We start from the raw sequence: 57671 nt of genomic DNA on the forward strand, positions 1-57671 counted from the left end.
CCCAAATCGGCTGCCCATCAACTCGCCAGAAAATATTTAATGCCCAACGCGGCAGCGGTTCGCCCGGATACCATTTGCCTTGCCCATAGTGCAGCAAGCCGCCCGGAGCGAAATGGTTTTTGAGGCGATGCATTAATTTGCCTGCTAAATGACGCTTGTTGTCGCCATGCGCCAAGGTGTTCCATTCCGCGCCGTTCATGTCGTCAATCGACACAAAAGTCGGTTCGCCACCTTGAGTTAAACGCACATCGTGATTTTTTAAATCGGCATCAACTTGATGGCCGAGTGCGTCGATTTTCTGCCAATCGTCTTCCGAATACGGCTTGGTGACACGCGGGTCTTCGTGGATGCGTGTCACCGTCATGGTGTGGAAAAATTTAACTTCGGCTTTATCCGTAAAGCCCGTTACCGGTGCGGCTGAAGCTGGCATGGCGGTGCAAGCCAAGGGAATATGGCCTTCGCTGGCTAACATGCCCGAGGTTGGATCTAAGCCAATCCAGCCCGCGCCGGGGATATATACCTCAGTCCACGCGTGCAGATCGGTGAAGTCAACTTCGGTGCCGCTTGGTCCATCTAAGGCTTGTTGGTCGGCGCGCAGTTGAATCAAGTAACCCGACACAAAGCGTGCCGCCAAGCCTAATTCACGCAGAATTTGTACCAGCAGCCAGCCCGTATCGCGGCAGGAGCCAGAGCGCAGGGTTAAGGTTTCCTCAGGAGTTTGTACGCCAGGCTCCAAGCGCAATAAGTAGGCGATGTCTTTTTGCAGACGCTGATTAATCGAGACTAAAAAATCATTGGTCAGTATTTTTTTGGAGAGAATCTCTTCTTTGGCTTTGGCTACCCATTCGGCTAGCAATGGCCCCGATTTTTCTATTTTTAAATAAGGACTTAGCTCGAGTTGTAATTGCTCTGGGTAGGCAAAGGGAAAATATTCAGCGTATTTTTCAACGAAAAAATCAAATGGGTTGATGACCGTCATGTCGGCGACTAGATCGACGGTAAATTCCAAGACCTCGGTTTTCTCAGGGAAAACGTAGCGTCCGATGTAATTACCGTAAGGGTCTTGCTGCCAATTGATGAAATGCTTGCCCGGTTGAACAGTGAGTGAATACGACAAAATCGGTGTGCGTGCGTGCGGCGCGGGGCGCAAGCGGACTTCGTGCGGAGACAAATTAATTGCACGGTCGTAGTGATAACTTGTTTTATGATGGAGTGCGATGCGAATTGCCATGAATCATTACCTTTCAACATTCAAACCAAGGGTAGCTTGCCGTAACAATATTTCACCATCATGTAAGCAGGAACCATACCCGAATCGATTAAACTCAATCGTCAACAACTGTTAACTGGAACACGGTAGAACGAAAACGGAGGTGACTCGTCCAATCCGACCAAAGCTGGCACGCTTCTTGATATAACGGTAGTACAAGGGAGGTAATGATGACCAATTTTTTTAACGAAATGTTTTCTAGTCCATCCGCTGTGCGTCACCATTATGGCGACTTTCATCAATGGCTATCGCAGCAACCCGATCAGGTCATTAGCCAAAAACGCGCTGAAGCCGAGTTGATCTTCCGGCGCGTTGGTATTACTTTCGCCGTCACTGGTGACAACGAAGGTAATGAACGCCTAATTCCTTTCGACATTATTCCGCGCATCATCTGTGCGGATGAATGGACTGAGCTTAAAGCAGGATTGATTCAACGTGTCACCGCGCTGAATTTATTTTTGCACGACATTTATCACGAACAGAAGATATTAAAAAACGGCATTATCCCCGCCGAGCAGATTTTCAATAACGAGCAATATCGCCCCAAAATGCATGGCGTCGATATTGCCTTGTCCACGTATGCGCATATTGCCGGTGTCGATATTGTGCGCGCTGGCGCAGGTGAATTTTTTGTCTTGGAAGACAATCTGCGCGTGCCTTCTGGCGTGTCCTACATGCTAGAAAACCGCAAGATGATGATGCGTTTATTTCCCGATTTATTCGTCCAACATCGCATCGCTCCGGTAGCGCATTATCCCGATTTACTACTCGATACCTTACGCAGCGCCGCGCAACAAAAAATCGATAATCCGACCGTGGTGGTACTAACTCCAGGGATGTACAACTCAGCCTATTTTGAACACGCTTTCCTCGCACAGCAAATGGGCGTGCAATTGGTGCAGGGCAGCGATTTATTTGTTGAGCATGATTTCGTCTACATGCGCACCACCAAAGGCCCGCAACGGGTCGATGTGATTTACCGCCGCATTGATGACGATTTCCTTGATCCGCGTGAATTCCGTGCTGACTCCGCAATTGGCGTGCCCGGTTTATTCTCGGCCTACCGCAACGGCAACGTCACGTTGGCGAACGCAATTGGAACGGGGGTTGCCGACGATAAATCGATTTATCCGTATGTGCCGGACATGATTCGTTTCTATCTGTCAGAAGAGCCGATTTTAAACAATGTCCCAACCTACCAATGCCGCAAAAAAGAAGACTTGTCCTACACCTTGGCGCATCTGCCTGAATTAGTCGTCAAAGAAGTGCACGGCGCGGGTGGCTATGGCATGCTGGTTGGCCCCGCTTCCACCAAGGCCGAAATCGAAGCATTCCGCGAGCGCATCATTGCTAAGCCCGACGGCTACATCGCCCAACCAACCTTAGCATTATCGGCGTGCCCAACTTTTGTCGAAGCCGGTATCGCGCCGCGCCATATCGATCTACGTCCTTTTGTGTTATCCGGCAAAACGGTAGAAATTGCGCCGGGCGGCTTAACGCGGGTGGCGCTCAAAGAAGGTTCGCTAGTGGTTAATTCATCACAAGGCGGCGGTACCAAAGACACTTGGATATTGGAGAAATAATATGTTGAGTAGCACAGCAGATCATTTATTCTGGATGGCGCGTTACACCGAACGGGCCGAAAATACCGCCCGCATGCTCGACGTCAATTTAGAAAACTCGCTCATGCCACAAAGCCCGCAAGCCGTTGAACAAGGCTGGTTGGCGCAATTAAAAATTTCTGAGCTGGAGCATTACTTTTTTAAAAAATACGATAAGGTCAATCAAAAAAACGTGATCGATTTTATGGTGCGCGATGTCGATAACCCGTCATCAATTGCCAGTTGCCTCAAAGCCGCGCGTGAAAATGCCCGCGCCGTGCGCGGCAGTTTAACCACCGAAGTGTGGGAAACCGAGAACATAACTTGGCTGATGCTGCAAGATCATTTCAAAGCTAATTTACATCGCACCAACCCTAGCCAGTTTTTTGAGTGGGTAAAATTTCGTTCGCATTTATCGCGTGGCGTCACCTTTGGCACGATGTTGCAGGACGAGTCGTTTAACTTTATTCGCTTGGGAACATTCTTAGAGCGTGCCGATAATACCGCGCGGATTTTAGACGTGAAATTTATGATTTCACAGATCGATCATCCAACGGATGCCAGCACTGAAGTCAATCCGCAGGCAGAATTTTATTACTGGGCAGCCTTGCTGCGTTCGGTCTCGGCGTTTGAAATTTATCGCAAGGTGTATCGCGATGTGATTACGCCAGAGCGTGTTGCTGAATTATTGATGCTGCAACCGGGCATGCCGCGTTCCTTAGTCGCTTGCGTGCAGGGCGTGGTAGAAAATCTCAAACCGGTACGCAACGATATTTCTGTACTGACTGAGCAATTCTCACAGAACTTATTTAAAGAACTGGAACAAACTTCGATCGAGAAAATTCTGGAGTTTGGTTTGCACGCTTATCTGATTAAATTCTTAGAAAATATTAATGAACTCGGTGTGCGTTTAAGTAATGATTTCTTGGTCCCGATGGTGCCGCAAGAGCTTGCCATCGCCAGTTAAAACTGCCAGAGTTTTATTTTGCGAACCTAGCCAATGTCAATTCGAACGACGTTGGCTAGGTAAGTAAATCAAGACATTATTTTTATTGCGATAACCATCACCGCAAAAATCACCTTAACACTCACTTCATCGATAACACTTCACTGATTTGTTTTCTCGGTTTGCGTGGCCAATTTCCCTCCGCTGCCTTACCAACCGCCAGCAACAAGACGGGGAATTCGTTCTCGCCCAAACCTAGTGACTTTGCCACTCCGGCTGGATCGAAACCAATCATCGCGCCTGACACCAGACCTCGATCTTGTGCTGCGTAGATTAAGGTCATCGCTGCAAACGACGCCGAACGAATTGCCTCGTCGCGTTGATTTTGTGGATTGCCTTCGTACATGCCGGTCGCCATTCCAATCCAACCATCGTAGGCTGCTTGGTCTATCGCTTTGGCGTCCAACAATGGTTGAACAATGCGCGGCAAATCTTGGTAGCCGTTGAGTTTTCCGATGAAGGCAAACGTCACAGCAGCGTCTTTGACTTTCGCCTGTCCGTAGGCTAGGGCTTGCAATTCTTCTTTGGCAGCCGCGCTGCTCACCGCTACCACGCGCCAGTTTTGCATGTTGAATGAGGTCGGTGATTCAATGGCTAGGTTGACTAGTTCTTCGATTTCACTGTTGCTCAATACATGGGTTGGATCGAAGTTATTTGCCGATGTGCGTTGCTTGATGATGTCGGCAATGCGGGTCGTGTTGGCGTCTTTTACGAAATTGGTTTTTATTACGTCAGTTGCTGTGGCAGCGGCAGCCGCAGTAGTATCGCTGGTTTGCTCCGCAGCGTTTTGTTTATTCGAAAAGAGATAGTTGAAAAATCGTTTGATCATGGTAGCTCCAGTAAATGTGGGTGAGTGTGAAATTCAGTTTGTTGACTTACGCCCGATTCTTTTGTCATGAGCGCAAGTGAGGTTCAATTCGCGTCGCAGATTGACGATTCAGTTCAAGTCCTAGCGCACTAACTTAAAACCGATGTCTGGGCCGTTACCCAGCACATAACCAAGCAAAATAGTGAAGTAGCCCATTGCTTCGAGATGGCGAGCATTTTGCAAAGGGCCGCCGTCCACCGCATCAAAGCCCAGCGCTTTGGCTATTTGCAGCACCAGATGACGCGCGTCGGAGTCATTGCCGGCGGCAAACACGGTTAGACGTTGGTCTTTCAACTTGCCTTGCGCCATGTGCTGTACAAAAACAGTATTGAGGCTCTTGACCACTTTCGCGTGCGGCAACAGTTTTTGTAATTCTTCCGCACCGCTAGTCGAAAAGCCGATAGCCAATTGCAGCTCTGGTGTGAGCGCGTTGGTGACATCGACCACAATTTTGCCGTTAGCGGTTGCGCCGATTTCGCGCACGGTTTCTTGGATGGCGACAAATGGTACGGCCAAGAAGATCACATCGGCCCAATCAACCGCCGCTGCTACGTGGCCTTTTTTAGCGCTGCGAACTTGGAAACCGGCGCTGACTAAACCGTCCTCTAATACTGTTCCTACATTGCCTTTTCCGATGATGGCGATTTTTTGATGCATGTTGATTCCCTGAGTAGTGACTTCTAATGTCGAATGAACACCGCAGCCAAGGCATGGAGTGCAGCCAATGGTGCGAAGCGCTCAATATAGGGATTAAGTTTATTGTGCACTAGATGGTTAAATTGGGAATAACTGTGCAGGATAATGGACAATATTGCGCGAACAGATGCTGGATTTGCTTTGGCGAAAATGGCGGGACGAGTTTTAGTGAATTTATGTATCGCAGAACGCAAAAAGCCAACGCCGCTTGGTTCGGCATTGGCTTTTGTGCATGGCGACTTAGTGCTGGCGGATTAAAAGCACACTTGTTAACTAGGCTAAGGCCAAGGTAGCAGCCGTCAGTTTACTTAATCGATAAAACTTCGCTAAGGTTTTTACGTGGTTTGCGCGGCCAGTTGCCCGGTGCGGGTTTGCCCACAGCCAGCAGCAATACTGGGAATTCATTCTCGCCCAAGCCAAGAGCTTGCGCTACGCCAGTCGCATCAAAACCAATCATCGGGCCGGACACCAAACCTTTATCTTGCGCCGCATACATCAAGGTCATCGCCGCGAATGCCGACGAACGAATTGCTTCGTCGCGTTGATTTTGTGGATGACCTTCGTACATGCCTTTGGCCATGCCGATCCAACCGTCATAGGCTGCTTGATCAATCGCCTTAGCATCCAATAGCGGCTTGATCAATGTTGGTAAATCTTGATAGCCATTTAGTTTCCCGATGAAGGCAAACGTCACCGCCGCATCTTTTACTTTCGGTTGGCCATAAGCTAAGGCTTTAAATTCTTCTTTGGCCGCTGGGCTGGTGATTGCGACGACGCGCCAGTTTTGCATATTGAATGAGGTCGGTGTTTCGATGGCTAACTGAACCAATGCTTCGATTTCTTCTGTACTCAAAACACTAGTCGGATCGAAATTATTGGCCGATGTTCTTTGCTTAATAATATCAACGGTATTTGACATGATTTTTCCTTGGATTAACGATGATTGAAATGCTACTGCGCTTTGCCGATCAACTGCCTCATCTCGTTCTAAACCCAATCGTGCTACTTGGTTTTAGTACGACGATAATTACTACTAAATTCTGTTTGTCGCCGCGCTACTAAGCCAATTTTCTGCCTGCTGCGGCAGGATAATTAAAAATGCGAATGGACGAATGCTGGAACTTAAAAATGGTGAACTGGCATAATTTTTTGTGCCGAAACTGGTTTTTGCTTCACTCAGCAGATTCAGAGTTGGTTGGCTTTTACAGCTAACATCGCATTCAAAAAATCGACTAGGTGTCGAAAAGTAACGCTCGATTTTTCAAGTAACCCATCAAATAAACCAGTGGCTAACGCTTCTTTAATCGTTAAATTCCCAGGTTGACCAGTGCGCAAAACGACGATTGGTTTGTCGTCCGAAGGAGTTTGGTTGTGTAGCCATTGTGCTAGTTTTAAGCCAGCGTCGCGCGCTTCCATCACCATGTCGAGCAAAATTAGATCGATTTTTTCTGGTGGCTGTTTGAGCCAGTCAATCGCTTCACGGGCAGAATAAGCGTGCGAAAAATTGATGTTGCGGTTATGAATGCGCACACCTTTAAGCGCGAATTCTGTTGCCGCGTGAACATCAATATCGTCGTCAACGATTAAGATATTCCATTGTTCATTGCTGCAGGTATCGGGGTTGTTTTGGTATTCAGAATACATATTGCTTCCCATGTTGGTATGGTGTTTGGTGCCGACTTTTTTATCGCGCAATCGAACAAGGTAATTAGCAAAGGCCAACGTTGCGATAGAGATTGGGTACGCCCGATTCAATTAAACCAAGGCGTACCGTTGATCAATTACTGACCTAAGCCAATTTGTTTCATGAAGGCTTGGTTATCCCAGGACAACCATTCTTCATCCATCACACCGTTTTTCCAGTGACCGATAGTGACCATGGTTAGTTTGTAGGCTTTGCCGGTAGGCGCAATGGACTTGCCGCCGCCAATATTCATTGGTTGGCTAAACGTGCCTTCCAATACACCTTGCACCGCGGTGTAGTCGCCGGATGCGATGCGGATTGGATGCACGTTGATGTGGTTGTCTGGCGCAAAGCTAAACAATGGTTTTAATTGTTCAATATGGTCAGCTAAACCTGTTGTGGTTGAGCCGTCTGGATAGTGAACGATGATGTTCTGTGCGTGGCTGTGGGACAGTTCATCCCATTTTTGTCCGCTGTAGACGTTGAAGTCTAAATCGTCGAAATTGGCTAGGTGACCTTTTTCCAATTCCTTGGCTTTTTTGACTTTAGCCAATTGATGTTTCATCGCTTCGATTTCTTTTTCACTTTGCGCGAACGAAGAAACCGACACTGCGGCAGTAACGAGAGCTACTAGTAAAGCTGGAAGTACTTGTTTCATAATTAACCTGAAAATAAATAGTAAAAAAATTAAATGGAAATAGGGGACTTAAACATTGACGTTACAGCGCCCCAAATTCGTACGATGTCATGGGAACTTTCATGACATATTCGGTGAACATTGTTTTGCCAATGCTCTCACCAGCGGCACCAGCGACGACCATCAAGGGAATTAAGTGATCCTCTTGCGGGTGAACTAAGCGGGCGCCGGGTGCGGATTCCCAATTCAATAATGCGTGTTCGCGCACGGCGCTGTCCGTCTGCTCGACCGCGTTATTGAGATAGCCTTGGAAACCCTCAGCAATGCGGGTTGATTCAGCGCGACCAAAACCGGACATGTTGTGGTACGTCAGACCGCTGCCGATAATGAGTACGCCTTCATTACGCAAGGGCGCAAGTGCTTGGCCCATGCGGATATGTTCGGCCACGTTGTAAGTTCGTTTCATCGACAGCGACACGACCGGCACGTCTGCGTTTGGAAACATCAAGGACAGCGGTACGAACGTGCCGTGATCGAACCCACGATGGCCACTTTCTCTGACCGCCAAACCATGGTCAGATAACAAGGCTTTGACTCTTGCTGCGACTGATGGTGAGCCCGGTGCGGGATACTTGACGCGATAAGTGTTTTCTGGAAAACCGTAGTAGTCATACACCATCGAGGGATTGGCTGCCGTCGAAACGGTAAATTCGCTCTCTTCCCAATGACCAGAAATAGCCACGATCGCCGTTGGTTTGGTGGGCAGTCGCTTCGATAATGCTCTGAACTCGGCTTCTGTTTTTACATACAGACCACGCATCCCGTCCACGAAAGGCCAAGGCCCGCCGCCGTGCGATACAAAATAAACTGGCATTCTGGTCATACTGTTCTCCCTGCTGATTGCTGTCGAAGTGATTGATTTGCTTGGTCTTAGCGCACTAACTTCAAGCCGATGTTTGGACCATTACCCAACACATAGCCCAATAAAATGTTGAAGTAGCCCACCGCTTCCAAATGACGTGAGTTTTGCAATGGTCCGCCGTCAACGGCATCAAAGCCGAGTGCTTTGGTCAATTGCAAAACGAGTTGGCGTGCTTCGGCATCGTCACCCGCGGCGAACACGGTCAAAGGCTGTTCGTGCAAGCTGCCGAGCGCCATGTGCTGCGCAAACACGGTGTTTAAGCTCTTAACGACCTTGGCGTGCGGCAGTAATTTTTGCAATTCTTCTGCGCCGCTGGTGCTGTAACCCAGCGCTAATTGCATTTCTGGTGTTAAGGCGTTGGTGACATCGACCACGATTTTTCCATCGGCAGTTGCGCCGATTTCGCGCACAGTTTCTCCGATAGAGATGAACGGTACGGCTAAAAAGATGACATCGGCCCATTCAGTAGCGTTGACTACCTGGCCTTTTTTGGCAGTACGAACCTGATAGCCTGCACTGACAAAACCGTTTTCTAGTGCTTTTCCGACATTCCCTTTCCCGATGATGGCGATTTTTTGATTCATGATTTTTCCCTGAGTGAATGATGATTTAAGTTATAAAAACAGCCGCATCCACTGGGTTAATTTGTTGGGTAGTGGTGCGATGGCGTAACTATAGGGATTGTCTTTATTGTGCACTAGATGGTAAAGTTGGGAATGACTGTGCAAAATAATGGACAATTCTATGGATCTCGACGCCATCACCGTATTCGTTCAAGTGGTTCAAGCAGGCAATTTATCGGCCGCAGCGCGGCGCATGAATATGCCCAAAACTACGGTCAGTGCCAAGCTAGCTGCCTTAGAAAAACGCTTAGGTGTGAACTTGATTTTGCGCACCACGCGCAAGTTGCACGTGACCGAAGCAGGCGAAAAATATTTCTATCACTGCTTAAATGCATTGCGTGAAGTAGAGCAGGGCGAAGAAGCGTTGAAGTCACTGCAAGGCAAGCCGACGGGGCTAATTAAAGTCACCGCGCCGGTTGATGTGGGACACACAGTATTGCCCAAAGTCGTGCAGACATTTTTGGACAAATACCCCGAATGTAATGTTGAACTACTTATCACTAATCGCGAGGTCAATTTGGTTGGTGAAGGCGTAGATTTAGCGATTCGAGCCGGAAGGTTAAAGGATTCATCCTTAATTGCAAAACGGTTTTTTGATGCGCAAGCCAATTTGTGGATGGCACCAAGTTACATGAATAAAGTCGGCCCGATAAAGCACCCATCGGATTTAGAAAAAGCGACTTTTATTTGGAATAAGGACGATTCCGTATTGCTGACCAAAGGCAGTCAAGAAGTCCATGTCAAAATCGGGAATCGTGTCGTGATAAACGATTTTGAAGCCGCGCGCGAGTTGGCGATTTGTGGATTAGGGATTACCTGGTTGCCGCACTTTTTGTCGGAACATGCGGCCGAAAGGGGAGCCATTATTCCCGTTTTACCTGATTGGAAAACGAAAATTAAAGGCTCCTTTTATTTTGTCTATGCGACCAATAAATATGTCTCACCCAAGATCCAAGCCTTTATGCAAGTTGCTTACGATGTGGTGGCGGCTAGCGCTAAGCATCGGGATGAATCGCCTCTCAAGATCGACTAGATTTAAAAACTGACCTGATCCATTTTTGGTATTTTGCGTTTCTTAGGAACGAAATCAAAAGTAAATTTAATCGGCGTCGCTCCTTGGGCGTTGACCGAAATTAATTGCGTCAACGGCGCTTTGACGTAACCCATGTCCGGATGCCAAGCATGTAATTCATAACTACCGGCGGGCAGGTTTTCTAATGCGGCGCTGCCTTTTTCATCGCTCTTGGCAAAGTAGGGCGTGTCTACGATCACCACATATGCGCGCATCCATTCGTGCAATAAACAGTAAGCCACCACGATGCCGGGTTTGTCGAACAAAATCGGTGCTGGGGTGGTTTTTTGATAGGGCTTGATTTCAAATTCTTTGGCGGGCGAGAACGATTTTACGTGGTGCTCCACCTTGTCATAGTTGGGGAATTTGATTTCCGTCCCAACGCGCGCAATCGTGACATAAGGCGTGAATTGCATATGATCTTGCGCGACGATCATCGGCTCGATTTTGCCTGCTGGCGGTGCAGGTGTGCCAATCGGCGTAGCGTAGAACACGACATCGGGCATCGCTTCACCGGCTTTGCTAATTGCCACAGCGTTAATGCCGCCAGCCCAGGTTGGAATTGAGAATGCAAACAGCAGCGAGCTGAGTAGTAAAAACTTTGTATGCGAAGTAAAGCGAGCGAGAGTAGGCATGATGAACTTTTGAGTGATTGTTGTTGGTTACGTTAAAGCGTTTTGGTCAATTCCTTGCGCCAGCAAAGCCTAGCTTGATAGCCTTGCTGGCGCAAAATGCGTCGCATTATTTAGTGACGATATGGTGCTCCATCGGTGCGAGCTTGGCTAACAATTTATTTTGCGCGCGGCTGGCAACACCATTTTTTTCCATCGCGGTTTGCAGGTCTTCGGCTAAGGCGTTGAAGTCCATATTCCGCAAGCCCATTTTCTCGTGCGCCGTTTTCATATCCTTGCCGCTGTACACTGCTGGCCCGCCGGTGAGCTGGTTAATTTGCTCTTTGAGCAGCGCACCGAGTCGGTCAACATCGGCTTCTTGCAGTTTGCCGCTGATACGCGGATCGGCCTGCCAGACGACTAAAAAATCGTCGATGATTTTGCTGATGCCTTCTTTGCCGCCGAATTGCTGAAACAGGCTATCGTTGGCTTCCATGCTCATTGCCGGGGCGGGATTGGTCATGGCGGTTTGCGCTTGCGCGCCATTGATCAAACCGATGAGGGCGAACAAGGCGCAAATAGTGTGTGGAGTGCGTTTCATAATGATCCTTTAATAGTGTCGGTTGGTCGATTTGGGTCGATGGATTAGAAGCCAGTTTGTAAGGATAAATACAGTCCGTGTTGCCTGTCTTCGTTCTTAGTCACCGGTGCGACGATGCTGTTTAAATTGGCGTAAGCCAGCGTGAGCGATACGTTTTTGCTTGGGAACCAGGCCACGAATGCGTCGTAGTAAGCGCCTTCTTTATCTGCCGCCAGATTGCGTGGCTTGTGGCGATATTCAGTGCCAGCAATCCAATTTTTGCTGAATAGATAGCCAAGGGAGCCTTCGATTTCGGCTTTATAACTATTGTTTAGATCACCACCAAATCCGAGCAAGCCCATTTGGTTAGCTTCAGTTGCACGCACTGTTAAATCGGCGATGACGCTTTGATCTAAAAATATCTTGGTCGCCGCAACGTAGTAGTCCGTGCCTTTGGTATGTTTCGCGCCTAATGCTGTGACTGGTGCATTCAATAAGCCAGTCAGCCCGCTGTTGGTTTTGTATTCCGCGCCGACGGCAATCTGTGGCATCCACGAATCTTGATCGTACACCGCGTCACCAGCGATTTTGACTTTAACGCCGACGATGTTTTGCTCGATAGTTAAGCCGTTTAATGGCCCGTTATTGGCGCGGAATTTTTGTTTGGCAACCGACAATTCCACTCGGTCGAACAGCCCAAGCGCCGCGCCGTAAGTGTCCAAGGCGAAATCTTGTGTGCTCAAATAGGTGTAATGCACATTCGCGCCATAGCTGTCTTGTGTGCCATAACCGGCGATTAATGCCCAAGGCGTAATTCCGCCGCCGCCCGCACCTTCGACTGTGCTGATACCGCCGGTGGCGAGCAATTTGCCCATGTCGGGATAGGCTGAGTTGCTGTCTTGGGCAAGGGCAGCGGTGGAATTAACGCTGCCAGCAACAATGGCGGTTGCGAGCATGAGTTGAGTTAAGCGATGTCGATTCATGGCGTGTCCTGTTCTTTTGATTGAGGTAAATTGTTCAACGAATAAGTCTGATTAAAGCTACTTCGAACTGTTATACGAAGCGCGTTTTCAATCGGATTCAACGAATCAACAAATAAATCAAAAAAATTTGCAGGAACTGCGGGACAAGCAAAATCTAACTGCGGGACAAAGCTGAGGTAGAGCGGGATGGGATGGTGAAAATTGAAACGCAATCAGGGCAAACGGATGTGCCCTGATTGCAAATGGAGCGTGGAAAGCTTTTGCTAAATCTGTTCCCAACTACCCTTGAACAGAATCGGTCCAGTTGGACCAGCTTTGCTAGGCGAGCCATGCAGCGGTTCGAGTGACACCGCCAGCATTACAACATTGTCGGGATGATCATTATCCGGCAACGGCAAAGTTACGCTGCCATTGCTGGCGATTAAACCCAGCGAGCGCGGATTGCCTTGTTTGGGGATGGCCCAGAGTTCCAAGCTCTTGTCCGACGCCACGGATTGCTGCGCCAGTATTTTGGCCGTAATCGTATGGCGCTTGCGGTCACCCACCACCACGATGTTTGGCTGCGCTTGATCGTTGACCAGCATAGCAACATAGGACGATGAAGCTACCTCAGTCGTTGGAGTTTGATGTACTACGATGAACAACATCACTCCAGCTAACGCGGTTGCCGCCAAGCTCAATCCGCGCCAGAAGTTGACGCTATCTAGTAGCTTGCGCCACAGCGGATTATCCCGCGCCTGCGCCGAAGCAGATAAGGATAATTGTTGGCTAATTCGTTTCCAAAGATAGTCTGGCGGATTGACCGCTGGCGCAAATTCTGCCAAAGGCGACAAGCGCGCTTGCCATTCGGCGACCTCGCGTTGCAGCAAAAAACTCTGGGCCACATACGCTTCAAACCGGCGACGTGCGCCACCTTTGAGCGTGCCTAAAACATAAGCGGCGCTTAATTTGTCGCGCAATTGTTTGTTCTGTTGGATGTTCATGCTTGCTCCGGTTTGCTTAAGCATAAACGCAAGCGCTCAAGCCCGCGCCGTATCCAGGTTTTTACGGTGCCAATCGGAAGCTGCAATTGACCTGCGATTTCACTGTGCGAGAAATCGTGATAGTAGGCCAGCACGATCGATTGGCGTTGCAAGCCTTCCAAACCTTTAAAGCAGCGCGCTAGCTCGTGCGCGCCTTGGGTCAGTTGCAGTGATTCGGGTGGCGTGTGGGCAGCGCTTTCCATGTTCTCGGTAATTTCCTGATCTATCGTCGTGCCATCAATATCGAGCGCGCTGTTATGGCGGCGCAAAATATCAAAGGCTTTGTTACGCACGATCGTGGTCATCCAAGTCATGGGTGCGGCCAAACTGGATTGGTAGTTGGCGGCATTATTCCAAATGCTGACAAACGATTCTTGCAATGCTTCTTCCGCCCACTCGTGCTTAATCAGTATACGCAGCACAAAGCCAAACAGTTTCGGTGATGTGAGTTCATATAACTGCCTAAACGACTGCGCGTCTTTGTTCGCGGTATTGCGCAGCAAGCTTGTCAATTCTTGGTCAGTAGTGGGTGGCAAAGTGCTATCCAATCGTTAATGTGGTCAACGAAGTCGTGTTGCTGTAGTTGTCTGTAATTACTTGGTTTGTTTGGAGTTATTTTTTGGGAACAGATTGTCGATACTGTTAAATAACTCTTCGGCTGCGAGCAAATTGTTAGCCACTTCGTCTATCTTGCAGCGATTCGAGCGCGCATATTTACGCAGCACATCAAGGGCGGTAGTGCGGTCAGTATTAAATTTGGACATCAGCAAACCAATTGCCATGCTGGTTTCGCGGCTGGCATTTAAGGCGTTGGTTAAGCTGATTTCATTGGTACGCAATTGTTTAATTTCATCGGCCCGACCAATCGCTGCGTCGCAAGTTGGCACAATTTGAGCGATCTCGAATGGCTTGACTAGATAACCAAAAGCGCCATGTTGTATCGCTTGTTTGACGATGTCGGTCTCGGCATTGGCAGAGATGAACAAAAACGGAATATCGGTTTTATCTTTTAAATATTGGGCCAGCTCAATGCCCGACATATCGCCCATCATCACGTCGAGCAACGCCAAATCCACTTGCACTTGGGTCAACAGCGCGATGGCTTCTTGGCCAGAACGCACTTCAATCGTGTCGTAGCCCGCTTTGCGCAACACTTGGCTCATCACTAATGTCGTGATGGCATCGTCATCCACCAATAGGATGGTGCGAGCAGGAGTTGGATCGACGGGTGTTTTCACTATTTTTCTTTAATACGAATGGAGAGGGTTAAATCGTGTCCCAGAAAGCACTAAAGCCAGCCAGCATTACTTTGCTGTCGTGGCCAGCGTACGACTAAAATGTTGACCTATGGAAAGATTTTGAATATTATACGCCCAACCTTGTAACCATGTTTTCACTTGCTTACAAGTCGGTTTACAACCCACAAACTCCGTTGTCAAACCTTATCTACATCTGCCTTCACGCAGTGAATTCTCCTTCGGCCCCAACCCGCCGGCAAGACTAGCTTGGTTTGTATAGCTAGCGTGATCGATGTTTGCATTGATCGCGCGCTCTATTGCCACGTCCGCTGAGACGCGTGAATTTGGGATGCTAATAAAAATCCAAGATTTATTTGTAATTTGGCATGGAGTTCCTAGAATGAAATTGGAATTCCTGTCGGGAATGGTAGTTGGTGAGCAAAATGAAAAATGTAAATATAAGTATCGAAGAAATTGTCGATTCCATTGATTGCGGTGTGATTTTGTTAGATCAAAATAAGCACATCCTGCTGTGGAACGACTGGATTGCTGTGCGCACTGGCGTGGCGGCCAGCGAGGTGGTGGGTCGGTCGATTTTGACGAGTTTTAACGAACCGTCCAACAAGCAGTTTGCGACCGCGTTGTCACAAGCCTTTACGTCGGGAACACGCAGCACGTTAACCAATTCATCGCCGCATCCGATTTTTCCGCTCAATATCAGCGACAAGCTCCATCCAAACGGCGAGCAGACAATTAGCGTCAAGATGCTCAAAGGCTGGACGGTTGAGCCGCTGTGCATGATACAAATTACCGACAGTGCTGCGAGCCCAGCCAAACGGCACGTCAACGAGCACCACGACGATGGCAATAAAGTCGAACTCGATTTGCTGACTAACTTATATACTCGGCGCTTTTTCGACGAGTATTACCGCATCGAACTAGGTCGCTTGCAGCGTTTGCAGCAGCCATTCTTTTTGCTGATGCTCGATGTTGATTGCTTTAAAAAATACAATGAAAATTACGGCGAAGAAGCAGGCGACGTGGCCTTAATTCGGATTGCCTATTCGATGAGAAAAATACTGCGACGCACGTCAGATGTGATCGCCCGTTATGGTGGCGAAGAGTTTATTTTCCTGCTGCGCGACACCACCGCCCACGGCGCGCAAATCACGGCAGAAAAGTTACGTAAGTTAGTTAGTAACCTCGAAATCGAACATGACTATTCTGGCGTTGACGATCACATGACGGTTAGCATCGGCGTCGTCGGATGCGATCCACAAAAATCGGGCAATGTGAATCAATTAATCGATCACGTTCAATTGGCATTGCAAAATGCGAAGAATGCTGGGCGCAATCAAGTGTGTTACGTGGAAGCGTGACCAGATAGCTTAGGCGCGAATTACCAAGGCAATGTAACCACTAAACGCCTTCCTTCAATAATCTCAATAACGCTGCCGTATCGAGCTTGGCCGACACATCGCCACCTTCCAACAAGCTATCGGCGAGATCACGTTTTTGCGCATGCAGCGCAATGATTTTGTCTTCAATTGTTTGCTGCGCCACCAAGCGGTAAATCGTTACTGGACGCAGTTGTCCCATACGATGCGCGCGGTCGGAGGCTTGATCTTCCACCGCCGGATTCCACCAAGGATCAAGGTGAATGACATAATCTGCGGCGGTCAAATTCAAGCCGGTACCGCCTGCTTTTAAGCTAATCAAGAACACGTCGCCTTGCCCCGCTTGGAATGCATCTACCCGCTTTTTGCGCTCGCCAACGGGCGTGCTGCCGTCGAGATATTGGTAGCTGTACCCTTTTTCATCCAACCATGCGCGCACAATAGCCAGATGATCGACGAATTGGCTGAACACCAAGACCTTGTGATTATTGTCGATCAATTCATCAACCACCTCGGCAAAAACAGCAAGCTTGCTGCCAGCGACTTCGGAGTTTTTCATCACCAATTTTGGATGGCAGCAAAAGCGACGTAGCTTGGTGATTTCGGCTAACACTTGCATGGCCCGACCTTCTTCGGGCGCGAGATGCGCAATTTTTTCGATGGCTTCTTGACGCAGTGCTTCGTACAAATGGCGCTCTTGTTCGGATAATTCGACTTGTAAGGTGATTTCGGTACGTGCCGGTAGTTCGCTCAAAACTTGGGTTTTGGTTCGCCGCAAAATAAACGGTTGAATCAAGCGCTTTAAATGCTGGCGTGCTTGCTTGTCGCCGCGTTCAATCGGATTACTAAATTTTTCTGCAAAGCGTTCTTTGGAACCCAATAAGCCGGGATTAATAAAACGGAATAAATTCCACAATTCGCCCAAATGATTCTCCACCGGTGTGCCGCTGGCAATGATGCGGAAATCGGCAGTTAGCGCCATCGCGGCTTGGCTGCGTTTGGTGGCCGAATTTTTAATCACTTGCGCTTCATCCAAGACCGCGCTGTGCCAATGTTGGGCGGCAAACTGTTCGGCATCTTGCTGCAACATGCCGTAGCTGGCGATCACTAAATCAAACGGGCCTAAATCGGCCAGCGAGCGTTGTTGATGGTAGAGCCGTACATTTAAGGTCGGTGCAAATTTTGCCGCTTCGGCTTGCCAATTCATCGCGACCGAAATCGGCGCAACGACCAGAGCGGTGCCATTCGGTGCGCGTTCCAACAAGATCGCCAAAGTTTGCACCGTTTTACCCAAGCCCATATCGTCGGCCAGACACGCGCCCACGCCCCAATGCGCTAAGCGCGACAACCATTGATAACCCTCCAACTGATAGTCGCGCAACGTGGCTTGTAAGGTGGATGGTAATTGCGGCGCAAAGCTGGCAATTGAATCGAGTTTGGCGACGTGTTTTTGCCACGCCGTATCCACTTCCAATTGGCCGACTTCATCGGCTAGTTCTGCTAATAACGGCGCTGCCAATTGATTGATACGCACGCCATCTTTGCCGTTCGATTCGCCCAGCGCATTGAGTTCTTGTAGGCGCTTTTTAAAGCTATCGGTTAAGGCTAAAAAGTTATTGTCGCCCAGCGCAATAAAGCGTCCGGTGGCGCTGTTGACCATGTGCAGCAACTCGCGCAAGGCAATGACTTTACCGTCATCCAATTGAATCTCGCCGCCCGCAACAAACCAATCGCCTTGTTTTTTAATCGACAAATTCATCTGCGCTAAGCTGCGCGTGGATTTGATTCGAAAACGTTCGCCTTCTGGCCAGACGAGTTCGATCGTGCCATTCGCATCAAGCTTGGCTTGATTTAATTCGCTCAGAATTTCTAAGCAGGTTTCTGGATGGCCAAATTCCCATTCTTGTCCAGTTTGTTCCGCCATGTTGAGCGCAGGACAACGTTTGGCTAAGGCGTCTAACTGGGATTGTTCCAACGCAAAATCGCGCGTGGTTTGAATCGCTTTACCTTGGAATTCACCCACCACATTGGCCGAACCCTTGGCCGGAACAAACCAACTTCCTTCCGGCAAAGGACGCATTAAAAACTGAATCCGCAAACCTTCTTTAAGCGGCAATAAATGCGCGTACAGCGTGTTGTTGACGTCGACTTTGTCAATGTGTTTGGCCAACTCGGGCAGGTCAGATTGAATCGCCAAGTGCGGCGCAATCGCGGCAATCACGGCGACTAATTGTTCTTTGGCGTTTTCCGGTACCGACAAGCCTTTGCCGATAATGCCGGCGATTTGTTTTAGCTCTGGGCTGCTTGGATAAACCACTAAGCGAGTCGGCGTTTGTTTGCGCCATATCACCGCTTCATCGTCGTTCATGGCCGGTTCGAGCTGCAAATGGATTTTGTCATTTTGCTGCTTCATGACTAAGGCCGCTTCGCCTTTGACAATGTCGATGTGCACGTCCGGCGCATCAAGCCAAAACACCGCAGGATGGCCGATCAAAAACGGTAGCGCTTTTTCGCCATTGATCTCATAGTCCGCGCCGCCGTAGTAGTTGTCGTAGGATTTGCGGATGCAGCTGGCGACTTTTTTATCTTGCTCAATAATGCCGGGCAGCGTGTCCTGCTCGTAAGACAGGCGTTTCAAAGCGACCGCGCGGCCTTTGCTCCACACGCCCTTGGCGCTGCGCTTTTGTTCGCGTGGCTCCAAATTTATGTAATGCGATTCGCATTCGATAAACCACGCGATGCGCGTATCTGCGCCAGATTGCGCGGCGGTTTTGAGTTGCGATAACGCCGATAAAGCGCGTTGCCACGCTTCTTCGCGTTGCATGATTTGGCACAGCGGCTGCGTGCCGCGCTGCGTGTGCCAATCCGGCAGCAACAAGGCCGTGTCGAATTGTATATGGCGGAGTTGATCAATTTCCGCAGCAACCCAGTGGTAGCCATGCTGCTGACTAATTTGGAATAGATTAGTCAGGTTGCGTAAGTCCATTTCAGAGACGGCGCAGTCTTGCCAATAAAAAGCCAATCTAACCAAAAAGTCGTCCAGACTTTGAAAATAACTGGTGCTGGATTTGCTGGCGACGGGCGTGCCCTTTAATAAATTTTCTAGCAGCGGTTTGATGGCCGGATAAAACTGCGCTTGACGTACTTTGCAACCTTCATCGCATTGATCTTTAGCCAGTTTTAAACTGGACGCGGTATTGTTGGCTAATTGTGCAATGGTGAAAAACAAGCCGGTGACATCGGGGATAAATTGTTTGCGCTTACCGGTTTTTAATTTGCGGTCACTCAACACCCGAGCAAAGCTCTCAGCACTTCGGACGATGTCGCCTTCGACAAACTGCAAGACTGCGGATAAATAGCCTTGATGATTCATTTGCTCGATGATGGACTGCAATAACGCGCTGGGTTCTCCGCGTAACATCGCTTGGAAAAACAGCACATCAAGCAGCATGAAGTCTTTGCCAAATTGGGTGTTGAAACGTGACTTGGCATACAGATAGGCGGCTGAGCAATCCTCCAACATCCAACTGCCGGCAGAGAGTAAATCAAACAACAAAATGCCTTGCGCCGCGGGATTGAGTTGTTGAAATAATTGCGCGCCGGCGGGTGTAGCAAATAATTTTTGCGCGGGCAAATCGATGAAAGTATTAGCGAACGAAAAAAACTGCGCGCGCCATTGTCCCAGCCGCGGGATGTCATTGCTTAAGGCCGAAAACAGCATCTCACGCTGGCAGAATTGGCTGCTTGGTGTGGACCAACTGGAGTATTCGCGATTGCGTTTTAAGAATTCTTGAACTTCATTTATCCAGCGACTCAATTCGTTTTTGCTGTGTAAATCGACCAGTACCGCGTGCCCAACTTCGGGCGCGATTTGGAAGCCTATTCCGTTGATTAAATTGATACAGCCCTTGGCCGTTAATTCTGCCAGCGACAGTTTTAACGAGGTGGCGTTGAAGTTGTTCTCGTACTGCAGCGCGACGAAGGAGGCTTGTAAAAATTCGAGCAAACGGTTTTGCGATAATGGTGCTTCCCAAAGTGCCAAGGTAATTAATGCCGGTAAATCTTGATTGGAAATGTCGCTGTGTAAATGGGGAATCGTCGGCATGTGCAGGGGCTGGCTTTTAAGATTAATTGACCTGCATGATAAAGGATTTTGTGCGGCTGAAATGGGCGATTAGTCGCACAATACGTGTCATCTCATTTTAAGTTTTAGTAAATTTGCATGAAAATGGGCTTCGCTTGATGACAATTCAGTGACCAAAGCGCCATTGGCACTATGTTCAAAACAAGGGAATGTCCTACAATACGGGGCTATCCTCAACACCACTCACTTCTAGGAATCTACTATGGCCGTTAATTCTCCGCTCCCTGTCGCCGCACAATTATTACCAGTCGCTGGCATTGAACTAGGTTTTGCCCAAGCTGGCATACGCAAGGCGGATCGAAAAGACGTATTAGTGATGAAATTAGCCCCAAGCGCGACAGTGGCGGGGGTGTTGACGGCGAACCGCTTTTGCGCCGCTCCTGTGCAAGTATGTAAAAAGCATTTGGCCTCGGCTTCCCAAAATCCCGCCTTACCGATTCAAGCTTTAGTGGTCAATACTGGCAACGCCAATGCGGGTACCGGCGAGACTGGCTTAGCGGCAGCGAATGCAACGTGCGCTGCCTTGGCCAAGTTATTGGGCGTAGCAGCCGAGCAGGTATTGCCGTTTTCCACCGGCGTCATCTTGGAACAATTGCCGGTAGATCGTTTAATCGCGGGGTTGCCTGCTGCGATTGATAATCTTAAGGCCGATAATTGGTTCAGTGCCGCTGAAGCGATTATGACCACCGATACTCAACCGAAAGCAGCATCGCGCCAAGTCCTTATCGGCGCGCATACCGTAACGATGACCGGCATTAGTAAAGGTGCTGGGATGATTATGCCCAACATGGCAACCATGCTCGGTTATCTTGCATTCGACGCCAAGGTATCGCAAGCGGTTTTAGATCAATTGGTTAAAGAAGCTGCCGATCAATCCTTTAATTGCATCTCAATCGACGGCGATACTTCAACCAATGATTCCTTCATGGTGATTGCGACGGGCGCATCGACGCTGGAAATTACCTCGGTCAATTCCCCAGAATACGCCGCTCTGCGCGCTGCCGTTGTCGGCTTGGCACAAGAATTGGCGCAAATGATTGTGCGCGATGGTGAAGGCGCGACCAAATTTATGACAGTCACTGTCGAGCAAGGAAAGTCGGTCGAAGAATGTCGCCAAGTGGCCTATTCGATTGCAAATTCACCATTGGTGAAAACCGCTTTCTTCGCCTCCGATCCTAATTTGGGTCGCTTGTTAATGGCCATCGGTAAAGCCGGTATTGATGATTTGGACGTCGATAAAGTCGATTTGTATTTGGACGATGTGTTGGTGGTAAAGCAGGGTGGACGTAATCCAGCTTACCAAGAAAGCGACGGCCAGCGCGTGATGAAACAAAGCGAAATTTTGACCCGCGTTTTGTTAGATCGCGGTACTGCTAGTGCGACCGTTTGGACCTGCGATTTATCGCATGACTACGTCACGATTAACGCTGACTATCGCTCTTAATTGGTCGTTGGTTTGAGCACTATTTAAATCTAAATTCACATCGTGATTCAGTCACTTTTTCAGACTCGTATGGATCAACTAGAACACTTTTTACGCCGCGGCGAAATTCTAATGAATCGGGTGGAAGCCTTATTGCCGCCCGCTGTGCGCGCGCCCGATTGGGAAAATGCGGTGGCGTTTGTATGGCGTAAGCGGAGTGGTCGTGGCTATTTGCATACGGTGCGCCAAGTCGCCGCCATAAGCTTGGATGATTTACATCAAATCCAAACACAAAAGCAGCAGATCGAGCAAAACACGCGCCAATTTATGGCCGGTAAGCCAGCCAATAATGTGCTGCTTACCGGAGCGCGTGGCACGGGTAAATCATCCTTGATTAAAGCCTGCTTGAATCAATTTGCCAAAGACGGACTACGTTTGATTGAAGTCGATAAAGAGGACTTGGTCGATCTGGCCGAAATTGTTGAATTGATCGCGCAGCGGCCTGAGAAATTTATTATTTTTTGTGATGACTTGTCGTTTGAAGAAGGCGAGCGCGGCTACAAAGCATTAAAGGTGGCGCTGGACGGCAGCATTTCGGCGCAGTCGGATAATGTGTTGATTTACGCGACATCGAATCGCCGCCATCTGCTGCCCGAAAAGCAATCCGATAACAGTTCCTATCACCGCAGCGAGGACGGCGATTTACATCCTGGCGAAACGGTGGAAGAAAAAATCTCGTTATCAGAACGCTTCGGATTATGGGTTTCGTTTTATCCGTTTAAGCAAGAGGATTACTTGGAAATTGTCGCGTATTGGTTAGCGCACCTAGGCTGCAATGCCGAGCAGATCGAACAAGCCAAGCCAGATGCCTTGCGCTGGGCATTGCAACGCGGTTCTCGCTCAGGGCGCGTCGCCAATCAATTCGCACGTGCTTATGTGGGTGAACATGGCCTCTGATCTTTCACCTGCCCCAAGCGTGGCAAAGCCGATCGATGTGGCGGTGGGGATTTTGGTTAAACCGAATGGCGAGGTCCTGATGGCGCAACGTCCAGAAGGCAAACCTTACGCTGGTTACTGGGAATTCCCAGGTGGCAAAGTCGAAGCGGGTGAGCCGATTTTATCGGCCTTGATTCGCGAATTTAAAGAAGAAATTGGTGTGGAAATCGACCCCAATTTCGCCGAGGCTTGGTGCGGCTGCGCTTATGTGTATCCGCATGCCCACGTCCATCTGCATTTTTATTTATGTCGCGCTTGGCAGGGCGAACCGCAGAGTTTGGAAGGCCAGCAATTGGCTTGGCAAGGCGAAACCTTGAACGTGCAACCGTTATTGCCAGCGACCATTCCGTTATTGGAATGGATGTGGCAAGCGCGTTAATGGAATTGGCGGTGGACGCAGAATGTAAAGCGTTCAGTTGGTCAGGAAGGGGCGTTAATGCGTATCTTCGTCTTGAATATCGTCGGGTTCTGGGGCGGTGCTAGTAATGACGTAGCTCTCTTCAGCCCAAGCGCCCAGATCAATTTGTTTGCAGCGTTCCGAACAAAAAGGGCGATACGGATTTTTGGTATCCCAAACAACTTTTTTACTGCATTGCGGACAATCGACGATCATACTTTTTGATTCAATCTAAATTAAAAATTACACAGAGTTAGTTCAAACGGTACTTCGGATTCCACCGCACGCGGTTTTAACGTGCCATCTTGGGTCATAAAGCGGACCCACAGCATGTATTTATTGGCCGAAATTTCCGGAATCGCGCCCAAAGTTTCATCGATACGCAGGCGTATCATTTGGTAGATTTTCCCTTGCAGCATTTGCTGATAGCCGCCCGCTTGTGCAATCATTTTGGTGGTGTTGCCCGATTCGCGCAGCAAGCGCAAGGTCATGGCAATCGCTTCAAATAGTGGCAGCAACGGAGCGAACCATTGCTCGATATCAGAGCGCCGTTTCTCAGTGCTGTTATTTTGCCAAGCGTAGTACGAAGGTAAATCGAATTCACAGGCGCCGCCGGGAATAATTGTGCGTCCCCTGATGCTCATTAACCATTCATTTTCGCGGATGTTTTGCCCAGACTTGCCTTGTGCTGCCATGAGATTGGCGCTGATGCGATTGATATCCTCAATGATGGCATTGAGCATATCGGTCGCCACATTGGGATTAGAGCGAAAGCCAAGCAGGGTTTGGCGTTGTTTTTCGAGTTCTTGTAGCAGATCGGATTTTAAGTCGGCGCGGCCAGCGACTTCGAGCATTTCAAAGATCGTTGACAGCGCAACGTGGTGCTGCAAAGGATGTTCCTGATTTAAAAAAAATGAAAATTTTTCGTACAGGTCTTCCAGTCGCAATAACGTGCGAATACGCTCGTTGAAAGGGTATTCGTAAACAATCAAAGTAGTTTCCCTGTAAAAGTTGTCAGGTGTCGATCTGGCTCGGCTGTGTTTGTTATTAGTAAATTCATCGGCAATCCGAGGCTAAATCGAAGTCTAGCGCGATTGTCGCCTGTTGTATTGCAAGCCATATTAGTTTGCAATAAATTTACATGATTTTGAACCAAGCCGCGAAAAATTACAAATACTCTGTTGGTTTTGATAAAGATAATTCGCTATACAGTTTATGCAGGCGCTCGATTTCTGGAATCAGGGCCTCAAAACTTCCGTCATTTTGAATCACGTCGGTCGCCACTGCCAAGCGTTGCGCGCGCGTGGCTTGCTGTTTCATGATGGCGGCAACCAAACTTTCGGGTAACCCATCGCGCTCAATGACTCGTTGCAGTTGCAATGATTCGTCGCAATCAACCACCAAAATTCGCGACAATGTCCAATGCCCAGTTTCAACCAAAAGCGGCACCACATAAATAATGTACGGTCCCGTTGCGGCCTTGGTTTGCGCGGCAACTTCGGCGCGAATTAAAGGATGAATAATGGCTTCCAAACGCTGCTTTTGTGTCGCATCGGAAAAAATGAGAGCGCGCATTTTGGCTCTATCCATCGCGCCTTCGGCGTTAATTAGGTCGCTGCCAAAAGCGGCTTCAATTGCCGGAATGGCCGCGCCGCCGGGAGTTGTTAGGCTGTGTGCAATAGCGTCCGCGTCGATTACGCTAGCGCCAAGTTGCGCAAAACCGTTAGCGACGCTGGTTTTGCCACTGCCAATTCCACCTGTCAGCCCAACTAATAATTTGTTCGTGGCGAGGTGATTGGAGGGTGATTTTGAAGAAGGGAATTCAGAAGTACTCACAACACAATACCCAGATAGTTTTGAGTCAACATGCGGCCGAAGGGCAGCATGATTAATCCTGCGATGACCAAATAAGGACCAAATGGCATAGGTACATCACGTTCACGTTTGGTAAAAACAATTAACCCTATGCCGATCACTGCGCCAGCCAAGGATGACGCCAGAATAATCGCGGGCAATACCGCCCAGCCACACCAGGCCCCTAGAGCCGCAAGCAATTTAAAATCACCATAGCCCATGCCTTCTTTGCCGGTCACTAATTTAAATACCCAATACACACTCCAGAGCGCCAAATAACCAATCGCTGCGCCAACAACCGCCTCTTGCAAAGTGCAGAACACGCCTTGGGTGTTGAGCAATAAGCCGCACCAAAGCAAAGGGTAGGTAATGTCGTCGGGTAATAGCTGGGTGTCAAAATCGATTAACGCTAAGGTGATCAGAAAGAAACCAAATACGACCGCGGCGATACCAGCCAACCCAGTTCCGAAGTGCCAAACCATGCCAAAAGTGATTAGCGCTGTCGCCGTTTCGACCAAAGGATAACGTGCTGAGATTGGGCTTTTACAGCCGGAGCAACGCCCTCGCAGGGCAAGGTAACTGACGACTGGAATGTTTTCTATCGCTGTGATTTGATGTCCGCAATGCGGGCAAGCAGAGCGCGGTAACATCAAATTGAACACATCTTGATGCGGCAACGCTTGGCCATTTTGTTCGGCAACGTAATTATCTAATTCACGTTGCATCATTTTGGGAATGCGGTAAACCACCACATTAAGAAAACTACCAATCAGTAGACCGAACAGCGCAGCGACTAAGCTGACCGCAAAATTGCCCGGTCCGGTTACGTATAAGTCAGCTAAGTTCATTAACCAACCACAGCGCCAAGTTTAAAGATCGGCAGATACATCGCAATAATTAACGCACCGATGATGACGCCCAAAAACACCATGATCAGTGGTTCCATCAAGCTCGACATCGAGGCAACCGCCTCGTCGACTTCTTCTTCGTAAAAGTCCGCTACTTTGCCTAACATTGCATCTAACGAGCCGGATTCTTCGCCGATGGATACCATTTGAGTAACCATTGTTGGGAACACGTCAGCGTTCTGCATGGCGATGGTTAAACTAGTACCTGAACTAACTTCGTTTTGGATTTTAAGGGTGGCATCTAGATACACTGCATTACCCGCGGCTCCACCAACGGAATCGAGCGATTCAACCAAAGGTACACCAGCAGCAAACATGGTTGCTAATGTGCGCGTCCACCGTGCCACGGTCGCTTTGCGAATAATCTCACCAAAGATGGGCAGCTTTAGTAGCAGCTTATCCATCACACGTTGAATTTCAAGCGAACGCTGCCAGGCTTGGAAGAACAGATATAAGCCAATAATAGGCACGCCAAACACGAGATACCAAAACTTAACAACAAAGTCTGAAATCCCCATTACTACCAAGGTTGGCGCTGGCAAATCGGCACCAAAGCTTTTAAATACGTCTTTAAAGGCGGGAACCACCCAAACCATAATAACGGCGGTAACCACAAAAGCGACTGCGATAATGGATACGGGATAAAACAAAGCACCTTTAATTTTGGCTTTGATGGCAACTGTTTTTTCTTTGTAGATCGCCAAACGTGTCAACAAATCTTCCAAAATACCAGCCTGTTCGCCTGCGCCGACCAGATTGCAAAACAGTGGATCAAAATACAGTGGAAATTTTCGAAATGCTTGGCTAAGACTGGTCCCAGTTTCGACGTCACCGCGAATGTCCATAATTAATTTGGCCACAGACGGATTAGCGTGACCTTTTCCAACGATATCGAACGACTGAATTAACGGCACGCCCGCTTTCATCATCGTGGCCAGTTGGCGGGTGAATAAGGCAATGTCTTTTTCGGTTACTTTTTTACCGGACGCGTAGCTTTTCTTTTTGATTTTGGTGACGATGACACCTTGACGGCGCATGGTGGCGCTAACGATTGCCTCACCACCTGCGCGCAATTCACCTTTGACCTGCTTCCCAGCCTTGTCGCGACCTTCCCAGCTATAGACATAGTCTTTGACGGTGTTGGTTGATTTTTTTGCGGCAGTTGCCATAATTCTTATCCTGAAAACAGTCGTTTTATTTTAGTGGATTTCGGTGGGAAACCAATTTACGCGTTGGTGCAGCCTAAGACTTCTTCTAAGCTAGTGAGGCCTTGTTTTACCTTCATTAAGCCCGATTCGCGGAGTGTTTTAACTCCTTCATTTTTGGCTTGTTTTTCTATTTCTAAAGCACTTCCATGAGCCAGAATAATGCGCTCGATTTCTTCACTGATTGGCATCAATTGATAAATACCAACCCGGCCTTTATAGCCTGAGCCGCTGCAGCGTTCGCATCCAACCGGACCGTAAGGCCTCCAAGTGCCATCCAACATGGATTCTTCAAAGCCTGCTTCGATCAATACCTGATCAGCAATGTCGACCGGTTTTTTGCAGGTGCACAAACGGCGAGTCAGACGCTGAGCGGTGATTAAGATAACCGACGATGCAATGTTAAATGGCGCAACGCCCATGTTCATTAAACGGGTCAAGGTTGATGGCGCATCGTTGGTATGCAGAGTCGAGAACACCATGTGACCCGTTTGCGCGGCTTTAATAGCAATGTCGGCGGTTTCCAAATCACGAATCTCACCGACCATGATGACATCAGGATCTTGGCGCAAGAATGATTTCAGCGCGACCGGAAAAGTGAGTCCAGCGCGATCATTAATATTGACTTGATTTACGCCGGGTAGGTTAATCTCAGCCGGATCTTCGGCCGTAGAAATGTTAATTCCCGGCTTATTAATCACATTTAAGCAGGTATACAGCGACACGGTTTTACCAGAACCGGTAGGCCCGGTGACGAGCACCATTCCATAAGGGCGTTGAATTGCGTTGAGCAAAATTTCTTTTTGATCGGGATCGTAGCCGAGCGCATCAATGCCCATTTGCGCTTGCGATCCATCCAAAATCCGCATAACGACTTTTTCGCCGAACAGCGTGGGCAGCGTACTGACCCGAAAATCAATGGCGCGAGTTTGCGACATCATTAATTTCATCCGACCATCTTGCGGGACGCGCTTTTCAGAAATATCTAAGCGCGATAGCACTTTAATCCGTGACACTAATTTTTCTTTAATGGCCGAAGGCGGTTGAGCAATTTCGCGCAATTCGCCGTCGACCCGGAAACGAATTCGGTAGAATTTTTCGAATGGTTCAAAATGCAAATCGGACGCGCCCATGTTGATGGAGTCCAATAAAATCTTGTTCAAAAAACGAACTACTGGCGCATCATCAACTTCGTTGCTGGCGGCTTCGGCTGCGGCGGATTGGCCGGTATCGGCTTCGCCGAAATCGATATCCATCTCATCGCCAATTAATTCGTTCAGATTTTGCTCTGACGATTTGGCGAGCTTTTCTAATAATTTAACGAGTAAATCATGCTGAACGATGATAGGTTCAACAATCAATTCGGTTTGAAATTTAACCTGCTCTAAGGCTTGAATATTGGTTGGGTCTGAAATTGCAATCGAGACTTTATTGCCACGTTTAGCCAAGGCAATGATGCGCTGCGCATGCATTAATTTGGCATCAACAACTTTATCCGGAAATGAACCAGGGCTGAAGGCATCGATGTCCATCATCGAATAGCCAAATGTTTCCGAGCAGAAAACAGCTAAATCGCGTGGTTTGATGCAACCGGTTTGGATTAGTGAGTCGATTAACGGTGTTTTTTCGATCTGGGACTTTTTTATGGCCGGGTCAAGCTGCGCCATCGTTAGGCGATTCGCTTGTAACAGCGCGCGTGCAAGCCCCGAAATCGGGTTGGCAGGCGCTTGGTTAGTGAGTACTTCAGCCATAGTGAGTCAGTCCTGAATTGGTTTTCAACGATGATGCATTGCGGCAGCAAATTTGTAAAGTCTTGCCCTCGGAGAGCCGACATTCTTGGTTATTTGTGTTTATTATAGGCAACTATGCAAATAGTTGCTGAAAAAATTAGTTATTTTTGTTGGTATAACTTTACAACTTTGATGGCCTGATTTTGCACTTGGATGATCTCAACGACACAATTTTTGATCTTCAAACTGACTTGGGCTTCGGGGATATCTTCTAATATTTCTAACAAAAGCCCGTTTAGAGTCTTAGGCCCATCGACTGGAAAGTCTAAGTGTAGGCGCTTATTAATATCACGTAGTGTCGTCGTTCCTTCTAGCACGCATTCTCCGCGTTTGTCCCAATTAAACGCATCCGCTCGGGAATCGCCCGGCACTGAGGTCGTGAACTCGCCAATCATTTCTTCAATAATGTCATCGAGCGTTACCAAACCTTGTACTTCACCGTACTCGTCGATGATGATGGCTAGGCGCTCGCGGTTTTCTTGGAAGTACTGAAGCTGAGTGAATACGCCCGTGTCCTCGGGGATGAAGTAGGGGGCGGACAGTAATTCGCGAAAATCATCGGTGTTAATTTCGTCATTTTGGCTCAACAGGGCGACCGCTTTGCGTACATGCAAAATCCCGATAATGCGGTTAATTTCACCTTCATAAACCGGCAGTTTGTTGTGATAGCAGGTACTGAGTTGATGTTTGATTTCATCGACCGGTGTTGCTAAATCCAAGGCTTCAATTTGCGCCCGGGGCGTCATTACATCTTCAACTGAGATGCTTTCCAAATCGAACAAATTGAGCAAGATACTTTTATGCTTTTGCGGAATAAAATTGCCGCCCTCTAAAATCATCGAGCGCAGCTCTTCGGGGGATAAGCGCGTGTCGTGCGCCTCATTTCCAGTTTTTATTCGTAACAACTTTAACAGACTGCTAACAAATAAATTGACGAACCAAGTGACCGGCAAGCCAACTGTCATCAACGGTTTCAAAATAAAGCTGGCTGGCAGTGCGATGCGCTCAGGGTAGGTGGCGCCAATTACTTTTGGGGAAATTTCCGCAAACACAATCAATAAAAACGCGACTACCGCGGTGGCGATAGTAATGACCGTGTCGTTGTTGCCAAAGCTGGAAATTGCGATCACGGTAACAAGCGCGGTGGTGAGCGCGTTGAGAAGAGTGTTGGCGATTAGGACGACCGCTAAAAGTTTATCGACCCGATCCAGCAACCACAGCGTTGTAATGGCGCGTTGGTTGCCGCGTTTGGCTAAATGCCGCAAGCGGTGCCGGTTGGCCGCCATTAGGGCGGTTTCGGTCATGGAGAAAAAGGCTGAACATAGAATTAGTCCAACCAAGGTTAATAACTGAATCCAGAGCGGGATCGTATTCAAGGTGGCAGTGGTGAGTAAATATAAATTGAGTTAATTGTCAAAAACAGCGCAATAAACACGATTAATGATTACGATCAGCCGAGAAATGCGCTAACTGAACGAGGGCCTCTTTGTATCGGCTTTCAGGTAAAAGTTCCAACGCAGCGACAGCTTTAGCGCTGGCTTGTAGCGCTTGCTGATGGGTGAACTCCAGTGCGCCCGAATTGGTAATGGCGAGCAAAATTTCGTCGAATTTGCTGCTGTCACCGTTTTCTATGCTAGTGCGAACGAGTTCGCGTTGTTCTGGCGTTCCATTTTGCATGAGGTAAATTAACGGTAGCGTCATTTTGCCTTCACGTAAATCGTCGCCCACGTTTTTGCCGATGTCGCCCGCTTTGCCGGAATAGTCCAGCACGTCGTCGATGAGCTGGAATGCCGTGCCAAGCGAACGCCCGTATTCCGCAGCCGCTTCTATCTCAGTGTCGTTTGCGCCGGCGATTAATGCGCCTAAGCCTGTTGCCGCCTCGAACAGCTTAGCGGTTTTGGAGCGGATGACTTGCAAATAGCGCTCTTCAGTTACATCAGGATCGTGCATGTTGAGTAATTGCAACACTTCGCCTTCGGCAATGATGTTGGTGGCGTCGGCCAATATTTCCATTACGCGCATATCTTGCAGGCCGACCATCATTTGGAAGGAGCGTGTATATAAGAAGTCGCCTACCAAAACGGAGGCGGCGTTCCCAAACATCGCGTTAGCGGTTTTTCTGCCGCGCCGCATTGACGATTCATCCACCACATCGTCATGCAGCAAAGTGGCGGTATGAATAAATTCAATAATCGCCGCTAAGTCATGATGTTTTGTGCCCTGATAACCATGTGCATTGGCCACCAACACGGCCAAAGTCGGGCGAATGCGCTTGCCTCCTGCGCTGATGATGTACTCGCCTATCTGGTTGACTAGTGGCACGTCCGACTGCAATTTAGCGCGAATCACTAAATCAACTGCGTTCATGTCTTGTTCAATGACGGAAGTAATGGAGTGTTGTGTTTGTTGGACTGATGAGATGGACAAAGCGAAACCTGCATGAAAGATCAAGATGAGCGAAATTATACGATGCTTACATGTTGCATAAAAACATTACCATCAAATTCTCAGCTTGCTGGGCTGAAAATTTGCCCGGAAATTCAAATCTCACGTTAAATTTCGGCAAAAGTATAACTAAAACGACAATAAATGACTGATTTTAAATAGCGAGGCTTGGGGCGGGGCGCAGGTAAAGTCGATTGTGAAGATAAGCTGCTTGACAACACAAAAGAATTGACTTAATTCGTTTTGACTGTTCTTTTGAATTTATGTATAATGCAGGGCTTCCTTGGATTTTTGTTGTACACACTGCTTGGTTTTTACCGTTCAACGAGTGTATCGCCAAAAGTAAAAGGGATTTTAAAGATATTTACATTTTTTGATGAGGTTTCATATGTACGCGGTCATAAAAACCGGTGGCAAACAATATAAAGTTGCTGCTGGCCAAAAACTTAAAATAGAACAGATACCTGCAGACATCGGCTCCGAAATCACCATTGACCAAGTGCTCGCAGTGGGCGCTGGAGATACTCTGAAAGTTGGAGCTCCTTTGGTTGCAGGTGCAACGGTGTTGGCGACTGTAGTGGCGCATGGTCGCCATGACAAGGTAACAATTTTCAAGATGCGTCGTCGTAAGCACTACCAGAAGCACCAAGGCCATCGCCAAAATTATACCGAGTTGCACATTGTTTCTATCAACGGTTAATTTTCAGTTTATTTTATAAACGACTTTAATCAGCAACCAATTAGCAGATAAGCATAGTAAGGAGTCTTAAATGGCACACAAAAAAGGCGGCGGCACCACGCGCAACGGTCGTGATTCCGAGTCGAAACGACTTGGCGTAAAAGTTTACGGCGGCCAAGCAATTAACGCTGGCGGTATCATCATTCGTCAACGCGGCACTCGCGTTCACGCTGGTGAAAACGTTGGTATGGGTAAAGATCACACTTTGTTCGCATTGGTACCTGGTAAGGTTCAATTCGTTACCAAAGGCGCTCAACAACATCAATACGCTACTATCGTTCCAGCAGTTGCTGCGTAATTGTCGTAGTTTGATGTGGTTGTAAAAATATAGGGGTGTCGCAAGACACCCTTTGCCAGGCTGAACTCTTGTGGCTTATGCAATAAGTGCTTAGCCTTTGGCAAAACAAATGCTCTGCCATTGGTGGAGCTTTTTTTTATGGCATTTTTATAAATCAGAATTTGCTCCAGATTTATAAAAGTGCCTTTTTGATTTTAGTGGCAAGTTAAGTGGCAAGTTATGTAGTTTGGTGTAATTTGGATGAATACGTTACCCACTAACTTGGCAGTCTAAGTAGTAATGGAAGGACAGTGAAATGAAGTTTATCGACGAAGCACGTATTGAGGTAGTAGCTGGTGATGGCGGAAATGGAATCGCCTCGTTTTGCCGTGAAAAATTCCGCCCATTCGGCGGCCCAGATGGTGGCGATGGCGGCAAGGGCGGCAGTATTTTTGCGGTTGCTGATCGTAATATCAATACCTTGGTTGATTTCCGTTTTTCCAAGTTGCATATGGCAAAACGTGGTGAAAACGGTCGTGGCGCGGATTGTTACGGTAAAGGCGCCGACGATGTTTTCCTGCGTATGCCGGTTGGCACATTGATTTTCGATCGCAATACCGAGGAATTGATTGCTGACTTGACGGAACACGGCCAAGAAGTTTTGTTGGCTAAAGGCGGTGAGGGCGGTTGGGGCAATATCCACTTTAAAACATCGACTAATCGCGCGCCCCGCCAGCATGGTAACGGCAAAGAGGGTGAACGTCGCGAATTGCGCTTAGAGTTAAAAGTGTTGGCGGACGTAGGTTTGTTGGGGATGCCAAACGCCGGTAAATCGACCTTTATTACTGCTGTTTCTAATGCGCGGCCAAAAATCGCTGATTATCCGTTCACTACCTTGCATCCCAATTTGGGTGTGGTTCGGGTCAGTCATGAGAAAAGTTTCGTCATCGCCGATATCCCAGGATTGATTGAAGGTGCGGCCGAAGGCGCCGGACTTGGCCATCAGTTTTTACGTCATTTACAACGTACCGGTTTGTTACTGCATATTGTTGATTTCTCGCCGTTTGATGACGTTGATCCCGTCAAAGAAGCCAAAGCCTTGGCGCAAGAATTACGCAAATACGACGAAAGTTTGTACGAAAAACCGCGCTGGTTGGTACTCAATAAACTCGACGTGGTGCCAGAAGATGAACGCAAAAAGCGCGTCAAAGATTTCGTTAAGCGCTTGGGCTGGAAAGGCCCCGTATTTGAAATTTCAGCCCTGAATCGCGAAGGCTGTGAAGACTTAGTCATGGCGATTTATTCCCATTTGGCCGAAAAACGGGTGCAAGAAACACGCTCCGAAGAAACCACCATGGAAGAATCAGCGCACGGCGTTTTATCGATCGAAGCCGACGATCCTCGCTTTAAAATCATCGATTAATTTTGCTCGGTTGCTGAGAGAATCGGCAACCGCCAAACGTTTGATTGCTTCCAAAAGAGATAATCGACGACGTAACAACATGTTTATAAGCAAAGCATAGTGATAGACTACCTTCCAACTTTTTTTGGTTTTGATTAAATAGGTTATCGATAATGTCCACCGAGCTTCAAGCTAGTAAACGTTTAATTATTAAAGTCGGTTCTTCCCTAGTAACAAATGATGGTCGCGGTTTGGATCAAGCCGCAATTCAAAATTGGGCATCTCAAATCGCGAGCCTGCGCAATATGGGCAAGGAAGTTGTGCTAGTGAGCTCGGGCGCGATTGCCGAAGGTATGTTGCGGCTTGGGTTTGCCAAACGGCCCACCGAAATTGACGAACTGCAAGCCTGCGCCGCGGTTGGTCAAATGGGCTTGGCGCAAATCTACGAAACCAGCTTTAGACAGCATAATTTGGGAACCGCCCAAGTGCTGCTAACGCATGCTGATTTAGCAGATCGTGAACGCTATCTCAATGCCCGCTCCACCTTGCGCACCTTGCTTCGTTTTGGTGTGGTTCCCATCATCAACGAAAACGATACGGTCGTAACCGACGAAATTAAGTTAGGCGACAACGATACGTTAGGTGCTTTGGTGGCGAATCTCATTGAAGCCGATGCCCTAATTATTCTCACTGACCAAACCGGTCTATACAGCGCCGATCCGCGCAAAAATCCAGAGGCAACATTTATTCATCAAGCTACCGCTGGCGATCCAGCCTTGGAAGTGATGGCTGGCGGTGCTGGAAGTAGCATTGGGCGTGGCGGCATGCTGACTAAAATTCTGGCGGCCAAACGAGCAGCAAACTCGGGCGCACACACGGTGATCGCGTGGGGCCGTGAAGAAAATGTCTTAACCCGTTTGATGCAAGGCGAATTAATCGGCACCCATTTAGTCGCGCAAACCGAGCCATTGGCAGCGCGCAAACAATGGTTGCAAGATCATTTGCAGACCACTGGTCAGTTTGTGTTGGACGACGGAGCGGTGGATAAATTGGTCAAAGAGGGCAAATCGTTGCTGCCTATCGGCGTGATAGAAGTGCGCGGTGAATTTGGTCGCGGCGCTGCGGTGACGTGCTTAAATCAGGCCGGCGTAGCAATTGCGCGTGGTTTATCTAATTACGCCAGCAGCGACGCGCGTCGCATTAAGCGCCATGCATCGTCTGAGATTGCAGAAATTTTAGGCTTTATTGAAGAATCCGAGCTGATTCATCGCGATAATCTAGTTTTGCTGACTTAGTTCATTAGTCAGCAAAACTCTAGATCGTTTAATTTGAAATTGGACGTTTGGACTCAATACGCGATTTAATGCTGCTTAGATCGCCCGAGAAAGTTGTTCCCGCGCAAAAATATTCATTAGCCAACGTAGCATGTTGAATATTGGCTCCCGTAGCATAAATCGCAGTCCATTGCGGTGACCTTGTGCGTGACCACGTGCCGTCAGTTCGCCCAATCGCATAAATAATCTTTAGGCGATTATTGCAGCTAATCCCCTCGTAACTCACATTCGTAGCGCCTTGTTTGCTGGTGGCTTTTAAGGTGTAACGAATTTCGTAATCAGCCCCCGGAATAATTTTGATTGAGTCCGGGTCGATCGAAAATACCAACTGTGGGCTGGTATAAAAATCGATATACCGTTGAGCACTAGCTGGCAATTGGGCCTCGGTCTCAGGAGTTGCAACGGCTTCTTTTGTTGCTTCTTCGGCGGCAAACGAAACCATGTTTGCCCCGAAAAACAATAGTGCCAATGACATTGCGACTTGGGTAAAGCGGGTGCTTAAATGTGTACTCATACTATTTTTTAGGCTGCTCAACGATAGTGTCAATTGTTTCGATTTTAACGCTCGTTTTTTCATGCGAATGACCGGACTGCTGACGCAAGTAACGTCCAGTTTGGCGTTGCTGGCGTGGGTTTTCTGGGCGCGATAAAAAGCGTGATAGCTCCTGCAAGGCTAATTGATAAACCTCGCGCTTGAACTCAATCACCATATCCAGCGGAACCCAATAATCGTGCCAACGCCAAGCATCAAACTCAGGATGGGTTGAAGCCCGTAAATTGACGTCGCAATCCCGCCCAGTCATGCGCAGCAGGAACCAAATCTGCTTTTGACCGCGGTAATGCCCACGAACATCGCGCTTAATAAAGTGATCAGGAACTTCATAGCGCAACCAATCTCTGGTCCGGCCGATGACTTTGACGTGCTGTGGTAGTAGCCCGGTTTCTTCTTCCAGTTCACGAAACATAGCTTGTTCTGGAGTTTCGCCGTATTTAATGCCCCCTTGCGGAAATTGCCAAGAGTGTTCTCGCACCCGTTTGCCCCACCATACTTCATTCGTAGGGTTGAGCAGAATGATGCCTACGTTGGGCCTAAAGCCTTCACGATCCAGCATGATGTCCTCAAAACTTTCTGCGGCACCGGTACAACGCACTGTGTTTCAGTATAAATCTTCGCCTAACTGCAGTTTCTAATGGGTTTTGGATCAAAAAACTGTAAACAATGGATGCAGATGCCAACTAATCCTTTAAAATTGAGTTGATTATAACCTTCTCTATTTAAAAAGAATTCATTGTTATGCGCGCAACTCGATTTTTTATTTCAACCTTAAAAGAAGCCCCTGCCGACGCGGAAATTATTAGCCATAAGTTAATGATGCGCGCGGGGATGATAAAACGTCTCGGTTCGGGGATTTACAACTACATGCCGATGGGATTGCGTGTCATCCGCAAGGTCGAAGCAATCGTGCGCGAAGAGATGAATCGCGCTGGCGCTGTCGAAATGCTTATGCCCGTGGTGCAACCGGCGGAATTATGGCAAGAAACTGGCCGTTGGCAAAAATACGGCGCCGAATTAATGCGTATTAAAGACCGTCATGGGCGCGATTTTATTATTCAGCCAACCTCGGAAGAAGTTATTACCGATGTCGCGCGCTCGGACATTAAATCGTATCGCCAGTTGCCGATCAATTTTTACCACATCCAAACTAAATTCCGTGATGAACGTCGTCCGCGTTTTGGCTTGATGCGTGGTCGTGAATTTACGATGAAAGATGCCTATTCATTCGATCGCGACGTGGAGTCGATGAAAAAATCGTATGCCATCATGTTTGATGCCTACGTCCGAATTTTCCAGCGTTTTGGTTTGCAATTCCGCGCCGTGGCTGCCGATAACGGTGCGATTGGTGGAACGGGTTCGCACGAATTCCACGTGATTGCCGACACTGGTGAAGACGACTTGGTCTATTGCCCAACGTCCGATTACGCCGCCAATATCGAAGCAGCCGAAGCGTTGCCGTTGGCTAGCGAGCGCCCAACGCCAACTCAGGCAATGACCAAAGTTTCTACTCCCGGCACGGTAAAGTGCGAGCAAGTTGCTGAGCTGCTTGGAATTGGGCTGCAACAGAACGTAAAGTCGCTCGTTTTCGCCGTTGACGGCAATGAAGAGGGCAGCGTAAAAAAACAACTATGGTTATTGTTGCTGCGCGCCGATCACGAGTTAAACGAAATCAAAATGCAAAAAGTGCCGGGTTTGGCCAATGCACGCATGGCGACAGAGGAAGAAATTATCGAATGGTTTGGTACCGAGCCCGGTTATCTAGGACCGATAGGCGCTAAAAAAGCGCTCAACATTGTGGCTGATCGGACTGTTGCCAACATGAGCGATTTTGTCTGCGGCGCCAATGAAGCTAATTTTCATTTAACGGGCGTGAATTGGGAGCGCGATTTGCCGCTGCCAGCGATTGCTGATTTGCGTAACGTGCAAGCGGGTGATCCTTCCCCAGATGGCAAAGGGGTCTTGGCAATTCAACGCGGTATTGAAGTCGGCCATGTGTTTCAGCTCGGGACTAATTATTCTGAGGCGATGAAGGCGACTTATTTGGACGAAAACGGTAAGCCGCAATTGTTGCAAATGGGCTGTTACGGGATCGGTATTACTCGAATCCTGGGGGCGGCAATCGAGCAGAATTTTGACGACAAAGGCATTGTTTGGCCTACTTCGTTAGCGCCCTTTGAAGTCGTTATTTGCCCGATGGGATATGACCGAAGCGAACAAGTCAAAGCCGAAACAGAAAGCCTCTACAGCGCCTTAGTCGCTGCCGGTGTTGATGTAATCTTAGATGACCGCGGCGAACGTCCTGGTGCGATGTTTGCGGACTGGGAGTTGATCGGCGTGCCGCATCGGGTTGTCATTGGTGATCGCGGTTTGAAAGAAGGTAAGCTGGAATACCAAGGTCGTCGCGATACCGAAGCTACCGCGGTGGTGGTGGCCGATATGGTTGAATTCATTAAGGCTAAATTGGCCGCTTGATCGTAATCCGGTCTCAACCGTCACTTTGGAGTGGACTTGTTCCACTCCTTATTACTTGTGGAAAGTAGTTTTACGCGATCACATGATATCCATGCGTTTTTTTATTGTAGGCCTCCTCAGTTTTGCCTTCTCTGGCCTTGTTTGTGCGGGTAATCAAAAGGAAGAAGCGATGGCCGATTCGGTTCGGTTAGCGCTAGCCAAAGCGGTGACAGATAGCCGCCCACCGAAACCCAACTTCACCGATATAAACGCGCGCCTTGAGTACTTGCGTTGGTTGGCAGAGATGTCGGATCGTCTCAGAAAAAAAATTCCAGATAATCAAACTAGAGTCGAGTTCTTGGAAACGGTTTGGTATGAATCCAAACGTGCTGGATTAGAGCCTGCAATGGTATTGGGTTTGATTCAAGTAGAATCTGGGTTTCATAAATACGCCACCTCGATTGTCGGCGCACGCGGGTTCATGCAAGTTATGCCGTTTTGGTCGCGTGTGATTGGTGATGGTGACGCCAGCAAACTATTTCACATGACGACCAATTTGCGTTATGGCTGCTCGATCTTGCGCATGTATCTTGGAATGGAAGGCGGCGATTGGTATATGGCGCTGGGACGTTATAACGGCAGTCGTGGTCAGTCCGAGTATCCGACGATGGTGTTGGGAGCGTCAAAAAAGTGGGAATATAAAAACGAGAAAAGTGTTGAGGCGAATGGCGTAGGAAAATCGTTAAGCGCGCCGCGTTCATGATGGATTGTTTTAGCAAAATTTAAGTGATTCTGGAAACAAAAACGCCCGCGCGATGCGGGCGTTTTTGTTTGGGGCAAATTCCCAAGAATATTACGACAAGTGTGCTGAGATGAGTTTAGTCATTTCAAACATAGATACTTGCTTTTTACCGCCAAACACAGCAACCAATTTTGCATCGCCATTGATCATGCGTTTGTTTGCTTCGTCTTGCAATTTGTGCTTCTTGATGTATTCCCAGATTTTTTTAGTGACTTCAGTGCGTGGAATTGGAGCTGCACCGATTACGGCTGCTAACACTGGGGATAAAGTCATTGGCTTCATGAAAGCGGAATTTGCTTTTGGAGCTGCTGCTTTTTTCGGAGCGGCGGCTTTTTTAGGAGCTGCTGCTTTTACTGCTTTAGCCGGTGCTGCTTTAGCGGCTGGTTTCTTCGCTGCTGCGGCTGGTTTTTTTGCTGCGGCTGCTGGTTTTTTGGCTGTTGCCATTGTTAAGCCTCCTTGAAAGATGATCGAAAATCTCGGTTAAAAGTAGCTTGAATACGCGGTAAAAAATTACCACACGTCATGCATTGCTTATAGTGGTGTGGTTTTATTGGCCGCGCAAGTGTTTTTTGTATTTTTTGTGCGTATTTTTAACTGATTTTAAAATGATGCGGTTTTTCTGACGAAAAAGTCGCTTTCCCCTAGGAGAAAACGCTAAAAAATAGCGTTTTAACGGTTGGGCATCATGCCCTTCATACTGCGCATCATTTTCATCATTCCGCCGCCTTTTAGCTTCTTCATCATCGATTGCATTTGCTCAAATTGCGCCAACATACGATTGACTTCTTGGATTTGAACTCCCGCGCCGGTGGCGATGCGGCGTTTGCGCGAAGCCTTAATTAGGTCAGGTTTGGCGCGCTCTAATGGGGTCATGGAATTGATAATACCTTCCATGCGGCGCACTTGTTTTTCTGCTTGCCCCATGTTCGCGCCGCTGGCGGCTTGCTGCATTTGGGCTGGCAATTTGTCGAGCAGGCCCGAAAGTCCGCCCATTTTTTTCATCTGCGAGATTTGCGCTTTGAAATCGTTGAGGTCAAATTTACCTCCACTTTTCATTTTTTGCGCCAAGTCTTGGGCCGCCGACATATCCATGTTTTTCTGGGCTTCGGCAACCAACGCCAAAATATCACCCATACCCAAAATACGGTTTGCCATACGCGCGGCGTCGAATGCTTCCAGACCATCCATTTTTTCGGATACGCCGGAAAACTTAATCGGAACGCCAGTGATGTGACGCACAGAAAGCGCTGCACCACCGCGTGAATCACCGTCTAATTTGGTCAGCACTATCCCGGTCAATGGCAGTGCTTCGTTGAAGGCGCGTGCTGAATTGACCGCATCTTGTCCGACCATGGCATCGACCACGAACAGCGTTTCGATTGGGTGGACCGCCGCATGAACCGCTTTGATCTCTTGCATCATCGCTTCGTCCACGCCCAGACGACCGGCTGTATCGATGATGAGCACATCGTGGTAGTGCTTTTTGGCGAAATCCAAGGCGGCTAAGGCGATCTCAACCGGCTTATCGGTGGTTTGCGTTGGGAAGAAATCGGCGCCAACTTGTTCTGTTACGCTTTTTAGCTGGGCAATCGCCGCTGGACGATAGACGTCGGCAGAAACGGTTAGGACTTTTTTCTTGTGATTGTCGCGCAAAAATTTAGCTAATTTACCGACGGTGGTCGTTTTACCGACACCTTGTAAGCCGGCCATTAAAATAATCGCTGGCGGTTGCGTCGCAAAATTGAGTTGTGTGGCAGTTGGGCCGAGATCAGCGCCCATCAATGCGGCTAATTCGCGTTGTACGACGCCGACTAAAGCTTGGCCGGGCGTGAGGGAAGAGATAACTTCTTCGCCTAAGGCTTTTTCTTTTACTTTGGCGATAAATTCACGCACCGCAGGCAGGGCGACGTCGGCTTCTAATAAAGCCAAGCGCACTTCGCGCAGCATTTCAGCGGTGTTCGTTTCAGTCAAGCGCGCTTCACCGCGCATGGTTTTGACTACTTTGGCAAGGCGTTGGGTCAGATTGTCTAACATGGCAATAAATATCTCTTCATGAGGAATGCGAACAGCAAAGCGGCATTTTACCTGATGGCGGGTTCAGGACGAAATTTGCGTACTATAAAAGCACAACGGGGTTGGTAGATTTGTTATTTCGCTATTTTTTCTGATGGTTTTGGGATTGAATTGCCTGATTTTTTTACCCGATTTGGAAACCGGTGTTGGCTAACTCTTTATAATGGCGCCGATTGCTCGTTCTGCGCTTGGTGGCTGAGATAATTAATTGGGACATGATTGGTCTCGGTTGAGTTGAGCATTGCTTAGCTAACCTGTTACTTGCGCAAGAGAAAATAATAAAATATTGCAATATTTTCCATTGCAGAACTTCTTCCCCATGTATTTCTTGGTGTAAACTGATTTGATGCAAACTTACTTCACGATTATCGCGGCGGCGCTGTATGCCAGCTGCCTATTTTTGCCCACGCGCCCGCGCTGGTTGATTTCGCTCGTGATCGTTTTTGGCTGGTTATTCCATGGCGCGGCGCTCGGTATGGAGATTAGTTCGCCGGTTGGAATTCGTTTGGGTTTTGCCTTGATGTTGTCGAGTGCATTATGGATTTCGGTGTTCGCGTATTGGCTCGAGAACTGGCAATTGCCGCTAGAAGGTTTGCGATTATTGATCTTGCCGAGCGCGGCATTTCAGGTTTTATTGCCGGTCTTTTTCCCGGGCCAGTTGATTTCCATGAGCGATAAATCGATCTGGTTTCCGGCTCATATTGCCATCGCGTTATTGGCGTATAGCGCGCTCACCATCGCCGCCTTTCACGCTGTGCTGATGACGATGCAAGAGGCGCGTTTGCGCAACCGTGATTCGTTATTTTCCGCGGGCTGGCTCGGTGCTGCGTTGGAGCGTTTACCCGCTTTATTAATGATGGAACGTATCTTGTTTCGGTTAGTGTTGATTGGCTTTGTGTTGCTCAGTTTTACGGTTGTATCGGGCCTTGTTTTCTCCAAAGATGTGTTTGGTGTTGCGATGCGTTGGGATCACAAAACTATTTTTACCTTGCTCTCTTGGATCCTGTTTGGCGTGTTACTAGGCGGTCGCCACTGGCGCGGTTGGCGCGGTAAAACGGCCTTGAGTTTAACCTTATCTGGTTTTGCGACCTTGTTGCTGGCTTATGTTGGCAGTCGATTTGTATTTGAAGTGATTTTGCATAGGAGTTTTTTATGAGGTTGTTGGTTTGGCTGGCGTTTGCTGCATTGGTGTATTTGGCGCTCCGAAGCAGGGCAAGAGCGATGCAGGAGAATTTGCGCCGCGCTGCGCGTGAGCAGGCAAATTCCCAGGCCAACGCGCAAGCTGGCGGAGCCGGCCCGTTCGCGCAACCGCAGCCGCATTCAGCGGCCGCTGAAAATATGGTGGCGTGTTCCTATTGCCAGTTGTATTTACCTGCCTCCGAAGCGATTAATCGCAGCAATGACCATTTTTGCTGTGAAGAACATGCGCAATTGCATGCCGCTGGCGTCCCACATTCAACCGCACCTCATTCATCCGCACCTCATTCACCTTCCAATCCTACCGAATGAAAAGCGCCGATATTCAAAATCCGACACAAACCTTGTGGCGCTCACTACAAACCTTGAGCATTACGCGGGTGCTAATTGCAGCGATTTTGTTGGCCTTGTTGGGATTCAATAACAGTAAATACATTTGGTCGATTGCCCCGATTCTGTATCGCAATATCTCTTTGGTATATTTGATTGGCTCGATCGGCTTTGTTATTTTGCAGCTGAAGTTCAAGCGGTATTTTTTATGGCAGCTTGGCGCGCAGGCGATGTTCGATGTCACGGTTATTTCGGTTTTTTACTTCGTGGCCGGCGGATTAAACAGTAGTTTGGTGATTTTGTATCTGTTCCCCTTGGCCAGTTGCGCAATCTTGGCACCACTTATATGGGCCTTATTTTTATCCTCGCTGGTCACTGTTTATCTGTTGCTGGAAAGCTCGTTCCAAGTTTTACAATCCGGCTCTGAATTCGCATTGTCTTCCGCCGGACTATACGGCGGCACATTTTTTGCCATTGTTTATGCCGTTAATCGCTTGGCGAATCGTTTATTGCGGCAAGAAGAACTGGCGTTACAACACGAGAAAAATTTACGTATTCAGCAAGAAATTAATAAATTGGTGGTGGCCGATATGGGCGACGGATTTATCGTGGTCGACGCCTCAAGTCGAGTCTATGCCAGCAATCCCGCGACCAAGCATATGTTGGGAATGGCGCTCACGCCCGGCATTATCAAATTAAGTGATACGCCGAATTTGCAGCCCATTGCCGACGCTTTTTTTGATTGGCGCAATCAAGTCTCGGATGTGGAAATTGGTTGGGTCAATACGATTGCTTTTACCGCGATTGATTTTAGTGAAGAATCGACGATTAGCGACTCGGTAATGGTCAAAGGCGTGCGGCGCGATTCGGTGACGCATTTGAAATTGCGCTTCGTCAATGTCAACGCTGACTCAGATTCAAACGACGATCGTTACATCATTTTTTTGCAAGATGCGTCCGAGATCGAAAACCAAGCGCAGCAATTAAAACTCGCCTCAATGGGGCGCTTGACTGCCAGCATCGCGCATGAAGTGCGTAATCCACTTTCCTCGATTTCGTATGCCGCGTCATTATTGGGCGAAGATGATTTAAGCCCAGAGCAGGGCGCGCGCTTGGTAAAAATTGTGAACGACAACGTGGTGCGCCTGAATCAATTGATCGAGGATATTTTGCGTTTATCGCGTAAAGCGCAAATCAATGTCGATCCGTTTCCATTAAAGCCGGCTTTGCAGGAAATTGTGCAAGAGTTTCAAGAAACCCACGGTGTGGCTGCCGATGTGATCCAATTATTTTCCCCAGATTCGATTTTGATCCGTTTCGATCCGCTGCATCTACGCGAAGTATTGGTTAATCTACTGACGAATGCTATTCGCTATGCGAGCGGAGAAGCCGGCAGTATTCAATTATTTGTGCTGGCGGATTTGGTCGATAAGCTGGAGCTTCACGTGCGTGACGATGGTCCGGGCATTACCGCCGAAGTGCGGGCGCATCTGTTTGAACCGTTTTACACCACGTCTAGCCAGGGCACCGGATTAGGTTTATATATGGCGCGGGAGCTGTGTTTGAATAACGGCGCACTCTTGGATTACGAATATCGGGTCACTGAATTGGACGTAACGCACGCCACCACCAAAACCAATGGTCGTTTTGTAATTACCTTTGTCAGACCAAAATAGCATGAATCAAACCAAACCACCGTTTCAGGCCTTAGCCTCAACCGCCCCACGCATCTTGGTGGTCGATGATGAGGCGCACATCCGTGAATTATTAGAAATTACCTTTATTAAAATGGGGATGGATGTCGATAGCGCCGAGAATTTAGCCCAAGCGCGGGAGTATTTCGCGCACTATTCTTACTCCTTGGTCTTGACCGATATGCGTTTGCCAGATGGATTGGGTTTGGAATTGGTCGAGGAAGTCGCGCAAAGCGGCAAAAATACACCGATCGCCGTGATTACGGCATTTGGTAGTACCGATAACGCTGTCGTCGCGCTCAAAGCAGGCGCGTTCGATTATGTGTCGAAACCGGTCGCCTTGGACCAATTAAGAAAGCTGGTTAATTCGGCGCTGCAGGTTAGTCAAATTAAAAGCGCATCGGCTCAAATTGCGGTCGTCACGTCCAAGCTGTTAGGGCAATCGCAAGCCATCCAAGAGTTACGGCAGCAAATCGCCCGATTAGCGCGCAGCATGGCACCGGTTTCTATTTGCGGTGAATCGGGCAGCGGTAAAGAGCTGGCGGCGCGCGAAATTCATGCACAGAGCGCGCGCGCCAATAAGCCGTTTGTCGCCGTCAACTGTGGCGCCATCCCCGAAGCGCTAATGGAAGCGGAATTTTTTGGCTACCGCAAAGGCGCGTTCACTGGCGCTACCGAAGAGCGTGACGGTTTTTTTCAAGCAGCTAATGGCGGAACCTTAATGCTAGACGAAGTGGCGGATTTGCCATTAGCCATGCAGGTCAAATTATTGCGCGCCATTCAAGAGCGCGCGGTACGCAAAATTGGTGCCACAGCCGAGGAAGCGGTGGATGTACGCATCATCAGCGCGACCCATCAAAATTTGGAAGAGTGCGTCGCCAATAAACGTTTCCGGCAGGATTTGTATTACCGCTTGAACGTGATTGAGCTTAAATTGCCGGCTCTGCGCGAACGCTTGGACGACGTGCCGATGTTATCGGCTGGGATTTTGCACCGGCTTTCCGGCAAGCCCGTCGTATTGGCACCCGATGCGCTTGCTGCACTGCTGGCCTATGATTTTCCTGGGAATGTACGCGAGTTAGAAAATATTCTTGAACGCGCACTGGCGTTTGCTGGTGACGGCGTCGTTGAGTTGGCCGATTTAGCCTTAAAGCCCTCAAAAACTCCGTCGAGTTCTGCAGCGACCGCCGCTCCGGTCGTCCTAGATTTAGCGCTTGATCCACGCGCTGAGATAGTTGAGCCCAACGTTGAGCGCAGCGCGGCCGCGAGTGCTGCACCATCCTCGGCTCCCGCCGCGCCTGATTCTGCTGAAATCAATTCCACGGCCGATTCCAAAATTGATTCTGGGACCAAGCTACTGCCGACACTGGCGTTTGATGGTTCCGGCGATTTACCGAAATCGTTACCGGCTTATTTGGAGCAGGTTGAGCGGGAAATTATTTTGCGTGCCTTACAAAAAACCCGCTACAACAAAACTCAAGCGGCGGAATTGCTGGGCGTGAGCTTCCGTCAGTTGCGTTATCAAATTCAAAAATTAAAAATTGATGAAGCCGAATAGCCTAGTTTGCCGCGTTCTATGACCAACTCTTTACATCCCACTATTTCTTCCATTGCCAACGGCTGGCTGGCGTCCGCTCAGCGGCAAGATTCGCCGAATTTTGATGCTCGCCCAGTCGATTGTGTGCCGGATTTGCTGGTAATTCACGCGATTAGTTTACCTTTGGGCGTGTTCTCGAATGCGATGCCGGCTCCGTCTTATGTAGAGCAATTATTTTTAAACACCATCGACACTGCCGCGCATAGCGAGTTTGCCTCACTGGCTGGACTGACTGTCTCAGCCCATTTTTTCATCCGACGCGATGGCAGTTTGGTGCAGTTTGTGAGCGCAGACGAGCGCGCTTGGCATGCTGGCGTGTCGCAATTTGCGGGGCGCGAACGCTGCAATGATTTTTCGATAGGGATTGAGCTTGAAGGCTCTGATTTTGTGCCTTTTGAACAGCAGCAGTACGACACCTTGAGTTCACTTACCGCTGCTTTAGTGAGTCACTATCCGATTCGAAATATTGTTGGACACCAAGATATTGCCCCGACCCGAAAGACCGATCCCGGTCCATTTTTTGATTGGTTCAAGTATCAACTTTCCCTCCAAAACTCCTTCCCGTTAGTGCTTGCTAACGCTGCGCTACGCTTTCGCGCTACTAGTTAAAAAAGTCAATTCCCGGTTCACAGAAATTGCAAATTTTCTGCAACAGTATTTTAAAAAAATCAGTTGCATTGTCGAATACAGAGCACTAGAATTAGTCGAAATTATGAATCGACTCACTAGATATAGTGTTTTTTGATCGGTTGTCCGGCAACTGATTAATTACTATAAAACGGGAAGATCTGGCGAGATTAAGCATAATTTGTCAATGTAATTTGTTGGGTCGTAGTGAAATCCCTAGTGGTGATTTGGTGGCTAATTGGGTTGATGTGTTGGTAGATATTTGAGTGGATAGTCGAACCAGATATTAGCCAGTGAATTAAACCAAACACGCCGCCCATGTCCCAACAACGTTGATTAAGTCCGAGTTCCGAGTAACACCGTATTTCCAAAAAATTAATTATAAAATCGAATGGCACATTACCGAATGTGCCGTTTTTCATCACTGTCTCTGGAGGCTAAATGCACTCTTCAATTGAAATTCCAACTTCGTCATCATCCCATCCAACACAGAGCACTCCTGTTGGAATTAACCCTTTAGAGCCAAATAACTCCTTCGCTGAATATCGCATCATTCGTCGTAATGGCGCCGTGGTCAGCTTCGAGCCGTCCAAGATCGCCATTGCGATGACCAAAGCATTTTTGGCTGTTGGCGGCGGACAAGGCGCTGCATCCGCGCGCGTGCGCGAGTTGGTTGAGCAATTAACCTCAGCGGCGGTGTCAGCTTTGATGCGACGTCAACCAAATGGCGGCACCTTCCATATTGAAGACGTACAAGATCAAGTTGAATTAGCGTTGATGCGTTCCGGCGAACACGATGTGGCACGTGCTTATGTGCTGTACCGTTTTAAACGCATGGAAGAGCGCCGCGTTCAACAAGAAACTAGTCATCCGGCCGAACATTCAGAGCACCAATTGCAAGTCTTAGTCGATGGTAAGAGCCAGCCATTAGACGTGCAACAAGTGCGTAACCTGATCAACGCCGCTTGCGTGGGTCTGACAAACTTAGTCGATTCCGAAGCGATTCTGGCTGAGACATTAAAAAATCTGTACCACAACGTGCCGGTAGAAGAACTGTATAAGTCTGCTATTTTGGCCGCCCGCGCCATGATGGAAAAAGAACCGGCTTACACGCAAGTGACTGCCCGTTTGTTGTTACACACAATTCGTCGCGAAGTCTTCGGTCAAGAAGTTTCCCAACAAAACGCCGCTGCCCGTTATGTAACGTATTTCCCAGAATTCATTCAAAAAGGTATTAAGGCTGAATTGTTGGATGCGCGTTTAGCTGAATACGATTTGGCTAAATTAGCGCAAGCCTTGGTTGCTGATCGTGATTTGCAATTCGGTTATTTGGGTTTGCAAACTTTGTACGATCGCTATTTCTTGCACATCGAAGGCAGCCATATCGAATTGCCGCAAGTCTTCTTCATGCGCGTAGCCATGGGCTTGGCTTTGAACGAAGCCGATCGCACCGGTCGCGCTATTGAGTTCTACAACTTGTTGTCCAGGTTCGATTTCATGAGCTCAACACCAACCCTGTTCAACTCAGGTACTTTGCGTTCCCAATTGTCGTCTTGCTATTTGACGACCGTGTCCGATGACTTGGAAGGCATCTACGAAGCGATCAAAGAAAACGCATTGCTGGCTAAATACGCTGGTGGTTTGGGTAACGACTGGACGCCAGTGCGTTCCTTAGGCGCCCACATCAAAGGCACTAACGGTAAATCACAAGGCGTGGTGCCGTTCTTAAAAGTAGTCAATGACACAGCGGTAGCGGTCAATCAAGGTGGTAAACGTAAAGGTGCCGTTTGTGCTTACCTCGAAACCTGGCACATGGACGTGGAAGAATTCTTGGAATTGCGTAAAAACACCGGTGACGATCGCCGTCGTACGCATGACATGAACACTTCTAACTGGATTCCAGACCTGTTTATGAAGCGCGTGATGGAGAAAGGCGAATGGACTTTGTTCTCGCCATCCGACGTTCCTGATCTGCACGAAAAATTCGGTCGCGCATTTGAAACCGCGTACCTAGGCTACGAAGCCAAAGCAGCCCGCGGCGAAATCAAAATCTTTAAAAAAGTACAAGCCTTAGACTTGTGGCGCAAGATGTTGTCGATGTTGTTTGAAACTGGCCATCCTTGGATTACCTTCAAAGACCCATGCAACATTCGCTCACCGCAGCAACACGTCGGCGTGGTTCACTCGTCTAACTTGTGTACTGAAATCACGTTAAATACCAATGACTCTGAAATCGCGGTATGTAATTTAGGCTCAGTCAATTTGCCAGCCCACATGAAAGATGGCAAATTGGATCACGTTAAATTGCAAAAAACAGTACGCACAGCGATGCGCATGTTGGATAACGTGATCGACATTAACTACTACGCCGTGAAAAAAGCGCGTGATTCGAACTTGAAACACCGTCCAGTCGGCATGGGTATCATGGGTTTTCAAGATTGCTTACACATGATTCGCACATCGTATGCGTCTAAAGAAGCCGTTCAATTTGCCGATACGTCGATGGAAGCGGTGTGCTACTACGCGTATTTAGCGTCCACTGAGTTGGCCGAAGAACGTGGTACTTACTCAAGCTATCGCGGTTCATTGTGGGATCGCGGCATCCTGCCGCAAGACTCCTTGAAACTGTTGGCCGAAGAACGCGGCGGTTATTTGGATGTCGATACGACCGAAACAATGGACTGGAGCATTGTCCGTAATCGTATCAAGCAATTTGGTATGCGTAACTCCAACTGCGTGGCAATTGCACCGACTGCGACCATTTCTAACATTATTAATGTGTCAGCTTGTATCGAACCGACTTACCAAAACTTGTATGTTAAATCGAACTTGTCCGGCGAATTCACCGAAATCAACGAATACCTAGTACGTGATTTGAAAGCTCGCGGCATGTGGGATGAAGTCATGATCTCGGATTTGAAATACTTCGACGGTAGCTTGGCGAAGATCGATCGTATCCCAGCCGACTTGCGTGAACTCTACGCGACCGCCTTCGAAGTGGACACGATGTGGATCATCGAAGCGGCATCACGCCGTCAAAAATGGATCGACCAAGCGCAATCGTTAAACATCTACATGGCTGGCGCGTCCGGTAAGAAATTGGATGAAACCTACAAAGCCGCTTGGTTGCGTGGTTTGAAAACAACTTACTACCTGCGTACCATCGGTGCGACCCACACTGAAAAATCAACCACCAAAACCGGTGCATTGAACGCCGTGGCGGTGGACGGCGCGCAAGGTTCGATGATGAGTTCGGCTGGCCCAGCCACTAACGGTGCGGCAGCAGCTCCTGAAACCGACGGTCCAGCATGTATGTTGCGTCCAGGCGATGCCGGCTTTGAAGAATGCGAAGCCTGTCAATAAATTAGTAGTCAGTAAGCTGAGACGGGATAACGAGTGCGTTCTATCTTGTCTCAGCCCAGCGCTTAAATGTCTCACCAATTAATCACCAATTAATTACCAACTTAATAAATAAGCTGGTCAGTATCAAACAAAGGAATGAACATGCTCTCTTGGGATGATGAAGTAACTAGCGCCGCGCCAGCACCAGTGCGCGCAACGCCACCCGCCGTATCGATTCCACCTAGCCCAGTACCCGCCATGCGCGCTCCTGAGCAGGTATTTGCGCCGCCAGTGGCACCAAGCGCCGAACAGCCAGTCGCTGAAGAACAACTCGCTCGCCGCGTCAATGCGGCTGACAAGCGCATCATTAACGGCACTACCGACGTGAATCAGTTAGTGCCGTTCAAGTACAAATGGGCGTGGGACAAATACTTGGCCGGTTGCGCCAATCACTGGATGCCGCAAGAAATTAATATGCAGCGCGATATCGAGCTGTGGAAGAATCCAAACGGTTTGACTCCGGACGAACGCCGCTTGGTCATGCGTAATTTGGGTTTTTTTGTTACCGCCGATTCGCTGGCAGCTAACAATATCGTCTTGGGTACCTACCGCCACATCACCGCACCAGAATGCCGCCAATACTTATTACGTCAAGCGTTCGAAGAAGCGATTCACACCCACGCTTACCAATATATTGTTGAATCCTTAGGTTTGGATGAAGCCGAAGTCTTTAACGCCTACCACGAAGTCGCCTCGATTCGTGACAAGGACGAGTTCCTGATTCCGTTCATTGACGCGCTGACCAATCCTGAATTCAAAACCGGCACGCCAGAGACCGATCAAACGCTGCTCAAGTCGTTAATCGTGTTTGCCTGCTTGATGGAAGGTCTGTTCTTCTACGTTGGTTTCACCCAAATTTTGGCGTTAGGTCGTCAAAATAAGATGATGGGCGCGGCAGAACAATACCAATACATCTTGCGCGATGAATCCATGCACTGCAATTTCGGTATCGATTTGATCAACACGATCAAGATGGAAAATCCGCATTTGTGGACTGCTGAATTCCGCGAAGAGATCAAAGCGTTGTTTTTACACGCCGTTGAGTTGGAGTACCGCTACGCCGAAGACACCATGCCACGCGGTGTACTCGGTTTGAATGCCCCAATGTTCAAAGGCTACTTGCGCTTTATCGCTAATCGTCGCGCGCAACAGATCGGATTGGAAGCATTATTCCCGAACGAAGAAAATCCATTCCCATGGATGAGCGAAATGATTGATCTGAAAAAAGAGCGTAACTTCTTCGAGACACGCGTCATCGAATATCAAACTGGCGGCGCGTTGAGTTGGGAATAAATTGGATTTGACTTCGCGTTGAAGTGGATTAAACTTCACGCGATTTCAAAACTAATCAGCAGAATTTTTTTGAGTGGCGATTTTTTTGAGCGCGAAAACGTTTTAAAAAAGCGTCAAAAAAAAGCAGCGCGAATATTTTTTTTCTGTTTTTTCAAAAAAAATCATCACATTCTTAAAAAAAAGTTTTACTATTCGGAAATTGCAGCGTATTTTGATAGATATAAAAATCGGATTCAAAAATACGCTGCAAAAAAAAGCACCGAACAAAAAGGGATTAGAAGTAAAAAGTAAGTTGGGAAGACGACAGTCAAAATAAAAATAACAAAGAAACTGGACAAGCAAGCGAGGCCATCATAAACAACAATGAACATACAAATCTCAATTTTAGAATTTGCCGCCCTGCCTAATTAATAGGCATAGCGGCTTTTTGCTTTGTTCATTCGGTTTGTTTTACAAATACTTTCCTACATGAGTCCGATGACTGATGTAGGGCGATTCTGACAGTAGTCGGCAAATTCCGGAGCAAATGCTTGCTCGCGATCGATATCTGCTGGCAGAAAAGCCGAAGTGTCAAACTGCATAGAGAAACCTTGGCAGCAGTTTGGCAGGTGCCCAATTCATTAGCGTATACGCAGCACGGGTTTGCGCCGATGAATAATCCGCTTTAATCATTGCTTTTTAGAAGTGCGTGATGGCTAAAACGGGTTTTAATCTTGTGTATGTGTTTCTTTCCAACTTTAAGTGAAGGACAAAAAATGTCTACAGCATCTAAACCAGCAAAGAAAGCAGCCGCTCCTAAAAAAGCCGCCGCTCCTAAAAAACCAGTAGCAGCTAAAGCCGCCGCTAAACCAGTTGTTAAAGCCGCCGCTAAACCAGCAGCTAAACCAGCAGCGAAAAAAGTAGCCGCTAAACCAGCAGCAAAAGCAGCTGTTAAAAAAGTAGCCGCTAAGCCAGCCGCAAAAGCAGCAGCTAAGCCAGCAGCTAAACCAGCAGCGAAAAAAGTAGCAGCTAAACCAGCAGCAAAAGCAGCTGTTAAAAAAGTAGCCGCTAAGCCAGCAGCGAAAAAAGTAGCCGCTAAGCCAGCAGCAAAAGCAGCTGTTAAAAAAGTAGCCGCTAAACCAGCAGCGAAAAAAGCCGCCGCTAAGCCAGCAGCAAAAGCAGCTGTTAAAAAAGTAGCCGCTAAGCCAGCAGCGAAAAAAGCAGCAGCTAAGCCAGCAGCAAAAGCAGCTGTTAAAAAAGTAGCCGCTAAACCAGCAGCGAAAAAAGCCGCCGCTAAGCCAGCAGCAAAAAAAGCAGCAGCTAAGCCAGCAGCGAAAGTAGCCGCTAAACCAGCAGCGAAAAAAGCAGCCGCTAAACCAGCCGCAAAAAAAGCAGCAGCTAAGCCAGCAGCGAAAGCAGCAGCTAAGCCAGCAGCGAAAGCAGCAGCTAAGCCAGCAGCGAAAGCAGCCGCTAAACCAGCCGCGAAGAAACCAGCCGCAAAAAAAGCGGCGGCTAAGCCAGCCGCAAAACCGGCCGAAGCTAAAGAAGCTAACAGCGTGATTGCCCCAACAGCAGCTTGGCCATTCCCGACAGCGACTCCACGCCCACAATAAGCGTTTAGTTGATGTCGCCTGATTTAGGTCAGGACGCAAACCTGCTATGTAGCGATGCATAGCAGGTTTTTTTACGCCCTAATCGAGACCAGCGGTGGCCACAGACACCATGAATCGCCTCGACATAAATTGTTCTGAAGGCCGTTAAAAATGGCATCTACTCGTTATACTACCGACTTCGTTTGTGCTATTTGCCGCAAGCTCATGTGATATTGCCCAAGGAGTTAATTTTGCTATACAACCTGTTTAGTCTAGTGCTCGATACCGTTACTGGTTTATTTGCGGGCGTGTTGCTGCTGCGATTTTGGATGCAAATTGTCCGCGTGCGGCCACCGCAACCGGTTGCTCAATTTACCTTTCAGCTAACCGATTGGTTGGTCAAGCCGATGCGGCGCGTGATTCCCGGTGTGGGTGGGTTTGACTGGGCCAGCTTTGTCGGTGCGTACTTGATAGCGCTGCTATGTACGGCGATCAAGGTCTGGATTTTATTGACGACGTTGCCTAGCGCCGTTTTTCTACTGGCCTTAATCAGTGTGGCGCAGTGGATTATTTATGGTTGGACCGCGTTATTAATCTTGGAAGTGATTTTTAGTTGGGTTAATCCGCATGCGCCATTAGCGCCGTTTGTCCGCGCATTGAATGATCCGTTGTTGAAGCCGATTCGTCAGATCGTGCCTTTGTTGGGTGGCTTGGATATTTCACCGATGATCCTGTTTTTGCTATTGCAGGTGGCCAGTAAGGCGTTGATGTATGTTTCTGGGTCGTTCGGTTCTTTGCTCATTTAACCAAGTCTTGGCTAGCCGTTGCTTCGCCGCGGCGTCGGGTTGCAAACTATAACTTACCCAAAGGTTAGTTAGCGCTCGATTTCTTATCCGATTTCCTCCTACTTGAACTCCTTTATCCCACCGTTAGCGTAGATGCGCTAACGGTGCCGGCCTTTCTCTGTCATGTCGGTTTGCTTGGATGTCACTGTTGAATTGACTCGAATTTACATTTGTGGTTTTCCGGTGTGCTTGGGCCTAAATAATTGGTATTTTTATTTTTACGTACTAGCCTTAAATAAGGTGTCGGCGTTTTTATCCTTGTTATTCCTGCGCCGAGTCGATGTCATTGATTCTCAATTCAAGTGCTGTAGTTAGGGGAGGCAAATGATGAAAAAGAGTATTACTGGGCTAATTATTAGTCTGTCACTTTGTGTGATTTACAACCCAGTTTGGGCTGATTTTGTGGTGGTCGTCAATCCCAAGAGTCCAACGACTGCTATCTCCAAAGATCAAATTGCCCAATATTTTTTAGGCAATACCAGCACTTTTACACCTATCGATTTGGCCGAAGGTTCACCAATTCGGGTTGAGTTCTATAAGACCATTACTGACAAAGACCCTTCGCAGGTGCGAGCTATTTGGTCTAAGTTAGTGTTCACTGGCAAAGCTAAACCACCGAAACAATTTAGCTCCAGTGATGAAGTCAAAAAGCAGGTGGGTAGCGATATTAATGCTATCGGTTACATCGAAAAGGCGGCGGTTGATTCGACTGTCAGAGTTATCTATCCAGCTAATTGACCTGCCATAAAAGAGGCCAACACGATGAATACCAGAATCAAACCAAACGTCAGCCAAGCCGACCATTCCGCGCAACGAGGAGCTCTAAAAATGAACAGAATTATGTCATTCTTGGTGTTGCTACTAATTTTACTGTTTCATCCTTTCGTCCATGCGATTGACTTAGATGACAGTGGCTCGTTTACCGCCACCGGATTTTACGATTTAACGGGTGCCAAAGTGCTCAGTGGTTCAGCACAGGGCAGCAGTGCCGCTTGGATGTATCAACAATGGCATTGCCCATGCACGATTCAGAATTGGGAATATGTTGGGGTGTACGAAAAAAGCAAAGGCTTTCAGATCGATCAAGAATCGCTAGTTGGTGTGCAATTGCGTAAAGAATTTACACCGAATTTCTCCGTCACCGGCCAATTTGTAATGCGCGCACAAAATCCTAATAATGGGTCTAGCCCGTCGGTAGATTGGCTGTATGCCTCGTGGAGTCCGAGTGCCGATTCGCCCATTACGGTGCAAGCAGGGCGGTTGCGGATTCCTCTGTATTACTACAGCGACTATTTATATATTGGCTATTCCTATCCTTGGGTGAGGCCGCCGCCAGATGTGTATGGTTGGCCAATTTATGCCTATGACGGTGCAAATATTAGCTACCACACCCAATTGGGATCGTCCGCTTGGTCGATGAACGCCAGTGCGTGGGTGGGTAAATTTAAACAGACCTATGACGCCTATGACTCATTAATTTATAACGCTGCGCCAACCACCGAAACATGGGATCACATGGTGGGCGGTTATGTTTCTGCCACCAATAGTATTTTTGACGTACGTGCGATGGTGATGAAGTACCGCGATACGACTGAAATTTATTACACCGGCACACCGACAACTGGAGTGAGCAACTTATTCACTCGGATTGAAGGTTTATCGGCCAATATGGATTATGAGAATTGGTTGGTGCGCGCTGAAATTGATCGCTATCAGCAAGTCAGCGCTGCAGTGAATATCGACAATATTTATAAATATAATTTGTTTGGCGTAGGTTACAAATGGGGCGATTTCACACCGATGATTACCCATTCTCAATACACGACTGTTGCGCAAAATCCTGCATTGCTCCAATTTATTGAAGCGCAAAGTACTAATTCATTAGTGGTGCGATGGGATTTCCGCGCTAACACGGCGTTGAAGGTGCAATACGATGACAATAAGGATAAGTCAAAATACCCGTATCCTTTCTTCGGTGATTCCCGATTATTGTCGGTATCGTTGCAAGGGACTTTCTAGCTTAGTAGATCAGAGTTGCAAGGTTGGGATTGGTTAGGCGTTGTTCAAATGCTGAGCCAATCCCATTGTTTTTGCCCGCAATGAACGTTGCGGCGGGACTATTTTTTCATTCCCAATTCAGTCAAGCGCTCGTCGAGATAGGATTGCGCTGTGTAGCGTTTGGACAGCACCACGTCTGGCCGAGGATGCAAAAATAGGGGCAACGAAACGCGCGACTGGGTAGCAGCCACGCCGCTAGGGTTGAGTACCCGATGTACCGTCGATGGGTAGTAACCGTTGGACGCCTCATCGAGCATGTCGCCGATATTGACGATCAACATCCCAAAATCGCAGGGCACATCGTGCCACTGCCCGTCTTTGGCAATCACTTGCAGTCCGGCTTGGGTGGCTGCGGGCAGGATGGTGAGCAAATTAATGTCGCCGTGCGCGGCGGCGCGCACAGCGCCCGGATCTTCGTCACCTTGTAATGGCGGATAGTGCAATACGCGCAGCAGGGTTTGCTCTGAGTGGCGAATCATGTCAGGCAAAGGCATGGAATAGGCCGCCTGAATGTCAGGTGGGGTAAAGCGTTCCACCCATTCTAATAATTCGCCCGCCAAGGCCGAACCTTGTTGGTAATAGGTGCGAGCAGCATCGGAGACTTCGGTTGGAAAACGTCCGTGCGGGTAAATATGAAAAAACTCTTTTAAATCCTTTTTGCTAAATCCTTTGGCGGTTTCAGAGACTTGCGGTGAAAAGTAGCCATCAAATTTAACCGGATCAAACGGGTAATTAAATTTAGCGGAGCTGTTAAAAAAGGCTAACCACTCCGCATAAATGTGTTCGACCAAGGCTTGCGACAACGGATGATGCGTTAATACCCCAAAGCCGGTCTGATGCAAGCTGGCACAAAACTCTTGCGCGGCGTTGGGGGAACGGTAATCAACGGGTTGGATTAGCATTGCTTGGTTGCCGTCAATTAGCTCACGATTAATGGAGTTTTTAACCAATCACCACCTAAGGTGGTTTCGATTAAGTTGATACAGCCTTCCACATCGACTTGCATACAGGCGCGTGTTACTGGTTTCTCTGGTTCCCAACCCGGTTGTGGGTAGAACAACTTACCGTGTCGGTCCATCATAGTTTGTCCGTTGCCAAAGCCTTCTTTGGCGACGCGGATGCGGCCTTCTTGGGTTTGGAATAATTCCGGCGCGACTAAATAAACAAACGCTAAAACGTCATGGCCGAAACACGCGTGTCCGAGTTCTGGGCGAATCGCGCCATAAAAATTGCAATAAAAATGTACCGCATGACGCAAGGTCGTCATTGCTAAATGCTGATTGTGTTTGTTTGCTAAAGCATCAAAAAAGCTTGATGGCAAGACCACGCGATGCGTCACATCCAATCCAACCATGGTTAAATTCCAGCCCGCGGTAAAGACTAAATCGGCTGCATCAGGATCATTCCAAACGTTGGCTTCAGCAACTGGCGACACGTTGCCCGGCTCAATTACGGTACCAGCCATTAACACCACTTGCTTTAATAGCTTAGGCAAATTGGGTTCCAGTTTTAAGGCCAGACCAAGATTGGCTAAGGGCGCCACCGCGACCAAGGTAATTTCACCCGGATGTTGACGTGCCATGTTGACGATGTATTCGGCGGCGCTGCAAGATTCGGCGTGTGCGTTGATGGTGCTGCGTGACGGCAGGTTGCCTAAACCGTCATCACCGTGAATAAAGCCCGGTGGTGTGCCCGGTGCTTTGGCCAGCGGAACCAGCGCGCCGCCTGCAACCGGAATATCGTAACCAGCGATGCGGGTTAAATACAGCGCATTTTCGGTGGCTTGTTGAACGGTGACGTTACCAAAAATCGAGGTGATTCCAAGGACGTCGATATCTGGGTGAGCTAGTGCAAAGTACAATGCCATTGCGTCGTCCACGCCTGGGTCGGTATCAAAGATAACTTTATGTTTGGCTGCCATGTTGAGTCCTTGGTCAAAGTGAATCGATTTAAATGTGGTGGCGCTATTTTAGCGGGATTGATTATTCTGCGCTGCTTTGAAGTGTTCCAACTCAGTGCGATTAGGGATGGAACTCTGCGCGCCCAATTTA

Annotated in this window: 56 protein-coding genes (2 of these 56 running past the window's edge); 26 read left to right on the forward strand and 30 right to left on the reverse strand. The window is 48.4% G+C overall.

The genetic code is table 11. From position 1 onward, the window contains the following. On the reverse strand, positions 1-1231 hold the beginning of the coding sequence (locus tag E2I14_RS13680; RefSeq protein ID WP_133329475.1) for a transglutaminase family protein. Its footprint begins 2132 nt before the window's first position; the window shows 1231 of its 3363 coding nt (coding positions 1-1231); its start codon is at positions 1229-1231; its stop codon lies off the left edge, out of view. 209 nt (positions 1232-1440) lie between these two features. Here E2I14_RS13680 and E2I14_RS13685 point away from each other — a divergent pair, with 209 nt between their 5' ends. Both E2I14_RS13685 and E2I14_RS13690 read left to right on the forward strand, forming a co-directional pair. Then, a complete protein-coding gene (locus tag E2I14_RS13685; RefSeq protein ID WP_133329609.1) occupies positions 1441-2853 on the forward strand; it encodes a circularly permuted type 2 ATP-grasp protein in 1413 nt (470 codons plus the stop codon). 1 nt (position 2854) lies between these two features. Further along, on the forward strand, positions 2855-3838 hold the full coding sequence (locus E2I14_RS13690) for an alpha-E domain-containing protein (RefSeq protein ID WP_133329477.1): 984 nt from the start codon (positions 2855-2857) through the stop codon (positions 3836-3838). Positions 3839-3959: 121 nt separating this feature from the next. On the opposite strand, the gene E2I14_RS13695 is transcribed toward E2I14_RS13690, so the two are convergent. Further along, positions 3960-4706 (reverse strand): nitroreductase family protein, encoded by a 747-nt coding sequence (locus E2I14_RS13695; protein WP_133329479.1) that lies wholly within the window; start codon positions 4704-4706, stop codon positions 3960-3962. 120 nt (positions 4707-4826) lie between these two features. Beyond that, positions 4827-5402: an NADPH-dependent F420 reductase gene (locus E2I14_RS13700; protein ID WP_133329481.1), complete on the reverse strand. Its 576-nt coding sequence runs from the start codon at positions 5400-5402 to the stop codon at positions 4827-4829. A gap of 144 nt (positions 5403-5546) precedes the next feature. On the opposite strand from E2I14_RS13700, the gene E2I14_RS19320 reads away from it, so the two are divergent. Further along, complete coding sequence (locus E2I14_RS19320; protein WP_165967834.1) at positions 5547-5699, forward strand: hypothetical protein; 153 nt, start codon at positions 5547-5549, stop codon at positions 5697-5699. A 46-nt stretch (positions 5700-5745) separates the two neighbouring features. Here E2I14_RS19320 and E2I14_RS13705 read toward each other — a convergent pair whose 3' ends face one another. The 5 genes from E2I14_RS13705 to E2I14_RS13725 form a co-directional block, all read right to left on the reverse strand. Continuing rightward, entirely contained in the window at positions 5746-6360 is a 615-nt protein-coding gene (locus tag E2I14_RS13705) for a nitroreductase family protein (RefSeq protein WP_133329483.1), read from the reverse strand. A 266-nt stretch (positions 6361-6626) separates the two neighbouring features. Further along, on the reverse strand, positions 6627-7196 hold the full coding sequence (locus tag E2I14_RS13710; protein WP_133329485.1) for a response regulator: 570 nt from the start codon (positions 7194-7196) through the stop codon (positions 6627-6629). Between the two features lie 26 nt (positions 7197-7222). Further along, on the reverse strand, positions 7223-7783 hold the full coding sequence (locus E2I14_RS13715) for an ester cyclase (RefSeq protein ID WP_133329487.1): 561 nt from the start codon (positions 7781-7783) through the stop codon (positions 7223-7225). 61 nt (positions 7784-7844) lie between these two features. Beyond that, entirely contained in the window at positions 7845-8645 is an 801-nt protein-coding gene (locus tag E2I14_RS13720) for a DODA-type extradiol aromatic ring-opening family dioxygenase (RefSeq protein ID WP_133329489.1), read from the reverse strand. Positions 8646-8692: 47 nt separating this feature from the next. Next, positions 8693-9268 (reverse strand): NADPH-dependent F420 reductase, encoded by a 576-nt coding sequence (locus E2I14_RS13725; protein WP_133329491.1) that lies wholly within the window; start codon positions 9266-9268, stop codon positions 8693-8695. A 160-nt stretch (positions 9269-9428) separates the two neighbouring features. Here E2I14_RS13725 and E2I14_RS13730 point away from each other — a divergent pair, with 160 nt between their 5' ends. Further along, entirely contained in the window at positions 9429-10340 is a 912-nt protein-coding gene (locus E2I14_RS13730; protein WP_165967835.1) for a LysR family transcriptional regulator, read from the forward strand. Positions 10341-10342: 2 nt separating this feature from the next. Here the strand turns inward: E2I14_RS13730 and E2I14_RS13735 are convergent, their stop codons facing one another. From E2I14_RS13735 to E2I14_RS13760, 6 genes are all read right to left on the reverse strand, one after another. Continuing rightward, positions 10343-11014 (reverse strand): carboxypeptidase regulatory-like domain-containing protein, encoded by a 672-nt coding sequence (locus tag E2I14_RS13735; protein WP_133329495.1) that lies wholly within the window; start codon positions 11012-11014, stop codon positions 10343-10345. A 106-nt stretch (positions 11015-11120) separates the two neighbouring features. Next, complete coding sequence (locus tag E2I14_RS13740) at positions 11121-11591, reverse strand: group I truncated hemoglobin (RefSeq protein ID WP_133329497.1); 471 nt, start codon at positions 11589-11591, stop codon at positions 11121-11123. 44 nt (positions 11592-11635) lie between these two features. Next, positions 11636-12553 (reverse strand): DUF3034 family protein, encoded by a 918-nt coding sequence (locus E2I14_RS13745; protein WP_133329499.1) that lies wholly within the window; start codon positions 12551-12553, stop codon positions 11636-11638. A gap of 263 nt (positions 12554-12816) precedes the next feature. Further along, a complete protein-coding gene (locus E2I14_RS13750; RefSeq protein ID WP_133329501.1) occupies positions 12817-13536 on the reverse strand; it encodes an anti-sigma factor in 720 nt (239 codons plus the stop codon). After that, on the reverse strand, positions 13533-14111 hold the full coding sequence (locus tag E2I14_RS13755; RefSeq protein WP_227544737.1) for a sigma-70 family RNA polymerase sigma factor: 579 nt from the start codon (positions 14109-14111) through the stop codon (positions 13533-13535). The genes E2I14_RS13750 and E2I14_RS13755 overlap by 4 nt, the downstream gene beginning before the upstream one ends. 57 nt (positions 14112-14168) lie before the next feature. Then, complete coding sequence (locus tag E2I14_RS13760; protein ID WP_227544738.1) at positions 14169-14813, reverse strand: ANTAR domain-containing response regulator; 645 nt, start codon at positions 14811-14813, stop codon at positions 14169-14171. 443 nt (positions 14814-15256) lie between these two features. Here E2I14_RS13760 and E2I14_RS13765 point away from each other — a divergent pair, with 443 nt between their 5' ends. Further along, on the forward strand, positions 15257-16192 hold the full coding sequence (locus E2I14_RS13765; protein WP_133329503.1) for a diguanylate cyclase domain-containing protein: 936 nt from the start codon (positions 15257-15259) through the stop codon (positions 16190-16192). A gap of 40 nt (positions 16193-16232) precedes the next feature. Here E2I14_RS13765 and E2I14_RS13770 read toward each other — a convergent pair whose 3' ends face one another. Next, positions 16233-20315, reverse strand: a complete 4083-nt coding sequence (locus tag E2I14_RS13770; protein WP_133329505.1) for a DEAD/DEAH box helicase — start codon at positions 20313-20315, stop codon at positions 16233-16235. 241 nt (positions 20316-20556) lie between these two features. Here E2I14_RS13770 and argJ point away from each other — a divergent pair, with 241 nt between their 5' ends. From argJ to E2I14_RS13785, 3 genes are all read left to right on the forward strand, one after another. After that, positions 20557-21798, forward strand: coding sequence for a bifunctional glutamate N-acetyltransferase/amino-acid acetyltransferase ArgJ (argJ, locus tag E2I14_RS13775; RefSeq protein WP_133329507.1), 1242 nt, complete (start codon positions 20557-20559; stop codon positions 21796-21798). A 69-nt stretch (positions 21799-21867) separates the two neighbouring features. Further along, positions 21868-22734, forward strand: coding sequence for an ATP-binding protein (locus E2I14_RS13780; protein ID WP_133329509.1), 867 nt, complete (start codon positions 21868-21870; stop codon positions 22732-22734). Further along, entirely contained in the window at positions 22724-23152 is a 429-nt protein-coding gene (locus E2I14_RS13785; protein ID WP_133329511.1) for a (deoxy)nucleoside triphosphate pyrophosphohydrolase, read from the forward strand. The genes E2I14_RS13780 and E2I14_RS13785 overlap by 11 nt, the downstream gene beginning before the upstream one ends. Positions 23153-23206: 54 nt before the next feature. On the opposite strand, the gene E2I14_RS13790 is transcribed toward E2I14_RS13785, so the two are convergent. The 8 genes from E2I14_RS13790 to ispB all read right to left on the reverse strand — a co-directional run bounded on the left by E2I14_RS13790 (position 23207) and on the right by ispB (position 31354). Then, the gene (locus E2I14_RS13790; RefSeq protein ID WP_133329513.1) at positions 23207-23386 is read right to left on the reverse strand and encodes a DNA gyrase inhibitor YacG; all 180 of its coding nucleotides are present in this window, start codon (positions 23384-23386) and stop codon (positions 23207-23209) included. A 20-nt stretch (positions 23387-23406) separates the two neighbouring features. After that, complete coding sequence (zapD, locus tag E2I14_RS13795; RefSeq protein ID WP_133329515.1) at positions 23407-24162, reverse strand: cell division protein ZapD; 756 nt, start codon at positions 24160-24162, stop codon at positions 23407-23409. Between the two features lie 175 nt (positions 24163-24337). Further along, positions 24338-25006 (reverse strand): dephospho-CoA kinase, encoded by a 669-nt coding sequence (gene coaE / locus E2I14_RS13800; protein ID WP_133329517.1) that lies wholly within the window; start codon positions 25004-25006, stop codon positions 24338-24340. Continuing rightward, positions 25003-25872 (reverse strand): prepilin peptidase, encoded by an 870-nt coding sequence (locus E2I14_RS13805; protein WP_133329519.1) that lies wholly within the window; start codon positions 25870-25872, stop codon positions 25003-25005. Before E2I14_RS13805 ends, coaE begins: the two co-directional genes overlap by 4 nt. After that, the gene (locus E2I14_RS13810; RefSeq protein WP_133329521.1) at positions 25872-27101 is read right to left on the reverse strand and encodes a type II secretion system F family protein; all 1230 of its coding nucleotides are present in this window, start codon (positions 27099-27101) and stop codon (positions 25872-25874) included. Before E2I14_RS13810 ends, E2I14_RS13805 begins: the two co-directional genes overlap by 1 nt. Positions 27102-27157: 56 nt before the next feature. Further along, a complete protein-coding gene (gene pilB, locus E2I14_RS13815) occupies positions 27158-28888 on the reverse strand; it encodes a type IV-A pilus assembly ATPase PilB (RefSeq protein ID WP_133329523.1) in 1731 nt (576 codons plus the stop codon). A gap of 140 nt (positions 28889-29028) precedes the next feature. Further along, positions 29029-30303 (reverse strand): HlyC/CorC family transporter, encoded by a 1275-nt coding sequence (locus E2I14_RS13820; RefSeq protein ID WP_133329525.1) that lies wholly within the window; start codon positions 30301-30303, stop codon positions 29029-29031. Between the two features lie 61 nt (positions 30304-30364). After that, the gene (ispB, locus tag E2I14_RS13825) at positions 30365-31354 is read right to left on the reverse strand and encodes an octaprenyl diphosphate synthase (RefSeq protein ID WP_227544739.1); all 990 of its coding nucleotides are present in this window, start codon (positions 31352-31354) and stop codon (positions 30365-30367) included. Between the two features lie 406 nt (positions 31355-31760). Between ispB and rplU the strand changes: the two genes are divergently transcribed. The 4 genes from rplU (at position 31761) to proB (ending at position 35085) form a co-directional block, all read left to right on the forward strand. After that, positions 31761-32072: a 50S ribosomal protein L21 gene (gene rplU, locus E2I14_RS13830; RefSeq protein ID WP_133329529.1), complete on the forward strand. Its 312-nt coding sequence runs from the start codon at positions 31761-31763 to the stop codon at positions 32070-32072. Positions 32073-32142: 70 nt separating this feature from the next. Continuing rightward, positions 32143-32409, forward strand: a complete 267-nt coding sequence (rpmA, locus tag E2I14_RS13835; protein WP_133329531.1) for a 50S ribosomal protein L27 — start codon at positions 32143-32145, stop codon at positions 32407-32409. A 295-nt stretch (positions 32410-32704) separates the two neighbouring features. Beyond that, entirely contained in the window at positions 32705-33811 is a 1107-nt protein-coding gene (cgtA, locus tag E2I14_RS13840) for an Obg family GTPase CgtA (protein WP_133329533.1), read from the forward strand. Positions 33812-33963: 152 nt separating this feature from the next. Further along, positions 33964-35085, forward strand: coding sequence for a glutamate 5-kinase (gene proB / locus E2I14_RS13845; RefSeq protein ID WP_133329535.1), 1122 nt, complete (start codon positions 33964-33966; stop codon positions 35083-35085). Positions 35086-35113: 28 nt separating this feature from the next. On the opposite strand, the gene E2I14_RS13850 is transcribed toward proB, so the two are convergent. Then, positions 35114-35638, reverse strand: a complete 525-nt coding sequence (locus tag E2I14_RS13850) for a CNP1-like family protein (RefSeq protein ID WP_165967836.1) — start codon at positions 35636-35638, stop codon at positions 35114-35116. Position 35639: 1 nt separating this feature from the next. Beyond that, on the reverse strand, positions 35640-36236 hold the full coding sequence (locus tag E2I14_RS13855) for an RNA pyrophosphohydrolase (protein ID WP_227544740.1): 597 nt from the start codon (positions 36234-36236) through the stop codon (positions 35640-35642). 182 nt (positions 36237-36418) lie between these two features. Here E2I14_RS13855 and E2I14_RS13860 point away from each other — a divergent pair, with 182 nt between their 5' ends. Together E2I14_RS13860 and E2I14_RS13865 are read left to right on the forward strand one after the other, a co-directional pair. Further along, positions 36419-38152 carry a proline--tRNA ligase gene (locus E2I14_RS13860; RefSeq protein ID WP_133329539.1) on the forward strand — a complete coding sequence of 578 codons (1734 nt, stop codon included), beginning with the start codon at positions 36419-36421 and terminating at the stop codon, positions 38150-38152. A gap of 91 nt (positions 38153-38243) precedes the next feature. Then, complete coding sequence (locus E2I14_RS13865) at positions 38244-38894, forward strand: lytic transglycosylase domain-containing protein (protein WP_133329541.1); 651 nt, start codon at positions 38244-38246, stop codon at positions 38892-38894. A 90-nt stretch (positions 38895-38984) separates the two neighbouring features. On the opposite strand, the gene E2I14_RS13870 is transcribed toward E2I14_RS13865, so the two are convergent. Then, entirely contained in the window at positions 38985-39377 is a 393-nt protein-coding gene (locus E2I14_RS13870) for an SWIB/MDM2 domain-containing protein (RefSeq protein WP_133329543.1), read from the reverse strand. Positions 39378-39602: 225 nt separating this feature from the next. Further along, on the reverse strand, positions 39603-40967 hold the full coding sequence (gene ffh, locus E2I14_RS13875) for a signal recognition particle protein (RefSeq protein ID WP_133329545.1): 1365 nt from the start codon (positions 40965-40967) through the stop codon (positions 39603-39605). A 385-nt stretch (positions 40968-41352) separates the two neighbouring features. Between ffh and E2I14_RS13880 the strand changes: the two genes are divergently transcribed. From E2I14_RS13880 to E2I14_RS13935, 12 genes are all read left to right on the forward strand, one after another. Beyond that, a complete protein-coding gene (locus tag E2I14_RS13880; RefSeq protein ID WP_133329547.1) occupies positions 41353-42162 on the forward strand; it encodes a cytochrome C assembly family protein in 810 nt (269 codons plus the stop codon). Then, complete coding sequence (locus E2I14_RS13885) at positions 42159-42515, forward strand: PP0621 family protein (RefSeq protein WP_133329549.1); 357 nt, start codon at positions 42159-42161, stop codon at positions 42513-42515. The genes E2I14_RS13880 and E2I14_RS13885 overlap by 4 nt, the downstream gene beginning before the upstream one ends. After that, complete coding sequence (locus E2I14_RS13890) at positions 42512-44209, forward strand: two-component system sensor histidine kinase NtrB (RefSeq protein WP_133329551.1); 1698 nt, start codon at positions 42512-42514, stop codon at positions 44207-44209. The genes E2I14_RS13885 and E2I14_RS13890 overlap by 4 nt, the downstream gene beginning before the upstream one ends. A 1-nt stretch (position 44210) precedes the next feature. After that, positions 44211-45785: a sigma-54-dependent transcriptional regulator gene (locus tag E2I14_RS13895; RefSeq protein ID WP_133329553.1), complete on the forward strand. Its 1575-nt coding sequence runs from the start codon at positions 44211-44213 to the stop codon at positions 45783-45785. 18 nt (positions 45786-45803) lie between these two features. Next, a complete protein-coding gene (gene ampD / locus E2I14_RS13900) occupies positions 45804-46433 on the forward strand; it encodes a 1,6-anhydro-N-acetylmuramyl-L-alanine amidase AmpD (protein WP_133329555.1) in 630 nt (209 codons plus the stop codon). A gap of 459 nt (positions 46434-46892) precedes the next feature. Next, positions 46893-49814, forward strand: coding sequence for a ribonucleoside-diphosphate reductase subunit alpha (locus E2I14_RS13905; protein WP_133329557.1), 2922 nt, complete (start codon positions 46893-46895; stop codon positions 49812-49814). Between the two features lie 141 nt (positions 49815-49955). Next, positions 49956-51146 (forward strand): ribonucleotide-diphosphate reductase subunit beta, encoded by a 1191-nt coding sequence (locus E2I14_RS13910; RefSeq protein WP_133329559.1) that lies wholly within the window; start codon positions 49956-49958, stop codon positions 51144-51146. 69 nt (positions 51147-51215) lie between these two features. Then, the gene (locus tag E2I14_RS13915; protein ID WP_133329561.1) at positions 51216-51437 is read left to right on the forward strand and encodes a hypothetical protein; all 222 of its coding nucleotides are present in this window, start codon (positions 51216-51218) and stop codon (positions 51435-51437) included. Positions 51438-51901: 464 nt separating this feature from the next. Further along, a complete protein-coding gene (locus tag E2I14_RS19325) occupies positions 51902-52738 on the forward strand; it encodes a transcriptional regulator (protein ID WP_165967837.1) in 837 nt (278 codons plus the stop codon). 230 nt (positions 52739-52968) lie between these two features. After that, positions 52969-53523: a YggT family protein gene (locus tag E2I14_RS13925; protein WP_133329563.1), complete on the forward strand. Its 555-nt coding sequence runs from the start codon at positions 52969-52971 to the stop codon at positions 53521-53523. 363 nt (positions 53524-53886) lie between these two features. Then, the gene (locus E2I14_RS13930) at positions 53887-54300 is read left to right on the forward strand and encodes a type 2 periplasmic-binding domain-containing protein (protein ID WP_319945935.1); all 414 of its coding nucleotides are present in this window, start codon (positions 53887-53889) and stop codon (positions 54298-54300) included. A 90-nt stretch (positions 54301-54390) separates the two neighbouring features. Beyond that, complete coding sequence (locus E2I14_RS13935; protein ID WP_227544741.1) at positions 54391-55581, forward strand: hypothetical protein; 1191 nt, start codon at positions 54391-54393, stop codon at positions 55579-55581. 98 nt (positions 55582-55679) lie between these two features. Here E2I14_RS13935 and E2I14_RS13940 read toward each other — a convergent pair whose 3' ends face one another. The 3 genes in view from E2I14_RS13940 to rbsK are tightly spaced (at most 48 nt apart) and all read right to left on the reverse strand, a layout consistent with a single transcriptional unit that may run on beyond the window. Continuing rightward, positions 55680-56522: an isopenicillin N synthase family dioxygenase gene (locus E2I14_RS13940; protein WP_133329565.1), complete on the reverse strand. Its 843-nt coding sequence runs from the start codon at positions 56520-56522 to the stop codon at positions 55680-55682. A gap of 17 nt (positions 56523-56539) precedes the next feature. After that, on the reverse strand, positions 56540-57541 hold the full coding sequence (locus E2I14_RS13945) for a nucleoside hydrolase (protein ID WP_133329567.1): 1002 nt from the start codon (positions 57539-57541) through the stop codon (positions 56540-56542). A gap of 48 nt (positions 57542-57589) precedes the next feature. Continuing rightward, positions 57590-57671, reverse strand: partial view of a ribokinase gene (rbsK, locus tag E2I14_RS13950; RefSeq protein WP_133329569.1) — the final stretch only. It continues 863 nt past the right edge of the window; the window shows 82 of its 945 coding nt (coding positions 864-945); its start codon lies beyond the right edge, outside the window; it ends in the stop codon at positions 57590-57592.

Origin of the sequence: Sapientia aquatica (assembly GCF_004358105.1) — a bacterium.
In the GTDB taxonomy this organism is placed as follows: domain Bacteria; phylum Pseudomonadota; class Gammaproteobacteria; order Burkholderiales; family Burkholderiaceae_D; genus Solimicrobium; species Solimicrobium aquaticum.

Excerpts from the sequence above, each read along its gene's own strand:
- E2I14_RS13685 (WP_133329609.1), top strand. The coding sequence starts at position 1,441 with ATGACCAATTTTTTTAACGAAATGTTTTCTAGTCCATCCGCTGTGCGT.
- E2I14_RS13690 (WP_133329477.1), top strand. The coding sequence starts at position 2,855 with ATGTTGAGTAGCACAGCAGATCATTTATTCTGGATGGCGCGTTACACC.
- E2I14_RS13695 (WP_133329479.1), bottom strand. The coding sequence starts at position 4,706 with ATGATCAAACGATTTTTCAACTATCTCTTTTCGAATAAACAAAACGCT.
- E2I14_RS13700 (WP_133329481.1), bottom strand. The coding sequence starts at position 5,402 with ATGCATCAAAAAATCGCCATCATCGGAAAAGGCAATGTAGGAACAGTA.
- E2I14_RS19320 (WP_165967834.1), top strand. The coding sequence starts at position 5,547 with ATGGACAATATTGCGCGAACAGATGCTGGATTTGCTTTGGCGAAAATG.
- E2I14_RS13705 (WP_133329483.1), bottom strand. The coding sequence starts at position 6,360 with ATGTCAAATACCGTTGATATTATTAAGCAAAGAACATCGGCCAATAAT.
- E2I14_RS13715 (WP_133329487.1), bottom strand. The coding sequence starts at position 7,783 with ATGAAACAAGTACTTCCAGCTTTACTAGTAGCTCTCGTTACTGCCGCA.
- E2I14_RS13720 (WP_133329489.1), bottom strand. The coding sequence starts at position 8,645 with ATGACCAGAATGCCAGTTTATTTTGTATCGCACGGCGGCGGGCCTTGG.
- E2I14_RS13725 (WP_133329491.1), bottom strand. The coding sequence starts at position 9,268 with ATGAATCAAAAAATCGCCATCATCGGGAAAGGGAATGTCGGAAAAGCA.
- E2I14_RS13730 (WP_165967835.1), top strand. The coding sequence starts at position 9,429 with ATGGATCTCGACGCCATCACCGTATTCGTTCAAGTGGTTCAAGCAGGC.
- E2I14_RS13735 (WP_133329495.1), bottom strand. The coding sequence starts at position 11,014 with ATGCCTACTCTCGCTCGCTTTACTTCGCATACAAAGTTTTTACTACTC.
- E2I14_RS13740 (WP_133329497.1), bottom strand. The coding sequence starts at position 11,591 with ATGAAACGCACTCCACACACTATTTGCGCCTTGTTCGCCCTCATCGGT.
- E2I14_RS13745 (WP_133329499.1), bottom strand. The coding sequence starts at position 12,553 with ATGAATCGACATCGCTTAACTCAACTCATGCTCGCAACCGCCATTGTT.
- E2I14_RS13750 (WP_133329501.1), bottom strand. The coding sequence starts at position 13,536 with ATGAACATCCAACAGAACAAACAATTGCGCGACAAATTAAGCGCCGCT.
- E2I14_RS13765 (WP_133329503.1), top strand. The coding sequence starts at position 15,257 with ATGAAAAATGTAAATATAAGTATCGAAGAAATTGTCGATTCCATTGAT.
- E2I14_RS13770 (WP_133329505.1), bottom strand. The coding sequence starts at position 20,315 with ATGCCGACGATTCCCCATTTACACAGCGACATTTCCAATCAAGATTTA.
- argJ (WP_133329507.1), top strand. The coding sequence starts at position 20,557 with ATGGCCGTTAATTCTCCGCTCCCTGTCGCCGCACAATTATTACCAGTC.
- E2I14_RS13780 (WP_133329509.1), top strand. The coding sequence starts at position 21,868 with ATGGATCAACTAGAACACTTTTTACGCCGCGGCGAAATTCTAATGAAT.
- E2I14_RS13785 (WP_133329511.1), top strand. The coding sequence starts at position 22,724 with ATGGCCTCTGATCTTTCACCTGCCCCAAGCGTGGCAAAGCCGATCGAT.
- E2I14_RS13790 (WP_133329513.1), bottom strand. The coding sequence starts at position 23,386 with ATGATCGTCGATTGTCCGCAATGCAGTAAAAAAGTTGTTTGGGATACC.
- E2I14_RS13805 (WP_133329519.1), bottom strand. The coding sequence starts at position 25,872 with ATGAACTTAGCTGACTTATACGTAACCGGACCGGGCAATTTTGCGGTC.
- E2I14_RS13810 (WP_133329521.1), bottom strand. The coding sequence starts at position 27,101 with ATGGCAACTGCCGCAAAAAAATCAACCAACACCGTCAAAGACTATGTC.
- pilB (WP_133329523.1), bottom strand. The coding sequence starts at position 28,888 with ATGGCTGAAGTACTCACTAACCAAGCGCCTGCCAACCCGATTTCGGGG.
- rplU (WP_133329529.1), top strand. The coding sequence starts at position 31,761 with ATGTACGCGGTCATAAAAACCGGTGGCAAACAATATAAAGTTGCTGCT.
- rpmA (WP_133329531.1), top strand. The coding sequence starts at position 32,143 with ATGGCACACAAAAAAGGCGGCGGCACCACGCGCAACGGTCGTGATTCC.
- cgtA (WP_133329533.1), top strand. The coding sequence starts at position 32,705 with ATGAAGTTTATCGACGAAGCACGTATTGAGGTAGTAGCTGGTGATGGC.
- proB (WP_133329535.1), top strand. The coding sequence starts at position 33,964 with ATGTCCACCGAGCTTCAAGCTAGTAAACGTTTAATTATTAAAGTCGGT.
- E2I14_RS13850 (WP_165967836.1), bottom strand. The coding sequence starts at position 35,638 with ATGAGTACACATTTAAGCACCCGCTTTACCCAAGTCGCAATGTCATTG.
- E2I14_RS13855 (WP_227544740.1), bottom strand. The coding sequence starts at position 36,236 with ATGCTGGATCGTGAAGGCTTTAGGCCCAACGTAGGCATCATTCTGCTC.
- E2I14_RS13860 (WP_133329539.1), top strand. The coding sequence starts at position 36,419 with ATGCGCGCAACTCGATTTTTTATTTCAACCTTAAAAGAAGCCCCTGCC.
- E2I14_RS13865 (WP_133329541.1), top strand. The coding sequence starts at position 38,244 with ATGCGTTTTTTTATTGTAGGCCTCCTCAGTTTTGCCTTCTCTGGCCTT.
- E2I14_RS13870 (WP_133329543.1), bottom strand. The coding sequence starts at position 39,377 with ATGGCAACAGCCAAAAAACCAGCAGCCGCAGCAAAAAAACCAGCCGCA.
- ffh (WP_133329545.1), bottom strand. The coding sequence starts at position 40,967 with ATGTTAGACAATCTGACCCAACGCCTTGCCAAAGTAGTCAAAACCATG.
- E2I14_RS13880 (WP_133329547.1), top strand. The coding sequence starts at position 41,353 with ATGCAAACTTACTTCACGATTATCGCGGCGGCGCTGTATGCCAGCTGC.
- E2I14_RS13885 (WP_133329549.1), top strand. The coding sequence starts at position 42,159 with ATGAGGTTGTTGGTTTGGCTGGCGTTTGCTGCATTGGTGTATTTGGCG.
- E2I14_RS13890 (WP_133329551.1), top strand. The coding sequence starts at position 42,512 with ATGAAAAGCGCCGATATTCAAAATCCGACACAAACCTTGTGGCGCTCA.
- E2I14_RS13895 (WP_133329553.1), top strand. The coding sequence starts at position 44,211 with ATGAATCAAACCAAACCACCGTTTCAGGCCTTAGCCTCAACCGCCCCA.
- ampD (WP_133329555.1), top strand. The coding sequence starts at position 45,804 with ATGACCAACTCTTTACATCCCACTATTTCTTCCATTGCCAACGGCTGG.
- E2I14_RS13905 (WP_133329557.1), top strand. The coding sequence starts at position 46,893 with ATGCACTCTTCAATTGAAATTCCAACTTCGTCATCATCCCATCCAACA.
- E2I14_RS13910 (WP_133329559.1), top strand. The coding sequence starts at position 49,956 with ATGCTCTCTTGGGATGATGAAGTAACTAGCGCCGCGCCAGCACCAGTG.
- E2I14_RS19325 (WP_165967837.1), top strand. The coding sequence starts at position 51,902 with ATGTCTACAGCATCTAAACCAGCAAAGAAAGCAGCCGCTCCTAAAAAA.
- E2I14_RS13930 (WP_319945935.1), top strand. The coding sequence starts at position 53,887 with ATGATGAAAAAGAGTATTACTGGGCTAATTATTAGTCTGTCACTTTGT.
- E2I14_RS13935 (WP_227544741.1), top strand. The coding sequence starts at position 54,391 with ATGAACAGAATTATGTCATTCTTGGTGTTGCTACTAATTTTACTGTTT.
- E2I14_RS13940 (WP_133329565.1), bottom strand. The coding sequence starts at position 56,522 with ATGCTAATCCAACCCGTTGATTACCGTTCCCCCAACGCCGCGCAAGAG.
- E2I14_RS13945 (WP_133329567.1), bottom strand. The coding sequence starts at position 57,541 with ATGGCAGCCAAACATAAAGTTATCTTTGATACCGACCCAGGCGTGGAC.